The organism is Lysinibacillus sp. NPDC094403, from assembly GCF_050278745.1.
Lineage (GTDB): Bacteria > Bacillota > Bacilli > Bacillales_A > Planococcaceae > Lysinibacillus.
On record NZ_JBNNTL010000015.1, the window covers coordinates 1 to 57,671 of the forward strand.

Consider the following 57,671-nt stretch of genomic DNA (forward strand, 5'->3'; position numbering starts at 1 on the left):
CTTAGACAATTCGCCAATGGAAAACTTCTTTGGCCTACTGAAACAAGAAATGTATTATGGAACTATCTATACTAGTTTTGAAGAAATAAAACAAGTAATTGATAAGTATATCTACTATTACAATTACAAGCGAATAAAGAGTAAATTTTGATGTGGTCCAGTCACCTATCATGTAAGATTGGCTGCGTAGAAAGGACAAAAGTCGTTATGGAACTTCATAAACTACAAAAATTGAAAATAATAGTAGATCGGCCAATGGGCTATAAGGATGATTTTGATAATGTCTATCCGATAAATTATGGTTACGTACCTGGAATCATTGGTGGCGATGGAGAGGAACAGGATGTCTATATCCTTTCAAATAAGGTAAAGGGGCCAATAGATGAATTTACAGGTAAACTTATCGCAATTGTCCATAGAAATGATGATATTGAAGAAAAATGGGTCGTTACTTCAGAGGATGAAAATTACACAAAAGAGCAAATTAGAGAACAAATAAATTTCATGGAACAATGGTTTGATTCAAAAATTGAGCTTTTAAATTAAAATAACGAAGAGGAAGAACTCCTCTCCGAAATAAGTCTAACTTTTGGGGTTCACTACAAATGAGTGGCTTTTTTCATTGAAACAAATAGGCACTCTTTTAATCAGTGCCTGTCATTTATTTTGGTGACTTAATAGTAATCTCTATAATCTTATTTAATGGGAATATATTTACAAAGATTAATTTAATTCAAGTTCTGGTCGATATTAGGATAAGTATGGTAAATACTAAAAAATCAATTAACTAGAAAGGTGGAAATCTTTTATGATTACTACAAGAAATTCAACAACTATGCAATATTTAATGTCACGTAGATCCTATAAACAATATGGGGTGACTCAAAAAAACAGTAACGAAATTAACCGCACTTCTAAAGAGAATCAAGAAAGAATAAACAATGTTAATAAAATTATCGAAGGAAGTAAAACATCTAAACTCTCTACTAAACAGATTGAAACACTTAAAAGTGCTGCTAAGGATGGTTTATTAGGCTCTAGTAATAATAAATTAGGATCATTAGGGAAACACAACCTCCAAAAATTTTTATCAAACTCTAATTACAATTCAACATTAAATGCTTATCGAAATTCAATATAAAATCATTAAAATCAAAACACCCTTCAACACTTTTGAGGGTGTTTTGAAATACAATTAAACTTGCAAGGTATTACGTTTGACGTTGTGCAAAAAAGCCTAGGCTCAAAATTAATTGAGTACCTGGGCTTCACTTTGTTATTTAATACCGTCATTCACCACCCATGTAATACCAAGCTTGCATGCAATATGATGTAGGAATGAGAAAAAAACGATTGCTTGATCGGTTTAATACTATTTCACTCGATAATAACCTCTGCAAAAAACTGAGTTCTTCGGTTTAATTGCAATTAAAAATGAATTAATGATATCTGAGGAGGAAATTAATAAGTTTATCCAACTTACAAATAATATAATTAATTTGATATTTCCTGATACATAGAATGATATAATGCCAGGGACTACCGACAATACAATAAAAGGCAAGCTCATAAAGACCCAAAATCTCGTTTTGGATAGGATTGCATTTGTATTTAGCCAAAAAAATACTCCGCTAAATGTTAAGCTAATATCACCTTTTTTGTTTATGACAAAAATGTGTAGACATTCGTGAATGATGAAGACAAAGATGCCTATTATGATGAGAGGTAATATATTAATATGAGTGAACCCTGTTCCAAAGAAAAATGGTATCAGAAAAATGATAATCTGAAGTAGATATACAAACTTCATATAATGTTTTCGATACCAATTATTCTGTATGAAAGGAGTCCATTTTGACAAATCCATACTTTTCGGTGGTAAGTGTCGAAACAAAGTTATCATAAGTGTTCCTCTCCCTCATCATTTAACCCACTAACTTTGAGGTAAAACTTTACAAATTTATATTTAGTTTAACATAAAATCCTATAAAAATATTCTAAAAATTCAATTAAATATTTCTATACACTAAACAAAAAAGAACTTTAATAATAAAACTATTAAATTTTAACAATAGCTGTGGTAGTTGATTTGGATACAATTTCCTTCTCCAGCTTTTTACGTTTAGTTCGCAATATAAGCCCAACCATAAGGTAAAGCAATGTCGTAATAATACCTGCCGTTGGAGAAACAAAAAATTCTTTTCCCTGAGCAATTTTGATATATCCATCAAGAATAAGTGGATTCACAAGTGCATCTTCTGTCATATGCATAAGGACAAGTGGCCAAATACTTTTCGTCATTAAATAAATTTCTGTATACATTACTGTCCAACAGATCATCGTCACAATACCTATCAAGGCAAATAACCACCTATTTACAGGAAGTACACTGAAGATATCACTTTCTGATAAGAAGACTAAAAAATATGGTATATGCCAAGCTCCCCAAACGCCACCAACCATAAAATACAACCAAAAATCGTTTATTTTTAACGATGAAAGTTTACTTGTCAAATAACCTCTCCAAACTGATTCCTCAAAAAAATTTTTAACAAATTGAATCAGTAAACCACCCACGAAAACTGAAACTATTGTATCTAAATTAAAATCTGGAAAACCCATCCATTCAAATATATAGCTTAATAACAAAACTGTAGAAGTGATTACAGGATAGATCAGGAGCGAGACAACATACCATTTTATGTTACCTTTCAAATTAGGTAATAAGCCTATATCGCGCCAACCATCTCCTGCAAAGGCACGTAACAATATAGTCGTCAGCAACGGTAATACTAGCCAAATTCCCATCCCAAGAGTATCACCTTTAGGCTGTTCAGTGATGAAACGGTCTACAAAAACACCAAGCCACCCACTTAGCAAAACAACAACTATAAAGATTATTAAATTCCGTTTAGTTTTCACTTTCAATCCACCTCCCTGTTTTCAAGTATCGAAATAACCCACATTGTATCGGGACAAGGTGTTGCGGGATGCAGTGCAATGTATTGAGCGATTCCTTGAATAGAACACCAAAATGCTACCGCAAGTGCTTCAGCATTTCCCTGTTTAATTTCACCTAGCAATTGCCCCTTCTCTATTAATGGAATACTCTTTTTTATCAATTTATCTGCTTCAGTAAGCATTTCTTTTAAATCTTCCGACAAGGAATCAAGATGTTGTGCATTCTCCATAAGCACAAACATTTTTGCTGCAGACGGGTTTGTATTGATCATGTCAAACATATCCTCAACAGCCGCTGTAAATATTGCTAATGGTGATTCATCAATAAAATTAAAGTCCATCTTAAGTCTTTCACAACCTATGCGAATTAGCTCTTCATAAAGCTTTTCCTTAGAGTCAAAATAATGAAAAAGTAACCCCATGCTCATGTCAGCAGCTTTAGCAATATCAGCAACTTTCGTTTCACCGTACCCCTTCCGAATAAACAAATCTAATGCTGTTTGTAAAATCAAAGCTCTTCGTTGTTCTTTTTGTTCATGTCTAATCAACATTTCTTCCACCCCTTTATTGAAATTATTTTCATTGAAATATTATTCAATAAAATTGTAAATATCCCTGAAAACGCCTAAAAAACAACTTTTTTTACGCCTTCGTGACCAACATCCTGTCACTACGTTTTCGCACAGAAAACATTTGTTTCCCCGCCGCCCACAGGAAGATTTGCTCTGCGCGAAAGCGAAGCGGCAGCGATAAAAGCGCTCAGTCGAAACGGAAATCACCTTACGTTATGATGAAAACCAATACTGGGTATACGGTCATTCTTTATTTACTTCTCGCATTATGGATTTCTTTATACATTTTAAAAAGAAAGAGAGATTGTTTTTTGAATATTCCCATAATTTCGACTATTTTATGTACTTTAAAATAATAATTACTCAATTAAAAAACAACTTTATCACTACTATTATATTAAAAACAAATTATCAGTTATTTACTATTCAACACTTCTTTAAAATAGAACCATATTCACAAAAAATATATTTTACTTTCATAGGAAAACAATTTTCAAAACGTTTTCAGATCAACGCTCCTAGACAACCTAAGATTCTATCATACCAGAAACCAATCTAACTTTTTTGTAAAATAATAACATGATTAAAATTAACAATTTTAATAAAAATACGAGTTGAACTTTTACAAGGAATAGAATACTATGAATTTCGAAAGGTGGTTCGCCATCATTCAAGCAATAACAATTATTTTAAAGGGGTTGGAAATATGTCAGACGTTCTAAAGCAATTTGTTATGCCGAAAACAAACTTATTTGGACCTGGAGCAATTCAAGAAGTTGGTAAACGCTTAAATGATTTAGAAGTGAAAAAGACATTGATCGTAACAGATGAGGGCTTACACAAATTAGGTCTCTCTGAACAAATTGCTAACATCATTATAGCTGCTGGAATTGATGTAGCAATTTTCCCGAAAGCAGAACCAAATCCAACAGATCAAAACATTGAAGATGGGATTGCAGTGTATCATGCTGAAAACTGCGATTCAATCGTTTCTCTTGGAGGAGGTAGCGCACACGATGCAGCAAAGGGTATCGGACTTATTGCTTCGAATGGCGGACGCATTCATGATTACGAGGGCGTTGACAAATCACAAAACCCACTGGTGCCATTAATCGCTATCAACACAACTGCTGGTACAGCAAGTGAAATGACTCGCTTCACAATTATCACGGATACAGCTCGTAAAGTGAAGATGGCCATCGTGGACAAACATGTTACTCCACTACTATCGATTAATGACCCAGAGCTAATGATCGGCTTACCTCCTGCTCTTACTGCGGCTACTGGTTTAGATGCATTAACACATGCAATCGAATCATTTGTATCGACAAACGCAACACCAATTACTGATGCATGTGCGGAAAAGGTACTTCAGCTAGTTCCTGAATATTTACCACGTGCCTATGCAAACGGTGCAGATTTAGAAGCTCGTGAGCAAATGGTTTACGCACAATTTTTAGCAGGCATGGCGTTTAATAATGCATCACTTGGCTATGTACATGCAATTGCTCACCAATTAGGTGGCTTCTATAATCTGCCACACGGTGTATGTAATGCTATTTTATTGCCACATGTTTGCCGCTTCAACTTAACAGCACGTACTGAGCGTTTTGCAAGCATTGCTGAATTATTAGGCGAAAACGTTGAAGGGTTAAGTAAACGTGATGCTGCTGAAAAAGCAATTACAGCAATTGAAAATCTCTCTAAAGATTTAAACATTCCAAGTGGCTTCCGCGAATTAGGTGCGAAGGATGAGGATATTGAAATCTTAGCGAAAAATGCAATGTTAGATGTATGTGCTGCAACAAACCCACGTAAAGCAACTTTAGAAGATATTAAACAAATTATTACAAATGCGATGGGCCCTGTAGCGGAAAAAGAAGAATCACTCGAAGCTATCGCACTTTCTTAATAAGTAATCAGAAGGCATGTCTCTTGTAGGCATGTCTTTTTTTATTAAGGGCAAAATTCGGTCATTGTATGTGACTCCAACACTCGCTATACTTTTCTTAAAAAGAATTGGAGATAAGAAGATGCGTTTAATCTCAATTTGTCCTAGTAATACCGAGCTTGTTGCTTATTTAGGGCTGACTGACCAGCTTGTGGGTGTCGATGATTTTTCGGATTGGCCACTAGCAGTAAAAGACTTACCTCAGCTCGGCCCTGATTTATCAATTGATATGGATGTATTAGAGGCGTTGCAACCTGATCTTGTACTCGCATCCTTAAGTGTCCCTGGCATGGAAAAAAATATTGAAGCTTTACAAGCTAGAAATATTCCCCATATTGTTTTTAATGCCAATTCATTAGAGGAAATCGCACAGGATCTCCATACTTTAGGTAAAGCCTGCGGGGTTGAAGGGCGTGCAAAAGAAATTTCTGAGGAGTATTTACATTGTATTAATCGTCTCCGCACAGTTGCTCAAACGATTCCTAAAAAACCTACTCTCTATTGGGAATGGTGGCCAAATCCTATTTTTACTCCAGGTAAAATTAATTGGTTAACCGAAATTAGTGCCATTGCTGGTGGGCAAAATCTGTTTCAAGATGTAGAGCTAGCTAGCGTCCAAACTGATTGGGCTGATGTAGTAAGTCGCGACCCAGACTATATTATGATGGCTTGGGTCGGAGTTGCCTTTGAGCGTATTCAACCGGCTAATTTATTAAAACGTTCACATGCGCAGGAGCTACAAGCCGTTAAAATGGAACAGCTTCATGTAATGGAGGAATGGCTTTATTGTCGCCCATCACCACGCCTCATAGAGGGTGCATTAAAGCTTGCAAATTTGCTTCACCCCAAAGAATATGAGCACATAAAGCTTCCTAGTTTTTTAGATAGTTAAAAGAAATGGTCAAGGAAGTCTTTCTTAATATTGTGGCGCTTTAAATGAGAGTGATTTCCGTTCCATCTACTCGCTTTCGCACAGGTAAAACATTGTTGCTGTCACTTCGCTTTCGCACAAAAAAACATCTTGCTGGTGTTTCGTTTTATAACTATGACATGCCAGAAGATACATGCTATGTAAAATGGTTGATTGGAGTGGAGGCTGGGCGACTCCTTGGGGATCAGCAATAGAGGAACGAAGGCTAAAACCATCACGTCCTGTGATAACGCCTTCGTGACCAACATCGTGTTGGCCCGAGACCCTGGAGCGAGCAACGCGAGTGAAGCGGCTCATCGGACGCCCCCAGGAAGCTTTGCTCTGTGCGAAAGCGTAGTGTTAACGTAGCGGCAGCAACAAATGTTTTCTGCGCGAAAGCGAAGCGGCAGCGATAAAAGCGCCCAGCCGGAACGGAAATCACCCCCTCGTTTTGCCGAAGAGCCATACTTTATTTGCATCTTATTTTCATTAACACAATCGTTTTTCAACAAAGCAAAACATCCCCTCAAATATCGAGGGGATGTTTGACATGTTTGTTCGGATTAAACAAACTTCACCATATGGTATTTTTTCTTGCCGCGACGAACAATGCTGAATGCATCTTCTAAACGATCTTTGCCGTCGATTACATATTCTAATTCAGTGACCTTTTCACCGTTCACGCTAATCGCACCATTCGTTACGTCTTCACGAGCTTGACGTTTTGAAGGTGAAATACCCGCTTCCACTAGTAAGTCCACAATGTTTTTATCTTCCTTCGCCATTTCAATAGAAGGAACATCTTTAAATGCATCTTTCATCTCATCAGCAGAAAGTGCTTTTAAGTCACCAGAGAATAAAGCAGCTGTAATGCGGATTGCTTGGTCTAATGCTTCTTGACCATGAATTAAGCGAGTCATTTCTTCAGCTAGTGCTTTTTGTGCCTTACGCAAATGTGGTTCTTCTTCTACAGATACTGCTAAAGCTTCGATTTCCTCACGAGAAAGGAATGTGAATATTTTTAAGTATTTTACAACGTCAGCATCCGCAGCATTAATCCAGAATTGGTAGAACTCGTATGGAGATGTTTTCTTACTATCTAACCATACAGCACCACCTGCTGTTTTACCAAATTTTGTACCATCTGCTTTCGTTACTAAAGGAATTGTTATACCAAAAGCTTTTGTCTCTTCCTCATGTGTTTTACGAATAACTTCTAAACCAGTTGTAATATTCCCCCACTGGTCAGAGCCACCTACTTGAATGCGACAGTTATAATGGTTGTATAAATGATTGTAATCAATACCTTGAATTAAAGTATACGCAAACTCAGTAAATGAAATCCCTGTATCAAGTCGTGATGCAATCGTATCCTTTGCTAACATGTAGTTCACGTTAATTAACTTCCCATAATCACGTAAAAACTCAATCGTATTAATATTGCCAATCCAGTCACGGTTATTAACTAACTGAGCACCATTACCATCTTCTGCAAAGTCAAAAATACGCTCTAATTGACTACGGATACCTTGAACGTTTTTATCAATTTGCTCAACTGTTTGTAATTGACGTTCTTCAGAGCGACCAGATGGATCTCCAATCATACCAGTCGCACCACCAACTAACAAGATTGGACGGTGACCTGCTTTTTGGAATCGACGTAGCGTTAAAAGGGGCACAATATGCCCAATATGCATTGAATCCGCAGTTGGATCAACACCACAGTATAAAGATACCGATTGTTCATCTAATAATTTAGCCATACCTTCAGCATCAGTTTGTTGGTATAACAATCCGCGCCATTCTAAGTCTTGTAATAATTCGTTCGTCATTTTAATTCCTCCTAAGTGTTTGATATTCCGTGTAGGGAGAAACAAAAAAGTCCCCACACGCAAAACATTGCATGCAGGGACGTTAATAACTAACGCGGTACCACCCGGCTTGAAGATGTTATCCATCTTCCTCTTCATTCAATCGCCTTTATCGCAGGCGCGCACGTCTAAGCTCCAAGCACGTAATTCGTCTCTACATTATGACCAGCTTTCACCAACCGCTGGCTCTCTAAACAGGGAATATAGACACTACTGCAAGCTTTTCATCACTAGAAAACTATAAGCATTATTCTATACGATTCTTTTTCATTGTCAATAACTATGTTCGACCTAAATCAATATGTGCTATAATAGACAAGATTTTAGGAGGTCGATACATTGAAAGATTGGATTGAGAAAATCAATGCAAAGATCGATGAATTAATTCAACAAAAATGGATGAAGAAATTACGTATTTCAGGAAGTGTTGCCTGGAACTTATTTTTACTATTTTTAGTCTTTGCATTGGTAGGCACTGTATTTGCAGGTTCAGTTGGCGCCGGCTATTTTGCTTCACTTGTAAAAGAAGAGCCACTACGCTCAAAGGAAGAATTACGAAATGAAATTTTTAACTACGATTCAACAAGTGAGATTTATTTTGCCAACGATATTTATATCGGAAAATTACGTACAGATTTAGATCGTCGAGCAACTACATTAAACAATGTCGCACCTGATGTTATTAATGCGGTATTAGCAACAGAGGACGAGTACTTTCGTGAACATAACGGAATCGTTCCGAAGGCAGTCATCCGAGGACTACTTCAAGACGTAACAAACTCTTCCACTCAAACTGGTGGTTCTACATTAACACAGCAGCTTATTAAAAACCAAGTATTAACAAACGAAGTATCTTATGAACGAAAAGCAAAAGAACTTTTACTTGCTATGCGTATAGAGCACTTTATGTCAAAGGAAGAAATTTTAGAGGCCTATTTAAACATAGTTCCTTATGGTCGTAACTCTTCCGGTCGAAACATTGCAGGAGTTGAAACAGCTGCTGAAGGTATTTTCAATGTAAAAGCAAAGGATTTAACGCTTCCTCAAGCAGCGTATATAGCTGGTATTCCTCAATCACCTTTTACTTACACACCTTTTACAAATACAGGTGTACTTAAAAGTAAAGAAGCACTTCAACTGGGTATTGATCGTATGAAAATTGTACTTTATCGTATGAAAGACGCAGGTTACATTAACGAAGCTCAATATAAAGAAGCACTCGCTTATGATATTACTGCTGATTTCCGTTCACCAGAGATGCGTTCGGAGGATCGCTACCCATGGCTAACATATGAGCTTGAAAGTCGCGCGACAGAAATTATTGCTGAAAAACTAGCAGTAAAAGATGGTATTGATCCAGAACGCTTAAAAAATGAAAAGAAATTAAAAGATAAGTATATGATCCTAGCAGATCGTGATGTCCGCTCAAATGGTTATCGAATCTATTCAACTATTAATAAAGATATGTACGATTCGATGCAAAAAACAGCGGAAAACTTTAAAAATTACGGTCATACTTACACCGTTAAAGACAAGGATCCTGTAACAGGTGAAGAAGTTGATGTTCAAATGCCTGTACAGGTTGGCAGTATTTTAATTGAAAATAATACTGGACGTATTTTAAGCTTTGTCGGTGGTCGTGACTTTGAATTAAAAAAATATAACTATGCTACACAGGCAAAACGCTCAAATGGCTCAACTATGAAGCCATTACTCGTATATGCACCTGCAATAGAATACGGTGTAATTGGGGCAGGTAGCCCGTTAGTCGACGTAAAATTCTCTATGGGCGGCTGGAGTCCGAGCAACTATACTACTAGTGATGAGCGAGGAATTATACCTGCACGTGAAGCATTAGCAAATTCACAAAACTTATCAGCTTTACGTCTATATTATGATATTCTTAACAGACGTCCTGCCGATTATTTAGTAAAAATGGGGATCACAAGCTTACAGCCTGATGACTTCACAAACCTTGCAGCTGGGATTGGTGCAGTAAAAGATGGTATTACTGTTGAAGAGAACACCAATGCCTTTGCAACCTTCGCAAACGGCGGACAATTTATTGACGCATATATGATTGATAGAATTGAAGATCAAAATGGAAATATCATATATAAACACGAAGTTAAACCTGAACAAGTATTTAGTCCTGAAACTTCTTATATCATGACAGATATGTTACGAGATGTGTTAACAAAAGGAACTGGTACAGTTGCAAGAAATACGCTGAAATTCTCTGCTGACTTTGCCGCTAAAACAGGTACTTCACAAAATTATAAAGACGTTTGGCTAGTTGGCTATAACCCGAATGTTTCTCTTGGTGTATGGATGGGTTATGATAACAATCAATCACTGTATACATTTAATAATACGTATCAGCAGCCTAGCGTGCGAATTAACAAGCTATGGGGAACATTAATGAATTCTGTGTATGATGTCGATCCACAATTAATTGCCCCTAAAACTAGATTTAAGCAGCCGAAAAACGTTGTCACTGCATCATTCTGTGGTATTTCTGGTTTAGCGCCTTCTGCAGCATGTGCTAACGCTGGTCTCGTGCGCTCTGACTTGTTTAACGCGAAAGTATTTTTACCTTCACAGCCTGATGATAGCTTAGCTTCCTCAAGCGTTGTTACGATTAAAGGTAAAACCTATAATGCACTCTCTAACACACCGCGAGAATTTGTAAAACCAGGTGGTGCAGGTATTAATCAAGCATTTATTAAACGAATGCTAGGCAGACTTGGCGGTAACCCAGCCAGCCTATTACCAAAAAATTCGACATTATCGAATTCATCGGTATCAGCTGTTGATTTCCCGGCAAATAATAATCCGCCAGCAGCAGTAACTGCTTCAATTAATGGCAATACATTATCTTGGACAGGCTCTTCAAATGATGTAGTCGGTTACAGAGTATATAAAGTAACAAACGGTGGTAGAACTCTTGTCGGATCAGTGCTTGAATCATCACAAAGCATGACAGTAGCAAGTGGTCAAGCCTATGTTGTTGTCGCTGTAGATATTACAGGTTTAACTTCATCGCAATCCAATAGCATTTCTACTGGTGGTAGTGCCGATGAAAAACCACCTGAACAAGACAATCAAGAAAAAGTTCCACCAACCACTCCACCTACTAACGGAAATGACTCAAACCATAATGGAAACGGATTGGAAAATGGCAATGGTTCTGGTAGTAGTAACGGGAATGGCTCTAATAACGGTAACGGATCGAATAACGGCAATGGTTCCGGAAATAACGGAAATGGCTCAAATAACGGCAACGGTTCCGGAAATAACGGAAACGGCTCAAATAACGGCAACGGTTCCGGGAATAACGGGAATGGCTCTAATAACGGTAACGGTTCTGGGAATAACGGGAATGGCTCTAATGGAGGAAACAACGGAAATACAACTCCACCGCCTGACCCACCTACCCAATAATACACAGGCATACTACAATTACTTTTTTAATTGTAGTATGCCTGTTTTTTTGTCATTATAAAGGGGACTACTAATTTGAAGGGGTGGAGATAATTGGACATTTTAATTTTAGGAGGCACTCGCTTTTTTGGTAAAAAGCTTGTTGAACTCTGTCTTCAAAATGGTCATAGTGTGACTATTTTAACACGTGGTCAAAGTGGAAATCCTTTTGGTACAAAAGTGAAGCAGCTAGTTGTTAATCGAGATGATGCCGATTCGTTGTCACAGGCACTATCAAGTCCAACATGGGATATTGTCTATGATAATATTTGCTATTCTCCCAATGAAGCTCTTAAGATATGTGAAATTTTAAAGGGTAAAACGAAAAAATTCGTTTTTACATCTACTCTATCAACCTACGAAATAGATGGCATTATCAAAACCGAAGAAGATTTTAATCCCTATGATTATGAAGTTCGGATGGGGAATCGTGAAGATTTTTCATATGGTGAGGGTAAGCGTCAAGCAGAGGCAGTACTTTTCAAAGAGGCTACATTCCCTGTTGTTGCTGTACGTTTCCCGATTGTTATGGGTGAGAACGACTATACACACCGTTTACATTTTCATGTTGAACGAATTATACAGGAACAGCCTATTTCATTACCGAATATTGATGCAAAGATGAGCTTTATTACGGATGAAGAAGCAGCTGCATTTTTGTATTTTGCTGGTATTACACCAATTGAAGGACCTTATAATGCAACAGCTGTAGGTGCAATTTCGTTAAAAGATTTGATGGGTCTTATTGAAGAAACAACCGGAAAGCATGCAAAAATTTCTCTCGTAGGGGGAGATGAAAAGTCACAGTCACCATATGGAGTTCCAGCAGATTGGTATATGTCAACTACAAAGGCAGAAGCTGTAGGTTTTACATTTAGTCAACTCCACGATTGGCTCCCTACTCTTGTGAAAACATTAGTAAAAGAGCTACGATAAAGTGAAACTTTAATCGGTGGGGTATTCTTTACCCCAATGATTATTAGTCTTCACCAATCGGGTATTTACGGGCAGTTAGCCTCCCCTAATTTCTTTGCTCTCATTGAATTTAAAGCGGGAGGACCTGACGCTTCTCTTTTGATACAGATAAATTACTACTCGTTAATACGGGATAAAGCGAAACTTTAATCAGAGGGGTTTTCTTCACCCCCCCTCTGATTATTAGCCTTCACCAATCGGATTTTTATGGGCAGTTACTCTCCCTACATTCTTTGCTTTAGCCTAAATTCGAGGTGAGAGCCTTGTACCTGACGCTTCGCTTTCGGTACAGATAAATAACTGCCCGTTAATGCGGGATAAGATTTTACTAAACTACCCAAAAGTTGCTGATGGCATTTTTTAAAACGTATTCTAAGTATATAAGTTGATTGGAGTGGAGGCTGGGCGACTCCTTGGGGATCAGCAATAGAGGAACGAAGGCTAAAACCATCACATCCTGTGATAACGCCTTCGTGACCAACATCGGTGCTGCTGCCGCTACGTTAACACTACGCTTTCGCGCAAAAAACATCTGTTGGCCCGAGACCCTGGAGCGAGCAACGCGAGTGAAGCGGCTCATCGGACGCCCCAGGAAGCTCTGCTCTGTGCGAAAGCGTAGCGTCAGCAACAAATGTTTTCTGCGCGAAAGCGAAGCGGCAGCGATAAAAGCGCCCAGTCGGAACGGAAATCAACCACACGTTATGATGATGAGTTAAGCATTAAAACAATCTGCTAGATTTCTTGAGAAGAAGTCTAGCAGATTGTTTTCGTATTTAATTGTCCAGATACTACAACAGTATCGTTTTTAAAATCGCAACTGCTTCATCGATTTCTGCTTTTGATACGGTTAATGGAGGTAATAGACGAATAACATTTGGTCCTGCACCTACTAATAATAAGCCGTTTTCCTCTGCTGCGGCTATATACGAGGCAACTTCGATATCTCCACAGCCAATGCCAAGAAGTAAGCCCTGGCCCTGTACCGTATACGTAGACGGTAGATTCTCTTTCAACTGCTTAACAAAATACGTGGATAGCTCCTGTACATTTTGTAAAAAAGCAGGTTCAAAAACATGCTCAAGCACGGTTTCAGCAACACTCATTGCAAGTGGGTTCCCACCAAATGTTGTCCCATGTGTGCCAGGACTAAATGTATCATATAGCTCAGCTGTTCCAAGCATCCCACCGACAGGGAAACCACCACCTAGCCCTTTTGCCAATGTCACAATATTTGGTTTTAAAATCGTTTGCTCATATGCATATCTTGTTCCTGTTCGTCCAATACCTGTTTGAACCTCATCGATAATTAGTAATATGCCTTTGTCATCACAGGCTTTAGCGATTGCTGTTGCGAATTCCGGAGATACACAGTTTACACCGCCCTCACCTTGAATCATTTCCAGCATAATAGCCGCGACAGAATCATCAATCGTTGCTTCAAGTGCTGCCACATCATTAAAAGGAAGAATTGTAAATTTTTCAACAAGTGGTCCGAAGCCATTATGTATCTTGCCCTGACCTGTTGCCGACATCGCTCCAAAAGTTCGCCCATGAAAGGATTTCTCAAAAGTAATAATATGACTTTTCCCAGTATGCTTACGTGCAAGCTTGATGGCCGCTTCATTCGCTTCCGCACCGCTATTACAGAAAAATGCATAAGAAAAATGTGTATCTGCTATTAATCTTTGCGCGACTTTCTCCTGACCCGGAATATCAAATAAATTAGAAATATGCCAAAGCTTTTTACTTTGATCATGAATAGCCTTTACAATTGCAGGATGTGCATGACCAAGACTCACTACTGCGATTCCACTTGTAAAATCTAAATATTTTTTCCCAGCAGAATCTTCGACGACAGTTCCTTGCCCTTTGACAATTTGGGCGCGGCGTTTGCCATAGTTTCCAAATAAAGCACTCATTTTATCAACCCCTACTAAGTTTGCTATAACAATCATCTTCTCTAAACAACTATATTGCTATCTCTATGCCATTAGAACGGTCAATCTTATCTATGAAGAAGAATGACTGTACTGAGTGAGGATGAAGGGAAACTTTAGTCATTCGGGTTTTCTTCATTCCCCTGATAAAATCGTCGTACCAACAAGCGATTCCCCAACAATTTGCACTGATGGAATACCTGCATTTAAGCATTCGAGAGCTCCTTGAACTTTAGGTAGCATCCCATCATAAATATGCCCTTCATCAATCCATTGATTGATGAAGGAAGGTGTTGCTTTCGATTGATACTCATCATTAATTCGAATACCACTTACATCCGTTACAAGTAACAAGCTATCTGCATCTATAGCTAGTGCTATTTCACTTGCTACCGTATCTCCATTAATGTTTAACGACTGGCCATATTCATCTGCTCCAACACAAGCAATAACTGGTACAATCCCCGCACTAATTAATGCTTCTAACAAAGATGTATTGACGGTTTTTACTTCACCAACAAAACCGTATACATCTTTGTCTAGATAATCCGCTACAATTAACTGACCATCGAAGCCGTTTAAACCAATTGCAGCAATGCCAGCCGTTGTTAATTCATGAACAAGCGCTGGATTGACCTTACCTATTAACGTTGACTGTACGATATCAATTGCAGCTTCACTCGTTACACGAATACCGTTTAAAGCATGTGATACTATTCCGCGCATCGCAAGTTCACGGTTAATAGCTGGACCACCACCATGGGTAATAATAAGCTCTACTCCGCTCTCTTGGAGTTTTTTAAAATTCTCAAAAAACGACTCATTTAAGCCTTCTAGCGTACTGCCACCAAGCTTAATGACCATTCGTTTACGAGCGGTATGAGGCATTGATTTGAACGTAGTCATAAGTTAGATCACATCCCCACGCATGCCCCTTGCCTTCCCCAATTCCAAGTGACACATAGATTTTCACTTCATGCATTTTTAAAATTTGAATTAACGTATCCTCTGAAAATGGAACTGGCTCACCGTTTTCAACCATTGTTGCCCCACCAATTTGGATCGTAATTTTTTCCGGATTAACCGTCGCGCCACTATAGCCTACCGCGGCAATAATACGTCCCCAATTTGCATCACAACCAAAGACTGCAGTTTTCACAAGTGGTGAACCAACTACTGTTTTAGCAATTTTACGTGCTTCTTCATCTGAAATTGCCCCTTCAACTTCAACCTCGATCAGCTTCGTTGCACCTTCACCATCTTTGGCGATCATTTTCGCTAAGTCTTGAGCTACTGTTTTCAATGTATAATAGAAGTTTTGCCAATCTGGATGGTCAGGAGTTAAAGATTCATTACCTGCTAAGCCGTTTGCCATCACAACTACTGTGTCATTTGTAGATGTATCTCCATCTACTGTAATTGCATTAAAAGTCAAATTTGTAATATCAGATAATGTAGCCTGTAAGACATCTGATTCAATATTTGCATCTGTCGTAATAAAACCTAGCATCGTTGCCATATTTGGTTCAATCATACCTGAACCTTTTGCAACCCCAGAGATAATAACCTCTTTGCCATCAACGATAGTGCTGTAGCTTGTGTTTTTCATAACTGTATCTGTTGTCATAATTGCTTGTGCAAAATCAATAGCACTTTCTAAATTATCCTTTGGCTCTAACTGATTAATCCCACTTGCCACTGGCTCCATATTCATAATTTCACCGATGACACCCGTTGAGCAAACACCTACTAAATTTGCATCAATGTCTAGCTTTTCTGCCATTAGGGCCTGCATTGTTTGTGCATCTTTCGCCCCTTGCTTCCCTGTACATGCATTGGCATTTCCAGAGTTGACAATCATCGCCTGCATCTTCTTCGTTAAGTATACAACCTCTTTTGTTACTTTTAGTGGTGCTGCCTGCACAGCATTCGTTGTAAAGACACCTGCTACACTCGCTGGTACTTCACTGACTAACACAGCTAGATCTTTTTTCTTATGCTTTAATCCACAATGTAAACCAGCAGCTTTAAAGCCCTTTGGTGAAACAATATTTTTACTTGATAATTTTTTCATAATACTTGCGGATGCTATTAATGTCATAAAAACTTTCCTCCTTAGTTAATCAATTTTCCTTGGCATATAAGAGTAGCTGACGCTCTGCTTTCGCTACATAAAACATTTCACTGAAAGAAGTTACAGAAAGAACGGAACGACATCTAATCCTGTCGCCTGTGGTAAATCAAATTGAACGTTCATATTTTGAATGGCTTGCCCTGCAGCCCCTTTGACTAAATTATCGATGACGCCAACAATTGTGGCACGATTTGTACGGCTATCTACTTTCACAAAAATGTCGCAATAGTTCGAACCTTTAACACGATTTGTTCCTATGCTATTTACATCTGTAACAATCCGCACAAACGGATGCTTTTCATAGGTATTCTGTAAACAAGCTATTAACTGCTTCTCTGTAACACCAGACATTACAGGTGCATATGAGGTAGATAAAATCCCTCTTGTCATTGGCACTAAATGAGTATTAAAAGAAATGGTTGTATCGACCCCTGCAAACATTGAAATGGCCTGCTCAATTTCTGGTATATGCTGATGTGTATTCGTTTTATAGATTGAAAAGCTTTCATTCGCCTCGCTAAAATGCGTTGTTTGCGAAGGCTTATTTCCGGCTCCAGAAATCCCACTTTTCGCATCAATCACTAAAAAGCTCGAATCAATCAATCGTTCTTTTAGCAATGGTAACAACGAAAGTAAAACCGCTGTTGGATAGCACCCTGGATTCGCGATAAGAGGAGCATGTTGAACATTTTTTGCATTCCATTCAGTTAAGCCATATACACTTTGTTGAATGATTGCCAATGGCGCCGCTTTTTTACCGTACCATGCTTCATAGCATGCTGGATCTTGTAAACGGAAGTCACCAGACAAGTCTATTAATTTAGGACCTTTCCCTACCAATGGAGGTAATAACTCACTTGTCACCCCTGAAGGCGTACTTGTAAAAACAACATCAAATTTCTCTAAAGCCTCATAATCAATTTTTTGTAATGGCGTATCGGCAATATTGACGAGATGACCAAACTTAGAAGAAAAAATTACACCTTCTTCTGAGGATGTGAATAAATCAATCTGCTCCACCGCTTTATGATTATGTAAAAATCGAATAAGCTCTAATCCACCATATCCGGTTGCACCAACAATTCCTACTTTCAATGCACTCACCTCTGAAATAAGTTAAAATTAGTATACGTCTGCATATTTATTAAGTCAACTGAATTTTTATTTATATTTAAACTTTTCTAAATCTTTGCTGATTATCACCATAACGTGGGGTTGATTTCCGTTCCGACTGGGCGCTTTGTAGCTGTCGCTTTGCTTTCGCTACAGAAAACATTTGCCGCTGACGCTTCGCTTTCGCGCAGAGCAGAGCTTCCTGGGGGCGTCCGATGAGCCGCTTCACTCGCGTTGCTCGCTCCAGGGTCTCGGGCCAACATGATGTTGGTCACGAAGGCGTTATCACAGGACGTGATGGTTTTAGCCTTCGTTCCTCTATCTCAACTAAAACACATGGCATACAATTTAACAAATGTCATCTCCAACTTTTGAAGATAAGCTCTTAGCAAATAAAATAGTTATATTTTTTATTTACTTAACTTTTTAATATTATTGTATTAAATAATAGCAATGCGATTTTTTCTAGAAGGTATAAAAGTGAGGTAACCAATTTCTCTAAAAACTTAGAGTAAGGAGACGTTCTTTCTATCTGAAGGGAGATGTATTATTATGCAAAAAATATTAGTATATTCTTTTCTGTTTTTATTAGTACTAACAGGATGTTCTTCTGTTATACCAGACAATCCAACAGCAAAAACTATTCTTAAAGAAGATGCCCAAGCAGATATTTTACAACTTGATCAATTAATCTATATAAAAGTAGCCGATCAAGAATCTCTAAAAAAGGGTAATTTTATAAAAGAAGACAACATCGGAAAAATAAAAAAAACGACGACATCTACTCTATTTTTTAAAGATTTTTATGCTACCAAATTGCCAGTTGGATCTGAAATTTACGCTACAAATGATCATGACACTTACACGATTATTGTCGAGATAGATGGTAAACAAATATTATATAAGGCGCTTGTAGAGGGTTAATCCTAACCCGCATATAACTGGCAGTAAAAAAAGAAAACAGGAATTTTTCGTCGACCGAATAAATTCCTGTTTCTTGTACTACAATATTAATCTTCCATCGTAGATAAATCACCAGTTGGTAAATTTAACTCCCACGCCTTTAACACACGACGCATAATCTTACCACTTCGGGTTTTTGGTAGCTTATCTTTAAATTCGATTTCTCGTGGTGCTGCGTGTGCAGATAAACCCTTTTTGACAAAATTACGAATATCCTCAATCAATGCAGCTGAAGGTTCAACATCCTCACGTAATGATACAAAGGCTTTAATAATTTCACCTCGTACAGGATCTGGCTTTCCGATTACTCCTGCCTCGACTATATCAGGATGCTCTAGTAGCTTACTTTCTACCTCGAAAGGACCTACCCGCTCACCAGCTGTCATAATAACATCATCTACACGCCCTTGGAACCAGAAGTAACCATCATCATCCATATAGGCAGAGTCCCCAGACACATACCATTCACCTTTTAAAAAATAGGATTCATAACGCTCTGGATTTCCCCAAATTTGACGCATCATTGATGGCCATCCACGTCGGATTGCTAAATTCCCCATTGTAAAAGGTGGTACTTCATTACCAGCATCATCAACAATCGTTGCATGAATACCTGGTAATGGTTTACCCATTGATCCTGGCTTAATATCCATTGAAGGATAGTTACAAATCATATGTGCACCGGTTTCTGTCATCCACCATGTATCATGAATACGGTGACCTAGCTCATCAATCCCCCAACGAATTACCTCTGGATTTAACGGCTCACCAACAGATAAAATATGACGTAAAGAAGATAGATTATAATTTTCTAGCATGCCACTACCAGCACCCATTAACATTCTGAATGCTGTTGGTGCACTATACCAAACTGTTACACTATAATCCTCAATTGCTTGGTACCAAGCTTGTGGTGAGAATCTTCCACCAACAATTAGCATTGTGACACCATTTAACCATGGACCAAAAATGCCATATGCTGTGCCTGTTACCCATCCTGGATCAGCCGTACACCAGTAAATATCATCTTCACGTAAATCTAGTACCCATTGTGTGGATTGATATTGTTGAAGCATTGCGTTATGAACATGCAATACGCCCTTTGGTGCTCCAGTTGATCCAGAAGTATAATGAAGAATCATACCATCCTCTCTGTCCACCCATTCAATGTCAAATTGAGAAGATGCCTCTTTCAAGCGTCTATTAAAATCTAAAATTTGGGTTGTTTCCTCTATATCAGATCCTACTAAAAAGACGTGCTGTAAATGTGGTAGCTTTTCTAAAGGTACTCGTTCAAGCAACTCTGGTGTCGTCACTAATACTTTAGCTTCACTATCTGCAAGTCTGTCGTAAACAGCACCTTCCATAAATGCCTCGAACAATGGACCTACAATAACACCCATTTTCAATGCGCCTAATAATGAAAAATAAAGCTCCGGTGAGCGTGGCATGAAAATAAATAATCGATCACCTTTTTCTAAATTTGTTGCTGCCTTAAAAACATTTGCAGCTTTATTTGTCAGCTTTTTCATTTCATCGAAAGAATAAGTCTCTTTACGCTTACCATCATTAAAATAAAGTGCAACTTTGTTTTTTCGATGCGTTTCCGTATGACGATCGATTGCCTCATACGCCATATTCACAAGCCCTGTTTCATACCAACTAAATCCCTTTTCTGTCTCTCTCCAATCATGTGTTGCTGCAGCTTTCTCATAATTAGGTAAATTATATTGCCCCGGTAAAGCATTCAACTTCTCCATCATTTTCATCCCCATGAAACTACCCCTTTCTTTGCTATTGCTTTAGTACATTAGTAAGCAAATTATCAATTATGCCTCGGCATAATTGCGGCCGGAATCGGCTTTGTGCTCAGGCCTGCTGGATGCAGGTCAGTTAGCCGTTATCGCATGGATGCGATGATATTAGGCTAACATCCTTTATTAACTCCGTTCCGATTCCGTGACATCCGCCGGAGGCTTTAACTTCTTTCAGCAGGTGTTTGGACATCCGTTGAAAAGTAATTTAAACCCGCATTCATTTCACCACCTATATAGGTGGGAGACTACCGCTGAAAGAAGTTAAATTGTAATTTCATTATTTTCCCCCTTCAAAATCCGCTACCTTCTCCAAAGACAACTACGTTACGCAGCACTTGTTATACAACAGTTCATGTAGCACGAAATTAGCGAACGCTTATTCACACTACAGTCATCTGTTAAATAACAGATGCAATATAAATATATTTTACACGAATTCACCAAAAATGTCTTAATATTTTTATTTTTCCAAAAACACAGGTATATTTTGCAAAAATAAGCGTTTTTCCGCAAGAAATCAGCTATAATGGAATTATTAAACTCAGGTGGTGTAATTATGGAACATAAAAAAACTTTTTTTTCTGTCACAAAGGAAACAAAGCATGGTACTGTGTATGTGGAAGGACCTGTTCCTCCAGAAAAATTAGCTACATATTCATTCCACGAAGGCTTGGTTGCTTTTAGACCTCCAAAGCAACAGCAGCAAGCCATTATAGAAATTGCAGGACTTCCTGAAGGGCGAATTATTATTATTCGAAATGAAAACATTATTGTAGGCTACGTCACTTATCTATATCCTGATCCACTCGAACGATGGGCGGAGGATCGAATTGATAACATGATTGAGCTAGGAGCCATTGAAGTCATTCCAGAATATCGTGGTACTGGTGCTGGTAAGGCACTACTAGCCGTGTCTTTTACGGGAGATGAAATGGAAGACTATCTTGTTATCACTACAGAATATTATTGGCATTGGGATTTAAAAGGGACTGGTTTAAATGTTTGGGATTATCGCAAAATGATGGAGAAAATGATGGGCTCTGCTAACTTCGAATATTTTGCTACAGATGACCCTGAAATTACATCACATCCAGCTAACTGCCTGATGGCACGTGAAGGGAAACGTGTGCCTCCTGAGACAATGGAAAGATTTGATAGACTTCGTTTTAGAAATCGCTTCATGTATTAAAACCAACACAAAGGGGATGAGTATATGATCGTAGAAGAAATAATGAATGATGAGCCCTACACGCTGGCTCCGAAAAATACAGTGTTTGAAGCGCTAAAGTTAATGCGTGAGAAAAAAGTACGTCATGTGCCAGTTGTAGATGAGGAGCAACACGTTCTTGGAGTTATCACTGAACGAAATATTAAAGAAGCCTTACCTTCCTCGTTACGGGATGAACCGAATTCTCCAGTTTTTAATGCAAAAGTGGAAGAAATTATGATTAAAAAACCACTTGTCGGTCATCCACTTGATTTTGTAGAAGAAGTAGCCCTTACTTTTTATGAATCCAAAGTAGGTTGCTTACCAATTGTCTCTGGAGGAAAATTAGTTGGAATTGTGACTACCACCGATTTACTCTACACATATATAGAGTTAACTGGTGCCACTGAACCTGGCTCTAAAATTGAAATTCGTGTTTCCGATACGCCAGGAATATTATTTGAGATTACAAAGATTTTTCATGAACATCATGTAAATGTCCAAAGCGTCTTAGTTTATCCTGATTCTGAAAATACTCAAAACAAAATTTTAAGTATCCGAGTAAAAACATTGAATCCACTAGCTATGATTGAAGATCTTCGTAAAGAAGGATTTGATGTATTATGGCCTAATTTACCAGGTGTTTCATTACAATGAAAAAAGCAGTATTTGTTTACTCGCCAGAGCAACTCGGATATAAATTTTCAGATACCCATCCTTTCAATCATAAACGCTTGACGCTTACAATGGATTTGTTAAAGAATATTGATGCTCTCGATGATTTAGATATTGTTCCGGCTCGCGTCGCAACAGAGGAGGAGCTTTTACTTGCCCATGATCCAAAATATATTGATATCGTTAAAAGAGCAGGACATGGTGAGCTTTCAGAGGCACAATGTGAAAGCTACGGCATAGGTACCGAAGATACACCCATTTTTGAAAATATGCATGAAGCAAGTGCACAGCTTGTCGGTGGAACACTAACTGCTGTCGATTATGTTATGGAAGGAAAAGCCGAGCACGCCCTCAATCTAGGTGGAGGGCTACATCACGGCTTCCGCGGCCGTGCATCAGGTTTTTGTATTTATAACGATAGTACAGTAGCCATTCGCTATTTGCAGGAAAAATATAATGCTCGTGTACTTTATGTGGATACGGATGCCCATCATGGGGATGGGGTGCAATGGAGTTTTTATGAAGATCCAGATGTTTGTACATTGTCTATACATGAAACTGGCCGCTATCTTTTCCCCGGAACTGGTAATATTACAGAGCGCGGAAATGGACAGGGCTATGGTACTTCTTTTAATTTTCCAATTGATGCTTTTACAGAAGATGAGAGTTTCCTAGAAATATATGAAAAGGCTATGCGAGAAGTCTTTGAATTTTTCAAGCCGGATGTTGTGCTAACGCAAAACGGCGCAGATGCACATTTTTTCGATCCATTAACTCATTTATATGGGACAATGAATATTTATAGAGAAATTCCAAAGCTTGCGCATAAATTAGCACATGAATATTGTGGGGGGAAATGGATTGCCGTTGGCGGTGGTGGTTACGATATTTGGCGTGTTGTGCCTCGTGCATGGTCTATGCTATGGCTTGAAATGACAGATCAGCAATTACCGACAGGTCCTCTACCTCAAGCATGGTTAGATCGTTGGCAGCCTGAAGCACCAGTGCCTTTTATCCCAACTTGGGAGGATCCAAATCCATTGTATGAACCAATTCCTCGAAAGGCTGAGATTGAAGAAAAAAATGCACAAATGCTAACCAAAGTGCTACATATAATTCGCAATGAAAAACGCACTTAACACTATGCCTCACGACAATCGTGGGGCTTTTTCGTTTGCTCTCAGTCATCTATCCGTTTACATAAAAACACGTAAATCCTGAACAGATTTACGTGTTAAGTACTATTATTTACTTTTGACAGATTGTCGATGTTCAATACGATGAGGTAAAATAACCGCTTCGTCCTCAACAGGCTCTTTGTTCATCAATTTTGTCAGCAAACGCATTGCTACAGCACCAATATCGTACAGTGGTAACGCGACACTTGTTAGCTGTGGACGAACCATGCGTGCTAATTTTGAATTTTCAAAGCTGATCACTTCGATATCTTCAGGTACATCTTTGCCTGCATCCTGTGCACCATGAATCAATCCAATTGCTAATTCATCACTACCTGCAAAATAAGCAGTAGGAGGATTTTCAAGTGAAGATAAAGTTTCCCACGCCTCTAATCCCATATCATAACTAGATTCTTCTGCAGCAATTAGCGATTCATCTATAGGTAAACCTGCGTCTTGTAAGGCTTTTTTATAAGCTTCAAGTTTGAATTTTCCATTAATAGTATACGTAAGCGGACCTGTTACGAAAGCGATTCGCTTATGGCCATTTTGAATAAGTAATGTAATCGCCTCATAAGCTGCTTGGTAATAATCAATGTTAACAGTCGCAATTGTTTGCGATTCATCTACTGAACCTGCAAGCACAATTGGTACAGGTGAATGATCCATAGTTTGTTGCATTTTTTCAGTTACTTCATCACTCATCATGACAATACCATCAACCTGTTTTCCCAGCATTGTATCCAGTAGCTGAAGCTCTTTATCTTCATGTTGATCTGAGTTGGCTAAAATAATATTGTAACGATACATTGTTGCAATATCCTCCACGCCACGTGCCAGCTCCGCATAAACGTTGTTTGCAATATCTGGGATAATCACGCCAACTGTTGTTGTTTTCTTACTCGCTAATCCTCGCGCTACCGCGTTTGGACGGTACTCTAATCGTTCAATTACTTCTAATACTTTTTTTCGTGTTGCCGGTTTTACGTTTTGGTTACCATTGACTACACGAGAGACTGTTGCCATAGAAACATTTGCTTCTCTTGCAACATCATAAATTGTAACAGTCATCGTACGTGCCTCCCTTTTTTCCTATTATAGCCTTATAATACGATAATTTTCGTATTCTTTTCAAGAAGCAGTATGTATATGAAAAGAAAAACCAAGTACAAATAGTACTTTTCTAGTCATTATTTTGTCACTATATAGTAAACACCGCCTGCTAATTAAAGCAAGCGGTGTATCAAACAATTATGCATTGATTTCATGGCTCTTCATGAAATTTTGTAGTGTTTGGTAGAAAGCATCAAATGTTGGAATATCCATTTGTTGTTGTGAATCAGAAAGTGCTACAGATGGATCTGGATGCACCTCTGCCATAACGCCATCAGCTCCAATAGCAATTGCTGCCTTAGCACATGGTAATAGTAAATCACGACGACCTGTTGAATGCGTTACGTCTACAAATACTGGTAAATGCGTTTCTTGTTTTAAAATTGGTACAGCAGAAATATCTAATGTGTTACGAGTTGCTTTTTCGTAAGTACGAATACCACGCTCACAAAGAATGATGTTCTCATTTCCTTTAGACATAATGTATTCTGCTGCATGAATAAATTCATCAATTGTCGCTGCTAAGCCTCGTTTTAAAAGTACAGGTTTATTTGTTGCACCCGCTGCTTTTAATAATTCGAAGTTTTGCATATTACGTGCACCAATTTGGATAACATCGATGTAATCTAAAGCTTCCTCTAAATGACCCGGTGTAACGATTTCTGTAATAACACCTAAACCGTATTCCTCAGATACACGTTTTAAAATTTTAAGTCCTTCTAAACCAAGACCTTGGAAGTCATATGGAGAAGTACGTGGTTTATATGCACCGCCACGAATTAATTTTTCACCTTTTGCTTTAATAGATTCTGCTACTGCTGCTACCTGCTCGTATGATTCTACAGCACAAGGTCCAAATACGAAAGATGGTTTTCCTTGGCCAATTAGCTCACCATTCACATTAATGACAGTATCTTCTGATTTTTTCTTGCGAGATACCAGTAATTCTTTTTTCTTATCCGCTTCAAGTTGTTTTAAAGCTGTTTTAAAGATTTGCTTAAATATATAATCAACCGTCATTTGGTTTAATGGACCTTGATTGTGCTCTTTAATAAGATCAAGCATGTGTCGTTCACGTAATGGATCATAGCGATTCACACCTTGTTTTTCTTTAATCTTACCGATTTCATCAACTACTTCTGCTCGTTCGTTAATTAGACGAAGAATTTCCAAGTTTAAACCGTCAATTTGACTACGTAAACTTTCTAAATCTTTTTGGCTCATGCTTTCTTGCTCCTCTCCCTATGACAGACACTTTCAGAACTCTGAAATGTATGTTACATTTTTAGATATTAGCAACATTATAATCAATGTTGCACAGAATGTCACGCATTTTTAATTTAGCGCTTCAACTCGCTAAATCATATAATTATATTAACATATTACGAGAAAGGAAGCGAGTACATTGAGTTCAAAATTATTCGCACTTGATATCGGTACACGTTCTGTAGTAGGCATTATTTTAGCAGAAGATAATGACAGCTTTCACGTGGAAGACATTTTAGTAAAAGAACATAAAGAACGCGCCATGGTTGATGGTCAAATACATAATGTCATGTATGTGGCAGATTTAATCAATGAAATTAAACATGAACTTGAAGAGAAGCATGGTCCTTTAACAAAAGTGAGTGTCGCTGCGGCTGGTCGCTCATTGAAAACAGAGCAAGCAAGCGTGACAATCAATATACGTAATCGACCAATCTTTACAGAAGAAGATATAAGTCGTTTAGAATTACAAGCTGTTCAACAGGCACAGCAACAGCTCCTTCAACATAAAGAAGACGCTAAAATAAGCCACTATTATTGTGTTGGTTATTCAGTTTTATACTACCGTTTAGATGGAGAAGAAATTGGTAGCCTACTCGATCAGCAGGGTGATGAGGCACAAATTGAAGTTATTGCTACATTCCTGCCACGAGTTGTCGTAGAATCACTTATTGCGGCTCTTAAACGCGCGGATTTAGAAATGGATGCACTAACATTAGAACCTATTGCAGCTATTAATGTGCTTATTCCCCCAACAATGCGTCGTTTAAATGTAGCGCTTGTTGATATTGGTGCTGGTACATCTGATATTGCCATTACTGATAAAAGTACTGTTGTCGCATATGGGATGGTACCAACAGCCGGTGATGAAATAACAGAGGCTTTAAGTGACCACTTCTTACTAGACTTCCCAGTTGCTGAAGAAGCGAAGCGTCAACTGCAAGCAGAAGAAGAAATATTAATTCAGGATATTTTAGGCTTTGATCAATATTATCCGAAAGAAGAAGTTCTTCAAGCGATTGATCATGCTGTTAAACAACTTGCAAAAGCCATTGGTGAAGAAATTTTACGTCTTAATAACCAAATAGCTCCTAAGGCGGTAATGCTTGTTGGTGGAGGTAGCTTAACACCAAATCTTACAACCGAACTTGGACTAGTACTAGATTTACCTGCTAATCGCATTGCCGTTCGAGGGATAGACGCCATTCAAAACTTAACGAAGGAAGATCATATTAAAGCATCTCCTGAATTGGTGACCCCAATCGGTATTGCCATTGCAGCAAAAAAAATGCCAATTCAATATATGAGTCTAACTGTCAATGAACAAGTCGTTCGCCTTTTTGAATTAAAGGAAATGACTGTTGCCGATGCATTTTTAGCAGCCAATATTAGAGCAAAGCAATTATATGGAAAACCAGGACATGGATTATCAGTGAATGTAAATGGACAAGATATTTTCATCCCTGGTGGTCACGGTCAGCCCGCAGAAATTTTAGTGAATGGTCATCAGGCATCCACTAAAACGATGATTAAAACAGGTGATGCTATCCAGTTAATCGAAGGCCAAGACGGTCAGTCAGCTAACGCTACGGTGAGAGATATTGTAGATAATGCCGCCATCAAAATAGTGACAATTCAACATACAAAATATGTAATCGAACCACAAATAACCGTCAATGGTTCCCTTGTATCACTCGATAGTGCATTAAATGATCGAGATGTTGTTAAGTTTGAAATAGCTGAAACAGTCGAGGATGTATTTAAGCTCACAAATAATTGGGAGTTATTAAAACAATTTGAGTCATTTTATATTCAAGTGGACGGAAAGCCACTTTATTTACCAGAGTTTTCAGCTCATTTAATGATTAATGATAAACCCTCTAAAATGTCATATGCTGTTCAAGATGGTGATGTTATTACATTTCAGCAACAAACATTCCCTACTGTTCAACGGATTGCTGACCAAATGAATGTTTTACTTGAGGATAAAATCATCATACACTTTCAAAACGAGGTGTTGGAGCTGAAGAAGATGGCGAACGAAGTTTTCGTTAATCATGTAGTGGTATCACCTCTTTCAACCGTTCCAAACGGAGCAACAATTTCATTTGAAGAAAAAGACCGAAGTCGTTGGATATACCAAGATGTGTTCCGCTTCTCCAATTGGCAATTACCTACTACATTTAAAGGTAATTTTACGATTTTACGAAATGGTCAACCGGCAAGCTTCGATATGGAAATTTTCGGTGGAGATAAATTAGAAATTTTACTAGAAAAAGCGCCTATATCTTAAAAAAAGGGATACGTTACATCTTTGATAAGTTGTAACGTATCCCTTTTATCTATTATGCGCGAACTTCTTCGCTTTTTTCTTCAGTTTGTAATTCACTAGCATCCTCTGCTTTAGGTTCTTCACGAGGAATGAAATCCTCCAGTGGCTCTTCACCCTCAAAAGAAACAGTACCATCATCAAAAACAGTTGGTGCTTTTGCTGATTTTAATGTTTTTACTTTCTCTACTAATTGTGTAGATTGTTCTTGAATTTGTTTAGATAATTGAACCGTTTTATCTTTTGCAGTTGTCGAGAAATCTGCACTCTTATCTTTTAAGTTAACAGCTTGTACTGCTACATCGCTTCGCAAATCTTTTCCTGATTTCGGAGCTAGTAATAAGCCTGCTGCTGCACCTACTATACCCCCAACTAATGCGCCAATAACAAAATCCTTCATGTTCACTCGCTCCTCTTCGTAAATCGATTCTTGCGGTTGATAAAGCTGTGGTAATGAACTTTCAAGTTGTTGTTCCTTCACTTCATTATAATTTGGCTTTTGAGTTGTCATGCAACAATTCCTCCCCATCCTATTATCTAATTTACTTAGATTGGTTGTCCATCTGCTTTCGCGGATGCATTCTTCAACATATGCCTAAGACTTTATTTTTATTCCGTTGACATTTAATGTCTACCGAAAAATTATTTTTTACGGCCCCATTTTCTTTTCGATTTTTCCGGCTGCTCCGATTCAAAAGAATAAACATCTTCATGAATCACCTCATTGGCCTGATCGATAATTTTACGTTTCTTCCACTTATCTGCAATGCCCATTGCGACATTGCTCCACTGAACAACCTGTGCAATTTTTTCTTCATTTTGTTCCACACTATTAGAAATTGAAGAAGTAATTTGCTGTACAGATGTATTTAAACCATTCACAGAGTCGCCAATCCCTTTGACTGCATGAACAACAGAATTTAACTGTTCAGATTTTTCTTGAATATCCTCTGCCAAGCTATTTGTTTTAGATAGTAAGGAAGTCGTTTCACGTGTAATACCTTCCATTTGTCCTTCAATACCCGATAATGTACCAGCTAAACTGTTAAGGATTGGTTTGAGCGAAAATAATGTCATTCCAACGCTCACACAAAAAATTAAAAACCCGATTGCTGCAATGATTGCTGCAATATACAAAATAACTTCCATAACTAGACCTCCTGCAAGTAAAAATTCTTTTTACTATTCCTTTCCTTATCTTCGACAAAAAAAACTGAATTCCTCCATATTTTTGAGAAAAAACAGCTTATTCCTTGCGGACTAAGCTGTTTCGTTGTTTTTTAGCACGTCTTCAAAAGCATCTTGGAATTTGTGAACATCACCAGCGCCCATAAATAAAAATACTGCGCCCTTATGCTTTGTTAACACTTCAATTCCTTCAGTGGTAATCACTGCACTGCCTTCAATTAAAGACGCTAAATCTTGGATTGAAAGTGCGCCTTGTGTTTCCCTTGCAGAGCCAAAAATATCACATAAGTATGCTGTATCTGCAAGACTTAGACTATCTGCAAAATCCTGTAAAAAAGCTTGTGTACGTGTAAATGTATGTGGTTGGAAAATAGCTACTAGCTCACGATCAGGAAATTTTTGTCGTGCTGATTGAATCGTTGCACGGATTTCTGTTGGATGGTGTGCATAATCATCTATTAAAACATTATTCCCAATATCCGTTTCTGTAAAACGTCTTTTTACACCTTTGTATGTGTTTAAACGTTCTTGAACGATGTCTGGTGAAATATCTTCATATTGACAAAGTGTAATAACAGCTAAAGTATTTAATACCGCATGATCTCCAAATAACGGGATAAAGAATGTACTATAAAATTCATTGCGAACAAATACATCAAATTTTGTACCCTTTGTTGTTTTTTCAACATTACGAGCTTCAAAATCATTTTCAGCCCCAAATCCATAATAAACAACAGGCACCTTCGCTTGAATACGTTGTAGCTGTTCATCATCACCGCAAGCAATAATCGCTTTTTTTACCTGTAATGCTAATGATTGAAAGGCTGAATAAACATCCTCTAAGTTTGCAAAGTAGTCTGGATGGTCAAAATCAATATTCGTCATTACAGCGTAATCTGGATTGTAAGCTAAGAAATGTCGACGGTATTCACATGCTTCCATCACAAAGAAGTTAGCATCTTCATGTCCAGCGCCTGTTCCATCACCGATTAAATAGGAAGTTGGTTTATAGCCGCCTACAACATGAGCCATTAAGCCTGTTGTAGATGTTTTACCATGTGCACCCGTAATAGCAATCGACGTATAATTTCCGATATATTCACCTAAAAATTTATGGTAGCGAATAACTTCTACACCGATTTCACGAGCACGCTCTAATTCAGGATGGTCATCAGGAAATGCGTTCCCTGCAATAACTGTCATACCTTCTTTAATATTATCTGCATTAAATGTAAAAATTGGAATATTACGCTCACGTAACGGCTGTTCCGTGAAGAAATATTTATCAACATCTGAGCCCTGTACTTGTTCACCAGCATCAAATAAGATTTGTGCAAGTGAACTCATGCCAGAACCTTTAATGCCTGTGAAATGAAAAACTGTCATTAATTAAACCCCCCGGGAATTCAATATCCCTTCTATCATCTATTAGGTGTATCGTATTTTCCCACTAATTATTAGGTATTAATACCTTTGTAAGTCCAAAAAAATACGTACTTATCATCACATCTTGTCTATTATAGCACTATTTATGCATAAGAATAAATGTGTAACTTTTCTAAAAATACTAATTTTGACGTGAAAAAGATAATCTATACGAAAACAATACAATTCTTATTCAAACATAGCAATTAAATCTTCTTCTGTAATGTAACTTTCTCGTGGTTTACTACCTCTTGCCTCAGACACAAAGCCATGCGATTCCAACATATCAATTAAACGAGCAGCACGATTATAGCCAATACGGTATTTGCGCTGAACCAAAGAAGTAGAAGCACCTCCCTGCTCATACACAAATCGGCATACATCCTCAAACAGATCATCTTGCTCAGCAGAAACCTCCGTCTTCTTTAAAAGTTCCTCTTGATCAAATATATAATCAGGCTCTCCTTGCTCACGAACATGCTCAATAATCGCTTCAATTTCATCATCTGTCACAAATGTCCCCTGCAAACGCACCGGAGCAGACATACCATTACCTAAATATAACATATCGCCTCGTCCAAGTAATCTTTCTGCACCTTGCCCATCTAAAATAGTACGCGAATCGATTTGTGAAGATACCGCAAAGGCAATACGTGTAGGAATATTTGATTTAATAAGCCCTGTAATAACGTCAACAGACGGTCTTTGAGTTGCAACAATTAGATGGATACCACAAGCACGTGCCTTTTGCGCAATACGACAAATCGCTTCCTCTACATCTGCAGGAGACATCATCATTAAATCTGCCAATTCATCGATGACAATTAGAATATACGGTAATTTTAAGCTATGTTGATTATTTTTATCCGCAATTGCATTATAACGTGTAATATCACGTGCACCCGCATGAGCAAATAACTGATAACGACGCTCCATTTCCTCCACTGCCCATTTCAGTGCAGCTGTAGCAGCCTTAACATCTGTGATGACTGGGCTAACTAAATGTGGAATATGATTAAACGGTGCTAATTCTACCATTTTAGGATCGATAAGCATCAGCTTTAATTCATGTGGTGCAGCTTTATATAATAAACTAACCAAAATTGAATTGATACAAACTGATTTACCAGAACCTGTAGCTCCAGCAATTAAGCCATGTGGCATTTTTCGTAAATCAATGGTTACAGGCTTCCCTGTTAAATCCAGACCCAATGCTGCTTCTAACGGTGAATCTGACTCAAGGAAAGAAGCACTATTTGTCACTTCTGATAATCGAACAGCGCGAGAAACACGGTTCGGTATCTCAATGCCAATTGAGCTCTTTCCAGGAATCGGAGCTTGGATGCGGATATCTTTCGCTGCCAATGCAAGCTTCAAATCATCTGATAGATTGCGGATTTTACTAACCTTCGTACCATGACTCACTGTTATTTCAAATTGTGTCACGGCAGGTCCTTGCATAATGGATTCTATTTGAGCTGAGATTTGGAAATAAGACAAAGCTTCGACCAACGTATCTCCCTGTTGCTCCATCCATTCAGTATCCTGTGTTTTTTCTTCAGGCGGCTCTAAAAACTCATCATCTGGCTTTTGATACACTTGAACTGTTTTTTGAGGAACTTCCATTACTTGATTTTCCACTAATATTTCATCTGCCATAGAAGGTTGCTCTGGATATTCTTCTATGTTAATAGAATCCTCCTCGGGAATAACTACATTTTCGGTAGTAAGCTCCTCTTCAGTAGTTATTTCTACTTCCATTTCAGTAGTTGCTGAAATTTCGTCGGAGCTCTCAATATCAATCACTGTCTTTTCTAATGTCGAAACGTTAGACATTGATGTTACTGGTGCCATTGTAATGACTGATACACTCTCTGTTGCAGTATTGAATGGTGCAGTATTTTGAATAGAAACCTCGTTTTCCTCCGTCGATTGTGGCGCTGTTTTATTGTCCATCTCTAACTCACTATTCACTAAATGTATAGATTGTTGAAGGTCTTTATTGGATGGCACTAATTGATGTTCTTCATCTAAATTAATACGTTCAGAAGAAGAAACCTGTTCCTCTTGGCCTTCTTCAACAATTGTTGGTGTTGGCTTCGAATCTTTTAATTGCTGTTGGATTCTCCATTTCTCTTTATCAGTTTTTAGCATTAAAACATTAAATGGAATGCCGCTTTTTTCTTTCTTTTCCAAAGATTGTTCTTGCAATACATCTTGCTCATTATCTTCATTCATTGCTGGCTGAACAACTGTAACTTCACCAATGTGGATGGTAGAATTTTCGATTTGTAGTTGTTCTACAACTACTTCTTTCACATGGATTTCTGAATGTTCAGCTGAAAGTTGTTCTACATTCAGCTCATGCTGAATGGCTTCTTTCAATTGATCTTCAAATTCTACGGCAAAGGAAGTTGTTTGCGGTACAGGCAATTCCGACTTTGATTTATCACTTGGGTGATTTGTTTGTTCTGTTAATTTATCATCAAAAGTAATCGTTTGCTTTGCTGGTGCTTCAATTGTTTCAGGGATTTCTAGCTGGTTAAGTACATCTTTCTGAACTATGCTAATAGGCTCTTTTTCTTCTAGTATATTTTCAATAGCCTCATTTGTTGTCGCTTCTTTTAAAGACTTAGATACTGTAGGTATTTCTAACTCTTTGTTGTGCTCTTCCTTCCGTTTCTCTAATAATTGCTCAATTGGGCTCGGCTTAGCAAAACCATAGACTGGTGACGGAACATCACTTGGTACAAAACGCTTGCGGTTAGCGGGTAAATCAATTTCATCTGTTTTTTCTGATTGATAATTCGTGTCTTTATGCGAAGCCGGTAGCTTGTTTTGTGCATCTCGAAAAACAAGACTTGCTTTTGAACGATTCTCTGGTTCAGGCTGACTTCGTGTTACTATCGTTCTACCGGTTCTCTTCGTTCGATTTGCTAGTAGTTCCCGAATACCTGAAACCTCAATATCATAAACACTCGAATCCACAATATGATTCTTTAAATGCCTCGGCAGCGATAAATCTTCAATTTGTCCTGAGTAAGAATCGTCCATTTGATTGAATGCTTCTTTTGATGGTGGTATTGATGGTGAATCTGAAAACTCCTGATCCTCAATTAACGGAAAACGAAAAGTTTTTTGCTTTGATATATGTGATTCTTTAAATGAATGTAACTGCTCAGATTGTTCTTCTTCATAGTCTTCATAAAACTCTTCATATTCATAATCATTGTCATCTTTATTTAAAAATTTATTCATTTGTTTTTTTAACCAATTCACATTGTTTCACTCATTTCTCATACACTTCATTAATAGCATTAACTAAATCAAGTATGCCTCGGCATACTTGCGTCCTGAATCGGCTTTGTGCTTAGGTCTGCACGAGGGCCAACACGATGTTGGTTACTCAGTCGGTGTTGCTGTTGTTGCTTCGCTTTCGCACAGATAAAACCATTTTGCTGTTGCTTCGCTTTCGCTACAAAAAAACATTTGCCGAAAGAAGTTAAATGTCTATAACAAAAAGCATACCATAAAAATGTTATAGAAACTTGCATTTAGAGGCTCATTCTACACAAAAAAATCGTTATGTTACTAGCATTTTAGTAGCATAACGATTTTAAGTACATATAATCAATTTTATCTCGGCAAATTGTACTGCCGCTTTGCTTTCGCTACAGGAAACATTTGTAGCTGTCGCTTTGCTTTCGCTACAGAAAACATTTGCCGATGTCGCTGCACTTTAGAACACCTAACAGTGCTCCCGAAGGCTTTATCTAGTTGGTGCCTCAAACGCACTACCAGTTATCGCATCTTCCGGTAATACTAAAATTCCTTTTTCAGAAGGTGCATTTGGTATTGCTAATTCGCGTGCTGAACATAACATACCGTATGATTCAACACCTCGCAAATTACCTTCTTTAATAAGCATTCCCGAAGGCATTACTGCACCAATTTTTGCTACGACAACCTTTTGACCAGCTTCCACATTTGGTGCGCCACATACAATTTGTAATGTTTCCTCACCTACGTTTACAGAACAAATACTTAATTTATCAGCATTTGGATGCTTGTCCTTTGTTTCTACATAGCCCACGACAAATTTTGCAGAAAAATCTACATCAAGGCTGATTTCAGCTCCATTTTTCGCAATAGCTGCCTCTAGCTGTGCTACTAATTCTGGAGTAACTTCAACTAGACCCTTTGCATCAGTTTGTATATAGTTGCTGGCATTAAATAAATTAAATGCTTTAATCTCACCTGTTTGTGCTTCCTTTAATATAGCGATATCACCTGCACGTTCTACCTCTGTTTTTACGATTGATTCTGTTGCTAATTGTACTAGCAATACATCTCCTACATGCTCTTTGTTGTAAAATACATTCATTGTTTCTCTTGCTCCTTTTTAACTCTGTTTTTTGCTAATATAAAGATCGGTTCTAACTCCCCATCTTCATAAATAAATGATAATGACGTAATCGGTACGGTACCGACAGCGAAGAAATGCATCGTCATCTGCGCTAATACATCATACCCTGTTTCATTACGAATATCACCTACTATTAATACATCCTGATGTGGCACAGATAACGTCATATCACCTTCAACTTTAGTCTGCATTTCTTTCAAAAAGCTTTCATTTAAAATACGACTTGCATCGTAGCCATCATTCGCATTAACAAAATAGAAAATATTCCCTGCAACTTCATCTTTCTTGTAAACAGTCGGTAGTTGCTTAACGGAAAATCGTGCCATTTCACGAATTTGCTCTAATGTTAATTGTAGTACCTCTAACATGGATTCATCAATAAAACGATAGGTTTTTCCTAAATCAAGCGCATAAAAAATACGTGTTTCAGCTGTATGTTCAGTAGTGATGAATGCGTGCCCCTCCTTCGAGGCTTGAGGGTAGGATGTTGCACGAATAACTGGATAAATTTGGGTAGCAGCTTGGAATCCTTGTTCTATCTCTTGCTCCATAGCATTAAAGGTTTGCTCTATAGTATAAACGACTTCATCGATTGCAGCGCCTTGCTTGTCATTATATTTTGCTAATATGCCTGGCAGAGAAAGCTCCATCCCTTTACCAATTTTTTTATGGTTTAGACGTAATTTATCGTGCTTTTTATCAAATTCAAAATCAAACTTTTCCTCATTCAATTGTTGCATTAATAGGGACACTAGTTGTTCTGATTTAATTTGTTTCATCTAGCTCACATCCTTTCTTCAAAATCATATTATTTTTAGCGTAATTGCGCTAACGCTTTGCTTTCGCAACATAAAACATTTTAACTGCCGTTTCACTTACGTTACATAAAACATTACTGAAAGAAGTTGTAAGAAGAGAAAACGGCTCACATGTTTGTGAACCGTTCTGTTCAAAACTATCCAATTATTTAATCTTAACCGAATGAACGATTTTCGTCATCTCGTGTAAATTATCTTTAATATATTTCGCCTGAGAAATGGTCGTCATCTTTACACCACCGCTACTTACAATAAGCTCAAATTCATTTTCATTGTCGGTTTTTAAAACAGCTGCAAAGCCGAAAACACCATCCTTTTTATAAGTATTTTCTTCGATAATGTTCTTTGAACTATCCTCTTTTATTAGATTGTAATAAAGTTTACTATCTGCATCTTCGCGATCATTAATGAAAAGAATATAACTCTCTTGCCCTTTCGTTACTAATATATTATATTCATCTGAACTGTCGTCAACTTTAAAGTTTGAAGGTAAGTATAATTCTACATCCCCAATACTATCTGTATGTTCCTTTGGCTCTTCTGCAAAAACAGTTTTTGTTATTTGAAGTCCGTTTTTAATTTGTTCATCAACAGATTGATTGCAGCCAGTAAGCATCAAAAGTAGAAATATTAAGCCTACAGCTCTCAGTGATGTATAAGACATGTTTTTCTTCCTCTCATTGCTAACTTTTTCTTATTTTAAAAAATTTTTTTCAAAGTTGCAACTTCTCTATTCCATTATAACTAATCAAAAGACACTACTCGTGTGCTAATGTGAATAAATATTGACCAACAAGAAGTGAGACTATATGCTCAAACATCATCTGACGACTTACTAATCCTTGCGTGAAAATACCTACAGCCCCCGTACCTTGTCGAATATCTCGACGTTGTGTATATTGCTCCATTACAGGCCCAAGTTCCTGCCCAGCTCTTATTTCCCGGGCAATTTCTTCTGGTAATATAATTTGTGCGCCAGCAGCTGTATAGGTTGTGCCATTTGACACTGTAAGAGCTCCCCAGTTACAAACGTACATAACACCATCAATTTCAGTTACCCCTCCCTCTAAACCAAAAGATAATTGCGCACCTGTCTCATTGATTGCGTTTTTTGAACGATTTATTGCTCCCATTCGTGTTTCTTCATGGGTCATCGGTTGATCAGATACATGTGAAGCAGCCTTTACGTAAGTGAAATTTGGTTTATCAAAATATTTTCTGGCTATAACTTTAACTGCCTCTGTTTTTGCTTTGTTTGTTGTTCCTATAGCTATGTTCATTTTCAAATCCCTCTTTCTTCACATAGAAAAAGATGCCTTTAAAGGCACCTTTTAACTTCTTACACATTTGCGCGAATCGTTGCTAATGTCGAACGATCTGCTTTCTTCACTAGTTCCACAATTAAAGCTTTTGCAGCTGCATAGTCATCAATATGAATAATTGACGCAGATGTATGAATATAGCGTGAGCAAACACCGATTACTGCACTAGGAACACCGTCATTTGCCGTATGCACACGACCTGCATCCGTACCACCTTGTGATACAAAATATTGATAAGGGATATTATTCGTCTCCGCAGTATCTAAGATGAATTCACGCATACCTCTATGTGTAACCATCGTACGGTCAAGAATACGTAATAATGTCCCTTTTCCAAGCTGACCAAATTGATTTTTTTCTCCTGACATATCATTTGCAGGTGAAGCATCTAGAGCAAAAAATAAATCCGGTTTAATCATATTTGCGGATACTTGAGCACCTCGCAGACCAACTTCTTCCATTACATTGGCACCTGAATATAAATGCGAGGCTAGCTTTTCACCTTTTACCTCTTTCATCAATTCAATTGCCAATCCACATCCATAGCGGTTATCCCAAGCCTTGGCCATAATTTTTTTCGGATTGGCCATTGGTGTAAATGGGCAGACAGGGATAATTGATTGACCTGGACGAACGCCAAGTGCAATAGCATCTTCTTTATTGTCTGCACCAACATCTATTAGCATATTTTTAATATCCATCGGTTTAGAACGTTCAGCATCTGTTAATAAATGTGGTGGTATTGATGAAATCACGCCAGGAATTGCACCGTTCTTGGTAAATACTTCAACTCGTTGTGCTAGCATAACCTGGTTCCACCAGCCACCTAATGTTTGAAAGCGGATCATCCCGTTATCAGTAATAGAAGTAACCATGAATGCCACTTCATCCATATGACCAGCAACTAACACTTTTGGTGCATCAGCAACTTCACTATGCTTCACACCGAAAATACCCCCTAAATTATCCTGAACGATCTCATCCGAGTACTTTTCCAACTCAGAACGCATGAACGCACGTACTGCATGTTCATTACCTGGGGCGCCTGGTAATTCCGTTAATGTTTTAAATAATTGTAATGTTTCCTCATTCATGATGACTCTCTCCCCACGAAGTAGAATATTCTTCCTTGTTCATTGTATCATATTTATCTTCATTGAGCTGAAGATTCCCATTATTCAATAAGTAGCGAGATGAATACGATTGTGTAGTTTCATCTTTAAATGTTAAATTGCAAAAATAGAATAACGAGTAACTCATACACCACGTCCTGTGGTATTTATCTGTGCGAAAGCGATGCGGCAGCGTCAATTACGCAAAAGCGAAATTGATTTCCAAATTGGAAATATTGATACATTTCCTAAAAAGTGCTACAGTGTGAACGTGGATTCACTCTGTATGCTATGTTAAAATGAAGCTATAGAAAAAGGAGGAAAAACACATGAAATTACGTGATTTTTTAATTGGTGTTGCTACTGGCCTAGCTGCCGCAGTCATTGTTAAAGAAGCAAGTGAAAAGGTTTCTCCGTATGTATCTGCAGGACAAGTACTCGAAAACATAAAAAAAGAATTTAAAAAGGATTCACCGATTGATGGTTCTTGGATTTTTATGAAAACAGACAATTTCTCAAACGGCATTATGACTATTCCAGTATACCGTGGAGGTATCTCTCGTATGCATGAGGGCGAAATGCAAACATTTGAATTCGCTGCAGACGCTCGCTCAGGTGTTGTAGTAGAATTACAAGAAGTATAAGCTTACACAGTAATACGCAAACAAAAATTATAGACTACAAAAGAAGCCATCTCAGTTTGAGATGGCTTCTTTTACAAGTTGAAAAACAAAATGGTCAAGAAAATCTTTGTGATGTTATGGCATTGTAAATAAGTGAAATGGACTTCCGTCCCTGACTACTTGTTGTCCTGTGAGCGAAGATCGAAACGCCTTGTCAGAATATACACGCTAAGTGCAATGGTGATTGGAGTGGAGACTGGCGACTCCTTGGGGATCAGTGTCACAGATGAGACCCTGGAGCTCAAGCGAAGCGGCTCATCGGACGCCCCCAGGAAGCTCTGCGCGAAAGCGAAGCGTCAGCGGCAAAGCGCTCAGTCGGAACGGAAATCACCCCTCGTTTTGCCAAAGGTCCATACTTTATTTAGTAGGGTCTTAATTTCATTGACACTAAAGTTTTTTAACAACGTGAAAAAGCCATCTCAGTTATTTGAGATGGCTTCTTTGTTTTACTCAGACAATCCTTTATTGTTGAAGTATTTTTTATATTTTCGATAATAATTTAAATTATTTAACGTTAACTTTACCCAACGTTTCGCATTCATATCTTGATTAAAGTAAAGAGAGTTTGTATATTTCCCTTCACGAATTAATTTTTTAGCTTCTAGTTTAAGCTTTTCATTTGATGCATATTTGAATAGTACACCTTTAGGAATGATCATCCATAAATGCTTATCCTGAACATAAGTTACTTCTTGTTCAATATTTAACATATGGTCGTCAGCTACATACTTCATTAAATTATGACCACTTGCTGTTACATAATAGCTTGAGCGCCCATTACGTAAGTTAATTTCAAACAGCTTATACTGTTTGTCACGCATATCGTATTTCATATCAAAGTTAGCAAAGCCTGTATAACCAATATCCTCTAAGAAGGAGCGTACTTGATCCATTATTTCTTTATCGTATGTTGTAACAATGGCTGCATAACTACCAATCCCTTCAGGTGAATGCTCCTCTAAGATTGGGTTTCCTAGACACATTAGCTTCACTTTGCCATCTTTCCCTACATACGCATTTAATACACGCATATAAGAATCATCACCTGGAATGAATTCTTGAATAATCATTGTATCCTGATAAGTTGAGCTATAGATTGCTTTTAAAATAGCTGTTTTTTCCGCTTCATCATTCGCAACGAAAACTTTCTTCTTACCTGGGAATTTACATGCCCAGTATTCCACCGAGTTAGATGCCTTTAAAATAATTGGGTAATCAAAAGGAGGTGTAAAGTTTTCGTAATTGTCTGCTGTTACAGTCGTCGTACCTGGATATTTAAAATCGTACTTATCACACATTTTATAGAAATTTTCTTTTAATAAAATTTCATCCATAAGTGATTCATCAATATATGGTACTGTAAAATGTTCCTGCAATGCCGGCTTATTTTTGATAATAAGCTTTGCATAATCATCTCCACAAGCTAACAACAGTAGTTTTTTATCAGAATATTTTTTTGCGACTTTTGCAAGTGCAGGTGCAAATACATCCTGTTCATTTAAACGATCAATCTCTTGGAAATTTATGATATGGCTGTCTTGCGTTGCCGTTAAATGTGAACGTCCTAATACAAGTGGTTTAATACCATATGCCTCGTAAAATGCACGTGCCATACCATATGCATTCATATCTGATCCTAGTAATACTGGTAAAAATGGTTGCTCAGTTGCCATGTAAATTTCAACTCTCTTTTGTGTTTTAGTATAGCTTTTAGTGTATCATATTTTCCAAGATGTTCACGAAAAAAGTGTCAAAAAAATGGGGTGTAGACAAATAAGCTCTTCACCATAACGTGTGGTTGATTTCCGTTCCTACTATACAACTACAATAATTTATATCACATAGCTTACGTTTACATAAAACAATAAAAAGTCATCACGTCCTGTGATAACGCCTTCGTGACCAACATCCTGTTGCCCCAAGCGGCTCATCGGACGCCCCCAGGAAGCTCTGCTCTGTGCGAAAGCGAAGCGACAACCACAAAGCGTCCAGTCGGAACGGAAATCAAACCCTAGTTTTGCCAAAGAGCGATACTTTATTTAATTACCTTAATTTTATTGACACAATAGTTTTCAACACTATGAAAAAAACGTGCGAACACAAAAGGTTCACACGTTCTATTAATTAGAATGTAATAACAGCTTGTCTACTACGTTCTAGCTTATCTACAATTTCTTTACCTGTTTCATCCCATTTAATCATACGGTAATACGCATCATGGTAGAAGATAAAGCCGTAGCCATTCGCAAGTGCTTCTTTCATTATACGTTCCTTTGCAAAAACACTTGCCATTGGATAATCGTCATACGCTAAAACCCATAATGGATTTTGATGTGCATGTGTTGGCATAATATCTGCCATATGCAATAATACCTCGCCATTTTGAGTCAATTTTATAATGGCATGTCCATCACTATGTCCACCCGTATGGATCATTTCAATACCCGGAGCTACCTCTAACGTACCTTCATACGTTTCTACTAAGTGCTGAACTGGCTCCCAGTTTTCTTTCCAATACGTATTTTTCGAGCGAACATTTGGCTCACGCATTTCGTTCCATTCGATTTTTGTTACAAAGATTTTGGCATTCGGGAATGTTGGTACAAGTACATCATCTTCCCATTGCGTTAAACCTCCAGCGTGGTCAAAATGTAAATGCGTCATTAATACTGCATCAATATCGGCTGTTGTTAATCCTAGCTCCTGTAAGCTAGCCGCTAATGTTGATTCCTCAGTTACCCCAAAGTTTCGTAGCTGTTTTTCATTTAATTTGTTAAAGCCAACGCCAGTATCAACAATATATTTTTTGCCACCATATTGAATTAAAATCGGCTCAGTTGGTAGCTCGATTTGATTTTTTTCGTTGACTGGATATTTGCGTGACCAAAGTGGTTTTGGTACAACGCCAAACATAGCACCGCCATCAAGGCAAGTGACACCCCCGTTTAGCCATGATAATGACATATTGTGAAACTGTAACTGATCCATCCATACTCCCCCTATTTAGTAAAGAATTGCGATTCTAGACGATAAATCGGCTGTCCTTTAGCAGAAAATTTCTGCTCATATTCAGTCATAACATTATCCTCAGGCATATTCGCATGTAGGTCGAGTGATACATACTTTAGTAACATACCATATTCAGAAATACTAATTAATGAATACTCAAACAAACCACGGTTGTCCGTTTTAAAATGGATTTCCCCCTCATCCACTAAAATCGACTCATATAATTTCAAAAAATCCCCGTGCGTTAAACGTCGCTTAGCATGGCGCGTTTTTGGCCAAGGATCTGAGAAATTCAGATACACACGATCTACATCATTTTTTTCAAAGAATTTATTTAAATCTGCGCCATTTACTTTTAATAGTCGTAAATTCGCTGGAGATTTAGCCTCTAAAATTTTTTCTAATGCACAAACAATTACACTGTCATAAAGCTCAATGCCAATATAATTTATATCTGGATTTTGTAAGGCCATACCTGTGACAAATTGTCCTTTCCCAGTACCTACTTCAATATGTAGTGGGTTGTCATTTCCGAAAACAGCCTGCCAATTTCCTTTAAAGTCTTCAGGATTTGGAACAATCACCTCTGAATGATTCGTAATCATTTCCTCCGCCCAAGGCTTATTTCTTAATCTCAATTTTTTTCCTCATTTCTTTCTCGTAAAATTATTGATTTTTTATAGTATAACGTATTACCATAAAATTCGCATGATATTATTGCAGAATGGTATTTTTTCACTGCCCTTTTGATATAACCTGCCATGCCTCTCGTTGCACAGTACAATGAATCCTCGTGCCATCTTTAACTTCTCCAATATAATTACCATCCGTATGACAATCAATGTTTTTTGCGTGCACGAAAATATTAAATTGATTGCCTTGTAAAAAAGTAATCTCTTTAAATTTTGTATGCTTTTCAAAAAAAACCGTGACAAAAACTAGTAGCAATTTTAATCGTGAAATACCGTGAACGATTGTTATTTCGGCTTGTCCATCATCAGGTTTCGAAGAAGGGGAAATTTTCATCCCCCCTCCGAAATAAGGTTGATTGCTCATCGCAACAAACCATGCCTGCTGAAATTGCCATTCTTGATTGTTTGCACGGATAGTTACATCAAAGCGTTCAAAGCTAAATAGCCCTCTTACAACAGCCACAGCATAGGATAGCTTGCCGAGCCCTATTTTATTGAGGTAAAACTTCAAACGGGATTTATTAATACGTTTTGTGACAAATGCATCAAAGCCCACACCAGCATTATTGACAAAAATCTCTCGCTGTGAATCTCCAAACTGAATGGCACCAACATCCATTGGGCGGTTAATCATTTCTGTCTGTATATAGCTTTCAATATGAGAAGCGTTTTGAAATGTAGTAAAGTATCGTGCGAAATCATTTCCAGAGCCAGCACGTACTACACCTATTACTATAAATTTATTATGTACAACACCACTAACAACCTCATGTATTGTGCCGTCACCGCCAACAATAACAATTAATTTTTTTGTTTGAGTATCTTGCGCCCAATTATTTGCAAGTTCCTGTCCATGTCCCTCGTATTCTGTAAAGGCGACTTCATAGTTAATTGTTAATTGCTGTTGTAGTTGATGCCACACTTTCTTTCCTTTGCCGTGTCCCGCTGCTTCATTGACAATAAATAGTACTTGCATTCACTAATCCCCGGCTGGTTGAGAAGATTGCTGCCAAATATCTCGATTAAAGGAAGTTGTTTGTACATTATTTAAAATCGTTTGAGAAGCACGAATTTGCATATGCTTCATAGGAGAGGACACTTTTCTTAATTGCTCCATCCACTCTCCATAATTTCGACGATCAACAAATTGAATTCCGTAAGGTGACCCTGGATAATCGAAATAGCCATTCTGAGTTAAAATAACCTTTCGAATTGGCATATTTATATTGTCCTGCTTAAATAATTGAGTTAATACAGACTCCATACGATTTAAATTTATCATGGGATTAAGTACTTTCGAATCCTTCGTTCCCACTTTTTTTATCCAGAATCGCTCACTGCCCCCCACATAAACTGCTTGATTTTCCGCATCTAGCACTGTTATACAAATACATTCAGTCGGTGACATTAGCACAACGTCAAGCTCTATAGGTGCTTTTCTAATTTGTAAAATAGGATAATAAAAAAGTAAATAATTATCTGGTAATTTCTGCAATAAATTCCGCAACAATGGGTCACGCATAAAACGAGGATCTACATACGACTTTTCACGCAGTGTTGAACTTGCCCATTTCATTTGAAAATGGAAAAATTGATCGATAAACATTCGTTTTAATTCATGAATAGATTGTGGTGCATAGACAATTTTGGGTTCAAATGTTAAAGTCGTTTCTTCATCTGGTATGCTATCTTCATCACTCACTAGTTCATTCGTTATTTCAATTTGTTCAACGTCCTCATTTTCTTCCTTCTGACGTCCTGCAAATATTTTTTTGAATAAAGAGAACCTCTCTTTTTCTTCGAAAGAATCATTTTCAGAATCGTCGTCGGTATGTTGCCACTCGCTAATTTCTTCTCCTAACTCCCATTGTCGCTTAACACGCTCCCATTGACTTTGCTTTAAGCGTACAAATTGTGTTGGATATCTTGCTAAATCAATTTGATAGCGTGAAATATAATCTTGTAATTTCACCAATTGTGCCATGTGAAGGTCACTCCAATCTTACTTACCCTATATCTAATTTGCTAATTTTGTAATATACATTTGCATTCATTACATCGACATTTGCTCGTTGACTTTAAATCCCGATAGCAATCATTCTACAACTGTAGTCATCCTTTTTATTTTACATGACGTTTCAGGAGAAAACATCCATAATTTGTTCTAAAGAAAAAGAGAGCTTCCCAAGTTTATGGTAGCTCTCTTAAAAGATTCATTTATTTCACATTAATAGAAAGCGGTAATTTCGCTTCGAATGCTTGCTGTAATTTACGAGTCCATTCACCTGGAACTCCAGCACCAATTTTATTTCCATCAACATCGATTACAGGTGTTACTTCAGAAGATACAGATGACACAATTATCTCATCCATTGTTAATACATCAGCTTTCGTCATTGGTTCTTCAATAACTGGTAAATTAATTTCCTCAGCACATTTCAGAATAACTTGGCGTGTAATACCGTTTAAAATGAAATTATTTGCAGGGTGTGTATAAAGTTTACCATCTTTAATGCCGTAAACATTTGCTGATGAACATTCTGTTACGATGTCACCACGATGTAAAATTGCTTCATAGCAGCCTTTTTCAGATGCTTCCTGTTTTGCCAGTACAGCACCTAATAAGTTTAAAGATTTAATATCACAACGTAACCAACGAATATCTTCTACAAAGGTAGCTTTAACACCTTTTTCAAAATTTTCATATGAACGCTCGCCAACTTTAATATTCCCCGTTAACACAGCTGGAACACTTGCATCTGGGAAAATATGATTTCGAGAAGTTGTACCACGTGTAATTTGGAAGTAAACATGTCCCGTTTCCAAATTATTTTTTTCAATAAGTTCATGTAATAGTTTGTGTAATACGTCTTTAGTATAAGGAATGACAAGACGAATTTTTTCGGCACTCGCATAGAAACGATCAATGTGTTCTTGTGCTGTGAACATATTTCCGTTATAAACTTTAATTACTTCATAAATGCCGTCACCAAATTGGTAACCTCTGTCTTCTGGAGATACTGCTATAGATCCTTCTTCAACGATTTGATCATTCCATAATGAATATGCCATGCTTCGTTCATCCTTTTCATATTAAATTATTTGTTTCCCGCAAGTTCAACAATTGCTTCTGCATAAATAGCTGCTGCTTTTATGAGATTTTCAATGACGACAAACTCATCCGCACGATGCGCTACGTCAGGTTCACCCGGGAACAGCATGCCAAATGCAACACCTTTTTTCATAACACGTGCATACGTACCGCCACCTGTAGAAAGTAAAGGCGTTTCATAATCTCCTGTTTGTCGTCTATAAATATCTGCTAAAGTCTGGATAAATGCATCGTCCTCGCTTACATAATGAGGCTTTGAGTCATCTTGAATATCTAATGAAAATCCTTTTGCCACAGCTAAGCGTTGTGCTTCCGTGATTTTTTCATCAAACGGATATGTGACAGAATAGCGCATGCTAATTACCATGCTGCCACCTTTAGCCACATCATATGTTACAATACCTGGATTTAATGTAGTTTTACCAGACATTTCGTCCTCAAATTGTAAATCAAGCTTGTGGCCATAATGGTCTTGATAAAAAACATCTGCGGTAAAGTCGACAAATTGTTTACTTGCCTCAGTCGTCAACTCTTGTTGTAAAAATGCTGTAAGATAAACAGCTGCATTGACACCTTTTTCCGGCTCCATTGCATGGGCTGCCTTACCTTTGATAGTTATTATATAGCGAGAACCCTCGATTAATAAAGAGCCTTCTAGCTGATTTTTGCTTAAAAATGTGTGAAAATTCTGTTCGAATTGTGGAGAAACTAACTGCACTGTTGCTTTTGCAAAATCAGGTACCATATTTGGTCGCTTTCCAGCATTAAATAGTAATAGCTGTTCTTTCGAAGCATCGCCTGTTTTATTTTGAGAGAACACTAGCTCTGCGATGCCTTTTTCAGCATTTATGAGCGGGAAATCTGCATCTGGTGCAAATCCAATCGTCGGCATTTCCTCATGTTTAAAATAGTGGTCGACACAGCGGAAGCCAGTTTCTTCATCCGTACCGATAATCATACGTACTCTTTTATTAAGCTCTATGCCTGCATCTTTAACAAGTTTCATGGCCATCCATGCCGCAATTGTTGGGCCTTTATCATCTATTGCGCCACGAGCAAATAGCTTACCATCTGCAACAGTGCCGCTAAAGGGTGGGTATGTCCAATCTTTTTCATCACCAACTGGTACTACGTCAACATGACATAAAATACCTAATAAATCATCACCTTTACCCATCTCTATATGTCCTGCATAATTATCAATGTTTTTCGTTTGCAGTCCCTCAGCTTGGCCCTTTGCTAATAACCATTCAAGAGCCTTTAGTGGACCATCGCCAAAAGGTACTTCAGTAGTGATCGTATTCTCATCAAGAACACTATTAATTTGCACAAGCTCTTGCAGCTCTTGTATTAATTCATCTTGCCTTTCCTTTGCAGCTTGTAACCAATCCATATGATGTACCTCCTTCAATGTATTAACATTATTCTACTCTTTACAACATAAATTACAATCATCTTTCTTACAACTTTTCAAAATCATACTTTGAACAATACCACATATAGCACGTTTTTCACTTATTCCCACAAAATACAGTATAAATTTTATGTTTAAATTGTAAATTCCCCTTGCATTCACTAGAAAATTGACTAGCTTTTCTATATAATGAAGTTATCAGAATAATTTTTCTGAATATAAAATTAGAAAAGGGGATGTCTAAGGCAGCTACTTATTAGCCTAAGTGCACTCCGCACATATTGTCGTCCGCTAGTCTTTGCCAAGAGAATTAAGATGAAGGAGTGGTTCATTTATGAAACCAACTACTGATCGAATGCTTAATCGTATTAAAGACGTGTACATGTTTATTTTAGACAAAGGAACCGTGTCTACACAGGATTTAGTCGAAGAGTTTAGTATCACTCCTCGCACCGTTCAAAGAGATTTGAACGTGTTAGCCTTTAACGATTTGGTGATGAGTCCAAGTCGAGGCAAATGGACAACGACGAAGAAAAAAGTAAAAATGACGTCTTAGTTTTTACGTGTAACACGTAAAGCATTTTGTATGGGAAAAGAATGACCTTTCGTCGTGGTCATTCTTTTTTTGTTTTCTACTATTTTTTGATTCCCCACAACTTCTCAAACTTCCAAGCAAATTTCCTCTCAAAAAATCGCGATTACTTTTAGTGGAATATCCCTCTAATTATGAATACTCATTATTTATGGTATTCATCATTAAAAGTTGTGGATAACATTATTTTAAAAGTGATGCCATGTATATAAGTTGATTGGAGTGGAGGCTGGGCGATTAGCAATAGAGGAACGCGAGCGAAGCGGCTCATCGGACGCCCCTAGGAAGCTTTGCTCTGCGCGAAAGCGAAGCGGCAGCGATAAAAGCGCCCAGCCGGAACGGAAATCAACTACACGTTATGGTGATGAACCTTATTTATGCAAAGCCCTATTTTTGCTAAGAATTCATGTATTTTTATAACATTCGTTTTCTCAGCGTTAACCCCAAATGTTTTTTGACTATTTACAATTGATTAACAATCCGTTAAAATCGAAACATTCTACATTTTGAAAGGAGGACTTTCTATGAAACTATCCAAACTGTTTCATCCACTAGTTTGGATTATTTTAGGTGGAACGATTTTCACACGCATTGCAAGTTTTATGGCGATGCCCTTTTTAGCAATTTACTTACATAATGAAATTGAAGCCTCCCCCTTACAAATAGGTTTGACGATTGGTATTGCACCGCTAATCTCCACAGTAGGAGGATTCTTTGGTGGCTATTTAACAGATCGATTTGGTAGGAAAAGCGTCATTTTACTTACTATTATTGTTTGGAGCATTGTGTTCTTTGGCTTTGCAACAGCACAAACGATTTGGTTCTTTGTAGCATTGAACGCCTTAAATGGTTTATGTCGTTCCTTCTTTGAACCCTCGACACAAGCATTAATGATTGATTTTACTCCTGCTGACAAACGAAAAAGAATGTTTTCGTTTCGTTACACAGCCATTAACATAGCCGCTGTTATCGGCCCTATTATTGGTGTTTATATTTCTCAATTGTCCAGCCCAAGTATTCCATTCATGCTGACAGGGACTATGTATATTATTTATGCGGTATTTTTATTTTTCGTTTTAAATCGCTATGAAATGCAACAACCAAAACCTTCAGCACCAACAAAAATACTGCAAACCTTCACGATACTATTGACGAATCGTATACTACTAAGCTTTATTTTTGGAGCAATTTTAATAAATATTGGCTACTCTCAATTTGATTCAACACTGCCACAAATCATTGAACTTAAAATTGAAGATGGTACTAAACTTTATTCACTGCTAATCTCTCTCAATGCAGCGGTGGTTTTATTACTACAATTACCGATTAGTATATTTTCAGAACGTTTTTCATCGACAGCTACTCTATTAGTAGGGATCTTGTTCTTTGCGTTTGGTCTATTATTATTCGGTTTCTCAAATAACTATCCACTATTTATTATCGCTATGATTATATTCACGATTGGTGAAATTTTCGCATTTCCAACTATGAATGTTATGATCGATGAAATTGCACCCGATACACAAAAGGCAACTTATTTAGGTGCAGCCCAATTTAAAAATTTAGGGGGCTTTATTGGTCCAATCATTGGCGGATGGCTGTTAACACACTATATAGACGCAATGTATGCGGTCATTGCTGTTCTTGTTTTATGCAGTTGTATATTTTATAGATCAAAACTAAAGCCACAACAGTAATAATTAGTAGGAATTTTCTTCATCCCCCACTGATTATTATTCTTCACCAATCGGTCTTTTACAGGCAATAAACCTCCCACCTAACTTCTTTGCTTTCACTAAAACTTCAGACAAAAAAATCGCTCCATTTCTATTAGCGAATCGCAAGCATTTGAAATACTTGCCTGGACTCACTAATAGTAATGGAGCGAGTGAAAGATTGATTGTACAATCTCAGCCTTATTTTAAGTGATTTTCGCTTTCTTCATCAGTAGTAATCTCTTCATAACTGGAATATTGGTCTTTACCAGCATTTTTTGATTGATATAATGCCTTATCTGCACGCTCAAATAAGTATCTTTCAGACACATCTGATTGAATGCAAACGGCACCACCCATACTGACTGACAGTACAGACCATCTATCAATAGAGGCTTTATCCTCATACTTCAAGTGACGAATTTTATCCAAAATAGAATCTGCTAATTCTTCCATATATTCATCCTTCGTATCATATAAAACAATTGCAAATTCATCCCCACCAAATCTTACAACAAAGCCTTTTTTCCCTACTTCTTGTTTTAAGATTCTTGCTGTTTCAATCAGGATCTTATCACCTTCAACATGTCCAAACCGATCATTGACTTGTTTAAAATTATCTAAGTCTAACAGCAATAAACCAGGTCGATTTGTCTTTCTTTTTCCTAATAACTTGTCCATTTTTCTAATATAGGTAGCACGATTATAAACATTTGTTAATGGATCGTATGTTGCAAGATGAATTGTTTTGGAAAGAAGTTTATTGATGACTAATAGCATGATGAAAGAAGTTACTAAGGCAATATAAAGCAATATTCGAAACTGCTTTATATTTTTAGCTAGCGCCCTTATTTCTGTAAAATTCCCATATTTCACAAATACAACTCTTTTAGAGGATTCTCCCCGAATAGTTTCCGCTACATATGGTAAAAAACGATACGTTTCGATATAGCCATTTTTCAATTCCCTTTGATATTCCGTTGGTTTCATCGTTTTTTTTGCTAGCTTAAAATGCTCTTGAAATATTTTCGATTGATCATTTACGGTTATTTCACGAGATTTAGAATCAAAGAAAACTCCCCCCGCATTTATCGTTTGTACTTCTAACAAATCAGCATATTTATCAATTAGATAGTCAGCAGTCTTTCCGAAATTAAAGGTTTGAAATACAGGATCCTCAAGTAAGTCAATACCCACCTCAAATAAATATTTCTTATCAGGTGTTGCCAAATAGCCAAATTTCCGATATCCCCCAGTAGTTGTTGAAATATCTATACCATCATTGTAGTATTCCCCACTTGCTCGGCGTTCGTCAAGTAAAGTAGAAAAACGTTGGCAACATTGAGAAAAGTTCAAACCTTTATCCTTTTCAAATGTTGTATAAAGGACAGTATTTGATTGATCGAGTATGTATACATCCATTCCATGCTCGTTTTTTATTTTCTGCAAATCCCACTTTGCTATATATGGGTTTTCTTTATAGTATGTAATTAGTTTCCGTAGAACCTCTTCCATTTTGTCAGAAATATTTTGATCAAAATAAAAATGTGCATTATCTACAGTTTGCATATCTGTTAGAATATGATTTTCAATTAATGTCCTATTTAAGACTTCTTGTTTTTCTATATCAGCCACCAGTATTTGCCTATTGAAATAAAAAATTACAGCAACGAGTATTAATGCAAAGGCAATTAAAGATATGAATAATTTAATTCTTAGGTTTTTCATTAACTTGTCCTCTACTTATTTTCACCATCATTTTTTCTGAAACATTTAGAGATTTATTAGTACCATAGAGTAAATCAAAAGTTATATCAATTATACAGTTACCGGCATAAGTATGTATATAAAAAATACCTCGATACTAATCGCTGTTAGCATCGAGGAATTCTTTAATCCCTATTTTGTAAGCTGGCTAGCTCTTCATCGGTTAATTCTCGATATTCACCTAATTCTAGACTATCATCTAGCTTTAAGCTACCCATCGATAGGCGTTTTAAATACGTTACACGTTTACCAACAGCCTCAAACATACGCTTCACCTGATGAAACTTACCTTCTTGGATTGTTAACTCAATTTCTGATTGCTGAGCAGATTTTAATATGATGAGCTCTCCTGGTTTTGTTACATAACCATCGTCTAGTTCAACACCTTGAGCAAATTTCTCACAGTCTTCCTCAGTCACAATTCCTTCTATTTGTGCATAATAAACCTTCGGCACATGTTTTTTAGGAGACAATAAATTATGTGCTAGCATGCCATCATTTGTTATTAGCAATAATCCTTCCGTATCTTTATCTAGGCGACCAACTGGGAAAGGCTGAAAATGTTGATCTGAAGTCTCTAGTAAATCGATGACAGTTTCATCTCGTAAATCTTCCGTAGCAGAAATAACTCCAGAAGGCTTATTCATCATAAAGTAAACAAATTCTGTATAAATAACTCGTTCACCAAATACGGAGACTTCCTGCTTTTCAGGGTCAACTTGTAATGCTGCATCCTTCGCATATGCACCATCCACTGTCACCGCTTTTTGCTTTAAAAGCTGCTTAACTTCCTTGCGTGACCCGTAACCCATATTCGACAGTAATTTATCTAATCGCATTAGTACCTCCTATTTTAATCCCAGTTTGTTCGTAATTCTTGTCAATCGTTCACCAAGAAGTTTTTGTGCTAAGCCTAGGCGTAAAGACAAATAGCCATATACCGCTACACCTACTCCAGCACAAATAACAGAATAAACTAATGCAGAGAATTTGCCACTTACTGGTCCCATTAATAACTCTAAAAGTGAATGAACAATTAGTACACTTACCGCCATTGCTGCTGTCAAAAGAGAAATGAGCATAACTCGACGAACAACCATTTCTGATCTGTAGTTCAGTGTTTTTCGTAGCACAAGCATATTAATGATAATTGAAACACTATAGCCAATAGCTGTGGCAAGAAGTGCGCCATCTGCCTCCATCCAACGAATTAAAGGAATGTTAATCGCTAGCTTGACTAAAATCCCAGATAACAAGCTTAAGACAATCCACTTTTGGAAATCAATACCCTGTAAAAGAGCTGCTGTGACTTGGAATAATGCAAATAAAATAGCAATAGGAGCATAATGGGCTAAAATCATAGCCCCCATTTCGCTTTCAGTATAGAGCATAAAGTATATTTCATTTGATAACAACGAAATCCCAACTACTGCTGGCAATGTAATAAAAATCAATATTTGATAGGTCTTATCCATTGCATTTCGTAACGATACATATTCACCTTGCGTAAAATATTTTGTAATCGTCGGTACTAGCGCCGAAGAAAAACCTGTAGCTAGCATTACTGGGATAATGACAACCTTTTGTGTTGTAAAGTTAATCATCGATAAATACTTATCCGTTACTTCCGCTAAGCCTATAGATATCATAGCTCCATTAAATGTTAGCATATCTACTAATTGAAATAACGGATTAGCTACACCTACAAATACCATTGGAATCGAATACGTAATTACTTCTTTATATATGTTGGACATTGGTAGCTGTGTAGACGTAACACTTTGACTACGCAGTAAATCAAATTCAGGTTGATATTTTTTCCAATAATAATAAAGTACCAGCAACCCACCAATTGCCCCAATAAAGGCAGCAAATACTGCAAAGGAAAGAGCTGTTTCTGGTTTTCCTTTGAAAACTACCACAACTAAGAATGAACCACCCAATAACACAACAATACGAACAATTTGCTCCACTAACTGAGAAACAGCTGTAGGCTCCATTTTGTCATAGCCTTGGAAAAATCCACGCCAGAGGCTCATAAATGGTACTACAATTAACGCAAAGCTAATCCAGCGAATAACTGAGGCAATTTGCTCTACCGTAAAGGCCTGTTCATCACTTTTTATAACAAGACCCGCTATCGATGTAGCTGATAGAAAGAGAACAATAAACGCCGCTAACCCAGTACACAACATAATAAGTATGCCTGATTTCAAAAGCTTGCGGCCTGATTGGTAATCACCCATTGCATTGTATTTAGAAACAAATTTAGATACAGCAATTGGCGCACCCGAGATGGCTACTGCTAGCATAATCGAGTAGGGAATATATGCATATTGATAGAGGGCAACATTTTCCTCACCCACAATCGCATAAAACGGAAAAATATAAATTAATCCGAGCACCTTCGATAAAAACATTCCCATTGTTAATATCGCAGTACCTTTCATTAAATTGGACATCGTACCCATCCATTCATCGTAAAATCAATATTTTCATTTTCTTACCACTTATGAAATATTTGCTGTTAACGGCGCTTTCTTCAGTACACTAGGTTCTTTGAATGAAGCAGACAGGACTACTTCTTGAGCAGCACTTTCTGCACCCGAGCACTTTTTAAAGATGTTTCACAATAACTTGCAAACGCTGCCATATAAAAAAGCTTTCTTTCACTGTTAAAACTACAGTACTACAACCAACAAAAATCAGCAAAACAACAAGAAAGCACATCCTAGCAAAAATATTAAATAAGTAAACCAACTGTAATCTTAACATATTTATAGGTAAACAGACGCATAAACACACGAAAAAGTTCTAGAAAAACACAGCGCAATAAAAAAATTGCGGTTGTATCCACCACATAGAAAGTAGAAAGCTCAAAATAATCGGTGGAGATTAAGAAAACCCCCACCGATTAAAGCTACTTCTCTATTACATATCTACGAAAAATTGTTTATACCATACTAAGAACACATAAGCTGTCCAAATATAACGTCCACGATTCGCATTTCCTTCATAGTGCTCATCTAGATAGCCTACTAATTGTTTTGTATCAAAGAATTCATTGGCAAAATCAGTTGTAAACATTTCTTTTACCATTTTATAGTACTTTTCTTCACGAAGCCAGTGACGAATTGGCACTGGGAAGCCAAGCTTTGGACGTTTTGCCCATTCTTCAGGTAATTCCTGATGCGCAGCTTGACGAAGAACATATTTCGTATCAATGTCATTTACACGATATTTTGACGGAATATTTTTCGCTAATTCCATCACTTCTTTATCTAAAAATGGTACACGTAATTCAATAGAATGAGCCATACTCATTTTATCTGCTTTTAATAAAATATCGCCTGGCATCCAAAGATTTAGATCAAGATACTGCATTTTAGTAACATCATCGTCACCTGGAACTTCATCGTAAATACGTTTTGTAATCGATTTTACAGATGGACCATTTTTATAGTCTGGCTTCAATACATTTAATGCATCTTCTTCGTCCCATACAACCGCTTCCCCAATGAAGCGTTCTTCCACTGTTTGACCACCTTTAACAAGGAAGTGCGTATATTGATTTTTAGGTAACGCCTCTGCTATACCACGTAACGCTTTACGGATACCAAATGGAACTTTTTCATATTTTTGCATTTTGCCAGAATTTTGGTACCATGAGTAGCCACCAAAAATTTCATCTGCACCTTCACCTGAAAGTACTACTGTTACATCCTTCGATGCTAATTCAGAAAGGAAGTAAAGTGGTACAGAAGATGGGTTTGATTGTGGCTCGTCCATATGCCACTGAATTTTTGGTAATGCTTCAAAACACTCATCTGCCGAAATATATTTACGCTCATTTTGAATATCTAATGTATCAGATAAATCTTTTGCTAAATTTGTTTCATTAAACATATCCTCGTAGTCAGAGAAACCAACAGAGAAGGATTTATCAGGGCGTAATAATGCAGTAATATAACTTGAATCAATACCACCTGATAGGAAAGAACCAACCTTTACATCACTTATTTGATGTGCATCTACAGATTCTCTTACTGTTGTACGAATGTCGTCAACATATTTTTCAATTGGAGCTTCTTTTGCATGGAATTTTTTATCCCAATACTGCACAATTTGCTTTTGTCCATTTTTAATAAGCATATAGTGTGCTGGTGGTAATTTGTACACACCTTTAAAGAAAGTTTCATCCATTGAAGAATATTGGAACGTTAAATAAGGACGTAGCGCATTTTTATTTAATTCTTTAATAAATGATGGATGTGGTAAAAATGATTTAATTTCTGAACCGAAAATAAAAGTACCATCTGTTGTGTTTTCTGTGTAATACAGTGGCTTAATACCAAAGCCATCACGAGCGATGAATTGTAAATCATTCTTTTTATCCCAAATACAGAATGCGAACATTCCGCGAAGTTTTTTGACAAATTCTACTCCGTATTCAACATAACCATAAATAATAACTTCACTATCAGACTGCGTTTTAAAGTTGTGACCTTTTGCAACCAAATCCGCACGTAGCTCTTGGAAGTTAAAGATCTCTCCATTAAATACAAGAACGATGTTCCCATCCGCACTGTACAACGGCTGATTTGCCACGTCTGATAAGTCGATAATGCTTAATCGACGGAATCCTAACGTTACTTTATCATCACTGTGAATCCCACCGCTGTCTGGTCCACGGTGAATAATTGTATTCATCATATTTTCAATCGTTTGATGATGATTGATCACATTTGTTCCATTAATATAGCCTATAAATCCGCACATTCTATTTTTCACCTCATAATTTAGTGCATAACCTTTACCATAATAGCATGAAAAGACATTCATTTCATGCAGACAATACAGATAAAGCAAAACTTTCATCAGTGAGGTTATACTACACCGATTATTCGTTCAAACAACGAGCACTTTATCTCATTTAAAAACACTTTATTTTTCCATCTTCCTCCTAAATTTCACATTTGAAAGCTCATCACCGAAAGTTTTAGATGACATTGTATTAAAAAGTATGTCATGTGTATAAGTTGATTGTAGTGGAGACTAGGCGACTCCTTGGGGATTAGCGAATAGAGGAACGAAGGCTAAAACTATCACATCCTGTGATAACGCCTTCGTGACCAACATCGTGTTGGCCCGAGACCCTACAGCGAAGCGAAGCGAAGCGGCTCATCGGACGCCCCCAGGAAAGCGCCTAGTCGGAACGGAAATCAACTCCACGTTATGGTGACGAGCTACTTAAAGTAGAAGATAAAGCATTATAAAATACTTTTGTTATATTTTCAATGTGAAAGAAGCCCCTCTATATAGACTTCATGTATAATAGGAAAGATTCCTAATTTGAAGAGAAAGTGAGTTTTTAAATATATGTACGATGTTATCGTTATCGGTGGTGGTCCATCCGGTTTAATGGCTGCTATCGCTGCTGGAGAGCGTAAAAAGAAAGTATTATTACTAGAAAAAGGGACAAAGCTCGGCAAAAAATTGGCCATTTCAGGCGGCGGTCGCTGTAATGTCACAAATCGTTTGTCTGTTGAAGAAATAGTCAAACACATTCCTGGAAATGGACGTTTTCTTTACAGTCCTTTTACGGTTTACAATAACGAAGATATTATCGCATTTTTCGAAGGACTTGGTGTGGCATTAAAAGAGGAGGATCATGGGCGTATGTTTCCGGTATCCAACCGCGCACAAGATGTTGTAGATGCACTTATTCGTCAACTTCAGAGGCTACATGTTGAAGTACGCTTAAACACACCCGTTAACAAACTTTTAATGGATGAGGAAAAAATTCTCGGGGTACGCCTTACAGATGGCACAGAAATTCGTAGTGAGGCAGTAGTCGTAGCCGTTGGTGGGAAAGCTGTTCCACAAACAGGCTCAACAGGAGATGGTTATCCATGGGCAGAACGTGCTGGTCATACAATCA

General features: G+C 37.5%; 50 protein-coding genes and 1 other annotated feature (1 of these 51 running past the window's edge). Of the genes, 17 read left to right on the forward strand and 33 right to left on the reverse strand.

All coding sequences use genetic code 11. The features are described 5' to 3' along the window. From ACQKMV_RS18390 to ACQKMV_RS18400, 3 genes are all read left to right on the forward strand, one after another. Positions 1-151, forward strand: a 151-nt coding sequence (locus tag ACQKMV_RS18390) for an IS3 family transposase (RefSeq protein ID WP_427505795.1), incomplete at its 5' end; no start/stop codon positions are given. Positions 152-207: 56 nt separating this feature from the next. Then, positions 208-546, forward strand: coding sequence for an inorganic diphosphatase (locus ACQKMV_RS18395; protein ID WP_054548474.1), 339 nt, complete (start codon positions 208-210; stop codon positions 544-546). A gap of 262 nt (positions 547-808) precedes the next feature. Beyond that, positions 809-1,141, forward strand: coding sequence for a hypothetical protein (locus tag ACQKMV_RS18400; RefSeq protein ID WP_427505683.1), 333 nt, complete (start codon positions 809-811; stop codon positions 1,139-1,141). A 231-nt stretch (positions 1,142-1,372) separates the two neighbouring features. Here the strand turns inward: ACQKMV_RS18400 and ACQKMV_RS18405 are convergent, their stop codons facing one another. The 3 genes from ACQKMV_RS18405 to ACQKMV_RS18415 all read right to left on the reverse strand — a co-directional run bounded on the left by ACQKMV_RS18405 (position 1,373) and on the right by ACQKMV_RS18415 (position 3,512). After that, a complete protein-coding gene (locus ACQKMV_RS18405; protein WP_427505797.1) occupies positions 1,373-1,867 on the reverse strand; it encodes a DUF3267 domain-containing protein in 495 nt (164 codons plus the stop codon). 191 nt (positions 1,868-2,058) lie between these two features. Beyond that, positions 2,059-2,922: a CPBP family glutamic-type intramembrane protease gene (locus ACQKMV_RS18410; protein ID WP_427505684.1), complete on the reverse strand. Its 864-nt coding sequence runs from the start codon at positions 2,920-2,922 to the stop codon at positions 2,059-2,061. A 2-nt stretch (positions 2,923-2,924) separates the two neighbouring features. Next, on the reverse strand, positions 2,925-3,512 hold the full coding sequence (locus tag ACQKMV_RS18415) for a TetR/AcrR family transcriptional regulator (protein WP_427505686.1): 588 nt from the start codon (positions 3,510-3,512) through the stop codon (positions 2,925-2,927). Between the two features lie 727 nt (positions 3,513-4,239). Here ACQKMV_RS18415 and ACQKMV_RS18420 point away from each other — a divergent pair. The 3 genes from ACQKMV_RS18420 (at position 4,240) to ACQKMV_RS18430 (ending at position 6,609) form a co-directional block, all read left to right on the forward strand. Then, positions 4,240-5,445 (forward strand): iron-containing alcohol dehydrogenase, encoded by a 1,206-nt coding sequence (locus ACQKMV_RS18420; RefSeq protein ID WP_427505687.1) that lies wholly within the window; start codon positions 4,240-4,242, stop codon positions 5,443-5,445. A gap of 121 nt (positions 5,446-5,566) precedes the next feature. Beyond that, entirely contained in the window at positions 5,567-6,376 is an 810-nt protein-coding gene (locus tag ACQKMV_RS18425; RefSeq protein ID WP_427505688.1) for a cobalamin-binding protein, read from the forward strand. Between the two features lie 44 nt (positions 6,377-6,420). Further along, complete coding sequence (locus ACQKMV_RS18430; protein ID WP_427505690.1) at positions 6,421-6,609, forward strand: hypothetical protein; 189 nt, start codon at positions 6,421-6,423, stop codon at positions 6,607-6,609. 348 nt (positions 6,610-6,957) lie between these two features. On the opposite strand, the gene tyrS is transcribed toward ACQKMV_RS18430, so the two are convergent. Continuing rightward, a complete protein-coding gene (tyrS, locus tag ACQKMV_RS18435) occupies positions 6,958-8,226 on the reverse strand; it encodes a tyrosine--tRNA ligase (protein ID WP_427505691.1) in 1,269 nt (422 codons plus the stop codon). Between the two features lie 72 nt (positions 8,227-8,298). Further along, positions 8,299-8,502, reverse strand: a binding site (T-box leader). Between the two features lie 102 nt (positions 8,503-8,604). Between tyrS and ACQKMV_RS18440 the strand changes: the two genes are divergently transcribed. Both ACQKMV_RS18440 and ACQKMV_RS18445 read left to right on the forward strand, forming a co-directional pair. Continuing rightward, positions 8,605-11,709: a transglycosylase domain-containing protein gene (locus ACQKMV_RS18440; RefSeq protein ID WP_427505693.1), complete on the forward strand. Its 3,105-nt coding sequence runs from the start codon at positions 8,605-8,607 to the stop codon at positions 11,707-11,709. Positions 11,710-11,802: 93 nt separating this feature from the next. Next, positions 11,803-12,684 carry an NAD-dependent epimerase/dehydratase family protein gene (locus ACQKMV_RS18445; RefSeq protein WP_427505694.1) on the forward strand — a complete coding sequence of 294 codons (882 nt, stop codon included), beginning with the start codon at positions 11,803-11,805 and terminating at the stop codon, positions 12,682-12,684. Between the two features lie 827 nt (positions 12,685-13,511). Here ACQKMV_RS18445 and ACQKMV_RS18450 read toward each other — a convergent pair. From ACQKMV_RS18450 to argC, 4 genes are all read right to left on the reverse strand, one after another. Then, positions 13,512-14,642, reverse strand: coding sequence for an acetylornithine transaminase (locus tag ACQKMV_RS18450; protein ID WP_427505696.1), 1,131 nt, complete (start codon positions 14,640-14,642; stop codon positions 13,512-13,514). A gap of 153 nt (positions 14,643-14,795) precedes the next feature. After that, on the reverse strand, positions 14,796-15,566 hold the full coding sequence (gene argB, locus ACQKMV_RS18455) for an acetylglutamate kinase (protein ID WP_427505697.1): 771 nt from the start codon (positions 15,564-15,566) through the stop codon (positions 14,796-14,798). Continuing rightward, on the reverse strand, positions 15,529-16,761 hold the full coding sequence (argJ, locus tag ACQKMV_RS18460; protein WP_427505699.1) for a bifunctional glutamate N-acetyltransferase/amino-acid acetyltransferase ArgJ: 1,233 nt from the start codon (positions 16,759-16,761) through the stop codon (positions 15,529-15,531). Before argJ ends, argB begins: the two co-directional genes overlap by 38 nt. 93 nt (positions 16,762-16,854) lie before the next feature. Further along, positions 16,855-17,889, reverse strand: a complete 1,035-nt coding sequence (gene argC / locus ACQKMV_RS18465) for an N-acetyl-gamma-glutamyl-phosphate reductase (RefSeq protein ID WP_427505700.1) — start codon at positions 17,887-17,889, stop codon at positions 16,855-16,857. A 570-nt stretch (positions 17,890-18,459) separates the two neighbouring features. Here argC and ACQKMV_RS18470 point away from each other — a divergent pair. After that, a complete protein-coding gene (locus ACQKMV_RS18470) occupies positions 18,460-18,831 on the forward strand; it encodes a hypothetical protein (protein ID WP_427505702.1) in 372 nt (123 codons plus the stop codon). A gap of 86 nt (positions 18,832-18,917) precedes the next feature. Here ACQKMV_RS18470 and acsA read toward each other — a convergent pair whose 3' ends face one another. Then, a complete protein-coding gene (acsA, locus tag ACQKMV_RS18475; RefSeq protein ID WP_427505703.1) occupies positions 18,918-20,645 on the reverse strand; it encodes an acetate--CoA ligase in 1,728 nt (575 codons plus the stop codon). A gap of 598 nt (positions 20,646-21,243) precedes the next feature. Here acsA and ACQKMV_RS18480 point away from each other — a divergent pair. The 3 genes from ACQKMV_RS18480 to ACQKMV_RS18490 are packed head-to-tail and all read left to right on the forward strand — an operon-like array spanning position 21,244 to position 23,708. Further along, positions 21,244-21,876, forward strand: coding sequence for a GNAT family N-acetyltransferase (locus ACQKMV_RS18480; RefSeq protein ID WP_427505704.1), 633 nt, complete (start codon positions 21,244-21,246; stop codon positions 21,874-21,876). A 24-nt stretch (positions 21,877-21,900) separates the two neighbouring features. Beyond that, positions 21,901-22,551, forward strand: coding sequence for an acetoin utilization AcuB family protein (locus tag ACQKMV_RS18485; protein WP_427505706.1), 651 nt, complete (start codon positions 21,901-21,903; stop codon positions 22,549-22,551). Further along, positions 22,548-23,708 (forward strand): acetoin utilization protein AcuC, encoded by a 1,161-nt coding sequence (locus ACQKMV_RS18490; RefSeq protein ID WP_427505707.1) that lies wholly within the window; start codon positions 22,548-22,550, stop codon positions 23,706-23,708. The genes ACQKMV_RS18485 and ACQKMV_RS18490 overlap by 4 nt, the downstream gene beginning before the upstream one ends. A gap of 105 nt (positions 23,709-23,813) precedes the next feature. Here ACQKMV_RS18490 and ccpA read toward each other — a convergent pair whose 3' ends face one another. Together ccpA and ACQKMV_RS18500 are read right to left on the reverse strand one after the other, a co-directional pair. Further along, positions 23,814-24,818, reverse strand: a complete 1,005-nt coding sequence (ccpA, locus tag ACQKMV_RS18495; RefSeq protein WP_049667456.1) for a catabolite control protein A — start codon at positions 24,816-24,818, stop codon at positions 23,814-23,816. A gap of 180 nt (positions 24,819-24,998) precedes the next feature. After that, the gene (locus ACQKMV_RS18500; RefSeq protein ID WP_427425538.1) at positions 24,999-26,084 is read right to left on the reverse strand and encodes a bifunctional 3-deoxy-7-phosphoheptulonate synthase/chorismate mutase; all 1,086 of its coding nucleotides are present in this window, start codon (positions 26,082-26,084) and stop codon (positions 24,999-25,001) included. Between the two features lie 181 nt (positions 26,085-26,265). Between ACQKMV_RS18500 and ACQKMV_RS18505 the strand changes: the two genes are divergently transcribed. Then, positions 26,266-28,419 (forward strand): cell division FtsA domain-containing protein, encoded by a 2,154-nt coding sequence (locus ACQKMV_RS18505; RefSeq protein ID WP_427505709.1) that lies wholly within the window; start codon positions 26,266-26,268, stop codon positions 28,417-28,419. A gap of 52 nt (positions 28,420-28,471) precedes the next feature. Here ACQKMV_RS18505 and ACQKMV_RS18510 read toward each other — a convergent pair whose 3' ends face one another. The 11 genes from ACQKMV_RS18510 to ACQKMV_RS18560 all read right to left on the reverse strand — a co-directional run bounded on the left by ACQKMV_RS18510 (position 28,472) and on the right by ACQKMV_RS18560 (position 38,894). Further along, positions 28,472-28,966: a YtxH domain-containing protein gene (locus tag ACQKMV_RS18510; RefSeq protein WP_427505711.1), complete on the reverse strand. Its 495-nt coding sequence runs from the start codon at positions 28,964-28,966 to the stop codon at positions 28,472-28,474. 131 nt (positions 28,967-29,097) lie between these two features. Further along, positions 29,098-29,604: a DUF948 domain-containing protein gene (locus ACQKMV_RS18515; protein ID WP_427505712.1), complete on the reverse strand. Its 507-nt coding sequence runs from the start codon at positions 29,602-29,604 to the stop codon at positions 29,098-29,100. A 111-nt stretch (positions 29,605-29,715) separates the two neighbouring features. After that, positions 29,716-31,029, reverse strand: coding sequence for a UDP-N-acetylmuramate--L-alanine ligase (gene murC / locus ACQKMV_RS18520; protein WP_427505714.1), 1,314 nt, complete (start codon positions 31,027-31,029; stop codon positions 29,716-29,718). A gap of 228 nt (positions 31,030-31,257) precedes the next feature. After that, positions 31,258-34,347: a DNA translocase FtsK gene (locus ACQKMV_RS18525; RefSeq protein ID WP_427505715.1), complete on the reverse strand. Its 3,090-nt coding sequence runs from the start codon at positions 34,345-34,347 to the stop codon at positions 31,258-31,260. Positions 34,348-34,394: 47 nt separating this feature from the next. Then, positions 34,395-34,622: a hypothetical protein gene (locus ACQKMV_RS18530; RefSeq protein WP_427505717.1), complete on the reverse strand. Its 228-nt coding sequence runs from the start codon at positions 34,620-34,622 to the stop codon at positions 34,395-34,397. Between the two features lie 215 nt (positions 34,623-34,837). After that, a complete protein-coding gene (gene ytpR, locus ACQKMV_RS18535; protein ID WP_427505718.1) occupies positions 34,838-35,452 on the reverse strand; it encodes a YtpR family tRNA-binding protein in 615 nt (204 codons plus the stop codon). Next, entirely contained in the window at positions 35,449-36,273 is an 825-nt protein-coding gene (locus ACQKMV_RS18540) for a DUF1444 domain-containing protein (RefSeq protein ID WP_427505719.1), read from the reverse strand. Before ACQKMV_RS18540 ends, ytpR begins: the two co-directional genes overlap by 4 nt. A 184-nt stretch (positions 36,274-36,457) precedes the next feature. After that, positions 36,458-36,976, reverse strand: coding sequence for a hypothetical protein (locus tag ACQKMV_RS18545; RefSeq protein ID WP_427505721.1), 519 nt, complete (start codon positions 36,974-36,976; stop codon positions 36,458-36,460). A gap of 94 nt (positions 36,977-37,070) precedes the next feature. Then, positions 37,071-37,592 carry a DUF84 family protein gene (locus tag ACQKMV_RS18550; protein ID WP_427505723.1) on the reverse strand — a complete coding sequence of 174 codons (522 nt, stop codon included), beginning with the start codon at positions 37,590-37,592 and terminating at the stop codon, positions 37,071-37,073. A 59-nt stretch (positions 37,593-37,651) separates the two neighbouring features. Then, complete coding sequence (locus ACQKMV_RS18555; protein WP_427425548.1) at positions 37,652-38,728, reverse strand: M42 family metallopeptidase; 1,077 nt, start codon at positions 38,726-38,728, stop codon at positions 37,652-37,654. After that, positions 38,721-38,894: a hypothetical protein gene (locus ACQKMV_RS18560; RefSeq protein WP_427505724.1), complete on the reverse strand. Its 174-nt coding sequence runs from the start codon at positions 38,892-38,894 to the stop codon at positions 38,721-38,723. Before ACQKMV_RS18560 ends, ACQKMV_RS18555 begins: the two co-directional genes overlap by 8 nt. 181 nt (positions 38,895-39,075) lie before the next feature. On the opposite strand from ACQKMV_RS18560, the gene ACQKMV_RS18565 reads away from it, so the two are divergent. Continuing rightward, complete coding sequence (locus ACQKMV_RS18565; RefSeq protein WP_427505726.1) at positions 39,076-39,390, forward strand: hypothetical protein; 315 nt, start codon at positions 39,076-39,078, stop codon at positions 39,388-39,390. A 485-nt stretch (positions 39,391-39,875) separates the two neighbouring features. On the opposite strand, the gene ACQKMV_RS18570 is transcribed toward ACQKMV_RS18565, so the two are convergent. The 7 genes from ACQKMV_RS18570 to pepV form a co-directional block, all read right to left on the reverse strand. After that, positions 39,876-41,102 (reverse strand): ATP-grasp domain-containing protein, encoded by a 1,227-nt coding sequence (locus tag ACQKMV_RS18570; RefSeq protein ID WP_427505727.1) that lies wholly within the window; start codon positions 41,100-41,102, stop codon positions 39,876-39,878. A 451-nt stretch (positions 41,103-41,553) separates the two neighbouring features. Next, positions 41,554-42,417, reverse strand: a complete 864-nt coding sequence (locus ACQKMV_RS18575) for a YtnP family quorum-quenching lactonase (RefSeq protein WP_427505728.1) — start codon at positions 42,415-42,417, stop codon at positions 41,554-41,556. Between the two features lie 11 nt (positions 42,418-42,428). After that, a complete protein-coding gene (trmB, locus tag ACQKMV_RS18580; RefSeq protein WP_427505730.1) occupies positions 42,429-43,076 on the reverse strand; it encodes a tRNA (guanosine(46)-N7)-methyltransferase TrmB in 648 nt (215 codons plus the stop codon). Between the two features lie 97 nt (positions 43,077-43,173). Then, positions 43,174-44,106 (reverse strand): diacylglycerol/lipid kinase family protein, encoded by a 933-nt coding sequence (locus tag ACQKMV_RS18585; RefSeq protein WP_427505732.1) that lies wholly within the window; start codon positions 44,104-44,106, stop codon positions 43,174-43,176. A 3-nt stretch (positions 44,107-44,109) separates the two neighbouring features. Further along, a complete protein-coding gene (locus ACQKMV_RS18590) occupies positions 44,110-45,114 on the reverse strand; it encodes a nuclease-related domain-containing protein (RefSeq protein ID WP_427505733.1) in 1,005 nt (334 codons plus the stop codon). Between the two features lie 233 nt (positions 45,115-45,347). Then, entirely contained in the window at positions 45,348-46,202 is an 855-nt protein-coding gene (dat, locus tag ACQKMV_RS18595; RefSeq protein WP_427425554.1) for a D-amino-acid transaminase, read from the reverse strand. A 26-nt stretch (positions 46,203-46,228) separates the two neighbouring features. Further along, positions 46,229-47,635, reverse strand: a complete 1,407-nt coding sequence (gene pepV / locus ACQKMV_RS18600) for a dipeptidase PepV (protein ID WP_427505735.1) — start codon at positions 47,633-47,635, stop codon at positions 46,229-46,231. A gap of 355 nt (positions 47,636-47,990) precedes the next feature. On the opposite strand from pepV, the gene ACQKMV_RS18605 reads away from it, so the two are divergent. Together ACQKMV_RS18605 and ACQKMV_RS18610 are read left to right on the forward strand one after the other, a co-directional pair. After that, positions 47,991-48,212, forward strand: a complete 222-nt coding sequence (locus tag ACQKMV_RS18605) for a DeoR family transcriptional regulator (RefSeq protein WP_036118795.1) — start codon at positions 47,991-47,993, stop codon at positions 48,210-48,212. 560 nt (positions 48,213-48,772) lie between these two features. After that, positions 48,773-49,945, forward strand: a complete 1,173-nt coding sequence (locus tag ACQKMV_RS18610; protein WP_427505737.1) for an MDR family MFS transporter — start codon at positions 48,773-48,775, stop codon at positions 49,943-49,945. A gap of 219 nt (positions 49,946-50,164) precedes the next feature. Here the strand turns inward: ACQKMV_RS18610 and ACQKMV_RS18615 are convergent, their stop codons facing one another. The 4 genes from ACQKMV_RS18615 to asnB form a co-directional block, all read right to left on the reverse strand. Next, the gene (locus ACQKMV_RS18615) at positions 50,165-51,691 is read right to left on the reverse strand and encodes a GGDEF domain-containing protein (RefSeq protein WP_427505739.1); all 1,527 of its coding nucleotides are present in this window, start codon (positions 51,689-51,691) and stop codon (positions 50,165-50,167) included. 164 nt (positions 51,692-51,855) lie between these two features. Continuing rightward, positions 51,856-52,569, reverse strand: coding sequence for a pseudouridine synthase (locus ACQKMV_RS18620; protein ID WP_427505740.1), 714 nt, complete (start codon positions 52,567-52,569; stop codon positions 51,856-51,858). Positions 52,570-52,578: 9 nt separating this feature from the next. Then, positions 52,579-54,192: a putative polysaccharide biosynthesis protein gene (locus ACQKMV_RS18625; RefSeq protein ID WP_427505742.1), complete on the reverse strand. Its 1,614-nt coding sequence runs from the start codon at positions 54,190-54,192 to the stop codon at positions 52,579-52,581. 469 nt (positions 54,193-54,661) lie between these two features. Continuing rightward, the gene (gene asnB, locus ACQKMV_RS18630) at positions 54,662-56,509 is read right to left on the reverse strand and encodes an asparagine synthase (glutamine-hydrolyzing) (RefSeq protein WP_427505744.1); all 1,848 of its coding nucleotides are present in this window, start codon (positions 56,507-56,509) and stop codon (positions 54,662-54,664) included. Between the two features lie 600 nt (positions 56,510-57,109). On the opposite strand from asnB, the gene ACQKMV_RS18635 reads away from it, so the two are divergent. Then, positions 57,110-57,671, forward strand: the beginning of a protein-coding gene (locus ACQKMV_RS18635; protein WP_427505745.1) for an NAD(P)/FAD-dependent oxidoreductase. It continues 689 nt past the right edge of the window; 562 of the gene's 1,251 nt are visible here — the first part of the coding sequence; the start codon lies at positions 57,110-57,112; its stop codon lies beyond the right edge, outside the window.

Bases quoted from the DNA above. Each gene is read 5' to 3' on its own strand.
- ACQKMV_RS18395 (WP_054548474.1), top strand. From the start codon at position 208: ATGGAACTTCATAAACTACAAAAATTGAAAATAATAGTAGATCGGCCA.
- ACQKMV_RS18400 (WP_427505683.1), top strand. From the start codon at position 809: ATGATTACTACAAGAAATTCAACAACTATGCAATATTTAATGTCACGT.
- ACQKMV_RS18405 (WP_427505797.1), bottom strand. From the start codon at position 1,867: ATGGATTTGTCAAAATGGACTCCTTTCATACAGAATAATTGGTATCGA.
- ACQKMV_RS18415 (WP_427505686.1), bottom strand. From the start codon at position 3,512: ATGTTGATTAGACATGAACAAAAAGAACAACGAAGAGCTTTGATTTTA.
- ACQKMV_RS18420 (WP_427505687.1), top strand. From the start codon at position 4,240: ATGTCAGACGTTCTAAAGCAATTTGTTATGCCGAAAACAAACTTATTT.
- ACQKMV_RS18425 (WP_427505688.1), top strand. From the start codon at position 5,567: ATGCGTTTAATCTCAATTTGTCCTAGTAATACCGAGCTTGTTGCTTAT.
- ACQKMV_RS18430 (WP_427505690.1), top strand. From the start codon at position 6,421: ATGAGAGTGATTTCCGTTCCATCTACTCGCTTTCGCACAGGTAAAACA.
- tyrS (WP_427505691.1), bottom strand. From the start codon at position 8,226: ATGACGAACGAATTATTACAAGACTTAGAATGGCGCGGATTGTTATAC.
- ACQKMV_RS18450 (WP_427505696.1), bottom strand. From the start codon at position 14,642: ATGAGTGCTTTATTTGGAAACTATGGCAAACGCCGCGCCCAAATTGTC.
- argB (WP_427505697.1), bottom strand. From the start codon at position 15,566: ATGACTACGTTCAAATCAATGCCTCATACCGCTCGTAAACGAATGGTC.
- argJ (WP_427505699.1), bottom strand. From the start codon at position 16,761: ATGACATTAATAGCATCCGCAAGTATTATGAAAAAATTATCAAGTAAA.
- ACQKMV_RS18470 (WP_427505702.1), top strand. From the start codon at position 18,460: ATGCAAAAAATATTAGTATATTCTTTTCTGTTTTTATTAGTACTAACA.
- acsA (WP_427505703.1), bottom strand. From the start codon at position 20,645: ATGGGGATGAAAATGATGGAGAAGTTGAATGCTTTACCGGGGCAATAT.
- ACQKMV_RS18480 (WP_427505704.1), top strand. From the start codon at position 21,244: ATGGAACATAAAAAAACTTTTTTTTCTGTCACAAAGGAAACAAAGCAT.
- ACQKMV_RS18485 (WP_427505706.1), top strand. From the start codon at position 21,901: ATGATCGTAGAAGAAATAATGAATGATGAGCCCTACACGCTGGCTCCG.
- ACQKMV_RS18490 (WP_427505707.1), top strand. From the start codon at position 22,548: ATGAAAAAAGCAGTATTTGTTTACTCGCCAGAGCAACTCGGATATAAA.
- ccpA (WP_049667456.1), bottom strand. From the start codon at position 24,818: ATGACTGTTACAATTTATGATGTTGCAAGAGAAGCAAATGTTTCTATG.
- ACQKMV_RS18500 (WP_427425538.1), bottom strand. From the start codon at position 26,084: ATGAGCCAAAAAGATTTAGAAAGTTTACGTAGTCAAATTGACGGTTTA.
- ACQKMV_RS18510 (WP_427505711.1), bottom strand. From the start codon at position 28,966: ATGACAACTCAAAAGCCAAATTATAATGAAGTGAAGGAACAACAACTT.
- ACQKMV_RS18515 (WP_427505712.1), bottom strand. From the start codon at position 29,604: ATGGAAGTTATTTTGTATATTGCAGCAATCATTGCAGCAATCGGGTTT.
- murC (WP_427505714.1), bottom strand. From the start codon at position 31,029: ATGACAGTTTTTCATTTCACAGGCATTAAAGGTTCTGGCATGAGTTCA.
- ACQKMV_RS18530 (WP_427505717.1), bottom strand. From the start codon at position 34,622: ATGCAAGTTTCTATAACATTTTTATGGTATGCTTTTTGTTATAGACAT.
- ytpR (WP_427505718.1), bottom strand. From the start codon at position 35,452: ATGAATGTATTTTACAACAAAGAGCATGTAGGAGATGTATTGCTAGTA.
- ACQKMV_RS18540 (WP_427505719.1), bottom strand. From the start codon at position 36,273: ATGAAACAAATTAAATCAGAACAACTAGTGTCCCTATTAATGCAACAA.
- ACQKMV_RS18545 (WP_427505721.1), bottom strand. From the start codon at position 36,976: ATGTCTTATACATCACTGAGAGCTGTAGGCTTAATATTTCTACTTTTG.
- ACQKMV_RS18550 (WP_427505723.1), bottom strand. From the start codon at position 37,592: ATGAACATAGCTATAGGAACAACAAACAAAGCAAAAACAGAGGCAGTT.
- ACQKMV_RS18555 (WP_427425548.1), bottom strand. From the start codon at position 38,728: ATGAATGAGGAAACATTACAATTATTTAAAACATTAACGGAATTACCA.
- ACQKMV_RS18560 (WP_427505724.1), bottom strand. From the start codon at position 38,894: ATGAGTTACTCGTTATTCTATTTTTGCAATTTAACATTTAAAGATGAA.
- ACQKMV_RS18565 (WP_427505726.1), top strand. From the start codon at position 39,076: ATGAAATTACGTGATTTTTTAATTGGTGTTGCTACTGGCCTAGCTGCC.
- ACQKMV_RS18570 (WP_427505727.1), bottom strand. From the start codon at position 41,102: ATGGCAACTGAGCAACCATTTTTACCAGTATTACTAGGATCAGATATG.
- ACQKMV_RS18575 (WP_427505728.1), bottom strand. From the start codon at position 42,417: ATGGATCAGTTACAGTTTCACAATATGTCATTATCATGGCTAAACGGG.
- ACQKMV_RS18585 (WP_427505732.1), bottom strand. From the start codon at position 44,106: ATGCAAGTACTATTTATTGTCAATGAAGCAGCGGGACACGGCAAAGGA.
- ACQKMV_RS18590 (WP_427505733.1), bottom strand. From the start codon at position 45,114: ATGGCACAATTGGTGAAATTACAAGATTATATTTCACGCTATCAAATT.
- dat (WP_427425554.1), bottom strand. From the start codon at position 46,202: ATGGCATATTCATTATGGAATGATCAAATCGTTGAAGAAGGATCTATA.
- pepV (WP_427505735.1), bottom strand. From the start codon at position 47,635: ATGGATTGGTTACAAGCTGCAAAGGAAAGGCAAGATGAATTAATACAA.
- ACQKMV_RS18605 (WP_036118795.1), top strand. From the start codon at position 47,991: ATGAAACCAACTACTGATCGAATGCTTAATCGTATTAAAGACGTGTAC.
- ACQKMV_RS18610 (WP_427505737.1), top strand. From the start codon at position 48,773: ATGAAACTATCCAAACTGTTTCATCCACTAGTTTGGATTATTTTAGGT.
- ACQKMV_RS18615 (WP_427505739.1), bottom strand. From the start codon at position 51,691: ATGAAAAACCTAAGAATTAAATTATTCATATCTTTAATTGCCTTTGCA.
- ACQKMV_RS18620 (WP_427505740.1), bottom strand. From the start codon at position 52,569: ATGCGATTAGATAAATTACTGTCGAATATGGGTTACGGGTCACGCAAG.
- ACQKMV_RS18625 (WP_427505742.1), bottom strand. From the start codon at position 54,192: ATGTCCAATTTAATGAAAGGTACTGCGATATTAACAATGGGAATGTTT.
- asnB (WP_427505744.1), bottom strand. From the start codon at position 56,509: ATGTGCGGATTTATAGGCTATATTAATGGAACAAATGTGATCAATCAT.